The following is a 57,469-nucleotide window of genomic DNA, read 5'->3' as shown; positions in this document are numbered from 1 at the left end:
GCCCTTAAGAGTCTTGAAAAAAAAGGGCTGAATGCCTTTGCGAAGGAAGCGGGAATTAACCTGAATCTCATGTAATCCTCGCGCTTGGGCTGACCCTGCCTGAGTCATGAGATCCCCTCGGCCATCGCAGCGATCTAGGTCGTCACTTTTCCGTGTCGGCGTTCAGCTTCTTGTCCTGATTTTGCTGGCAGCCTTCGTGATCTGGTGTGGGAGTAATCTTGCCCAAAATCAATCTCAGCGCGGTTTTACCCTCAGATTTGATTTTTTGGATAACCCGGCCGGGTTCACCGTTACGGAAACCGTCATTCCCTATAGCTCTCGAGATACCTACGCGAAAGCGCTCCTGGTGGGATTCCTCAACACCCTGCGGGTGACGGCAGCTGGTTTGGTCTTGGCCACAGTTTTGGGGATTAGCGTGGGCTTGGGGCGCCTTTCCCGCAACTGGTTAGTCAGAAAGCTGGCCTTAATCTATGTGGAGACGCTGCGTAACTTGCCCCTGCTGCTGGTGTTGGTCTTCGGCTACGCGGCGGTTTTGCTCTCCCTCCCCCCTGCTGATCGCCCCCTCAGCCTGGGAGGATTAATCTTTTTGCAGCGCCAGGGAACAGTGATCCCCTGGGGGGTTCCCACGGACTCGTTTTGGGTGGGAGGCGGTGCAGGTTTAGGAGGAATGGCCGCGGCCATCGCCTGCTTGAAATGGCTGACGCGTAGGCGTGAGCAGCAGGGAGGGCTGCCGTTGTTTTTTTGGGGATTGCCCCTGGTGGTGTTGCTCCTGCCCATGGGCCTGGCGTTGCTCTATACCCAGGGAGAACTGCCCTTGATCCTGTCGGTGCCCCGCCGCCATGGAACCGTGATTGAGGGTGGATTAAAGCTAGCTCCAGAGTTTTTGGCCTTGCTGCTGCCCCTGAGTCTGTATAGTGCTGCGTTTATTGCCGAAATTGTTCGTGCTGGGGTCACCGCTGTGCCCAGGGGGCAGCGAGAAGCGGCCCAAAGCCTGGGTTTGCCAGGCTGGTTGGTCATGGCGCGAGTGATTTTTCCCCAGGCGTTGCGGGTGATCGTGCCCCCCCTCACCAGTCAATATCTCAATCTGGCGAAGAACACTAGTCTGGGGGTTGCGGTGGGTTTCCCGGACCTCTACGCGATCGCCTCTCCCACCCTCAATCAAACAGGACGTCCCGTTGAGGTTCTCCTGCTGCTAATGCTGACCTATCTGAGCCTGAGTTTGATTTTGTCCTTGGCGATGAATCTTTATAATCGCACCCTGGCATGGGAACCGTGAATCTCCAGGCTCTGCTGACCCGGACGAGATCATGGTTGCGTAGGAATCTGTTTAGCTCCGTTGGCAACACCCTACTCACTATCCTGTGTCTGGTGACCTTGGCGGCAATTGGGCAGGGGCTTTGGCATTGGCTGACTGAGGTGGCGAACTGGCAGGTGGTTCAGGTGAATTTGCCGCTGTTGCTGGTGGGTCGGTTTCCCCGAGATCAGCTATGGCGGATATGGGTGATTCTGGGCCTGATCCTTGGCATTGGGCATTTTTCCTGGGGTTACCTTGATGCGAAGTTCACTCGGGCCATCGCCCTCTGGGGGGGGGTGGGCGCGATGGCTGTGCTAGTGGCTCTCACCCTGGCCGGCAGACCACTGGGCTGGATTTTGGCCCTCTGGCTAGGGAGCGGAATTTGCTGGGGAGGGGGGCACTGGCTGGGGAGCAGGTTCCGCCAGATTGGTCAGTATTTTCCGGTGCTCTGGGCCGGTGGGTTTTTCGGCGTGCTATGGCTCCTAGGGGGCGGTTTAGGACTGCAAGCCGTCAGCCGCACCCTCTGGCAAGGCCTTGTGTTGACTCTGCTGATGGCCTTTTCCGGAATTATCCTTTCCTTTCCAATGGGCGTTCTCCTGGCCTTGGGGCGGCGCAGCTCCTTGCCTGTGATTCGCCTCCTCAGCATTTTCTACATCGAAGTGGTGCGCGGGCTTCCGCTCATTGGTATCCTATTTTCGGCGCAGGTATTACTGCCGCTGATATTTCCTCGGACCTTTGAAATCGACAACGTTACCCGCGCCATTGCGGGGCTGACTCTGTTTAGCGCCGCTTACCTGGCTGAAAATGTCCGTGGCGGACTGCAATCTGTCCCCTCTGGTCAAGTGGATGCCGCGGAAGCCCTCGGCCTGACCCGGTGGACAACGCTGGGACTGATTGTGCTGCCGCAGGCGCTGCGGGCCGTGATTCCAGCCATTGTGGGCCAATTTATTGGCCTATTGAAAGACACCACGCTGCTCTCTTTGGTTGGACTGTTTGAGCTACTGGGGATGGCCCGGTCGGTGCTCTCCCAGCCAGAATTTATTGGGTATTACGGCGAAGTCTATAGCTTTGTGGGGGTCCTTTACTGGATATTTTGCTATCTGATGTCCCTGGGCAGCCGTCAGCTAGAGATCCAGCGTCGGTGAATCAGGGATAATAGAAGCAATGTTTTGCGAAAGACCTTGCTATGCAGATCCAAGATCGTCCACTTTCCACTGCTATTCCCCCAAATCTGCACCGCACTGCAACGGTGCAGCGAACCACCGGGGAGACGGATGTGCGGGTTCAGGTGGATCTCGATGGCACAGGGCAAGGCCACAACCAAACCGGTGTGCCCTTTTTAGATCACATGCTGGATCAAATTTGCTCCCATGGTCTGTTGGATTTAGAAATTCAGGCCACGGGGGATACCCACATCGACGATCATCACACCAATGAGGATGTGGGCATTACCCTCGGCCAGGCTCTTCACCAGGCCCTGGGCGATCGCAAGGGGATTCATCGCTTTGGTCACTTTACAGCTCCCCTTGATGAAGCTTTGGTGGAGGTGGTGCTGGATTTCTCTGGACGGCCCCATTTGTCCTACGGCCTGGAAATTCCGACTCAGCGCGTGGGTAGCTACGATACACAGCTTGTGCGTGAGTTTTTTGGGGCTATTGTCAACCACGCCCAGATGACCCTGCATATTCGCCAGCTGGATGGGATTAACTCCCACCACATTATTGAAGCGACCTTTAAGGCCTTTGCGCGGGCAATGCGGATGGCCGTGGCCATTGACCCGCGGCGATCGCAGTCAATCCCGAGTTCCAAGGGCGTGCTGTAGTTTGGGCGGGGACCTATCGCTGGGGATCGCGTCTCGGGCTTCAGACGATAATTAATATTTCGACAAGCTTTCTGATAAAATATTACAAAAGTTAAGAATTTGTGATTCAAGCCCCCTATGAAGGTACTTATTTCAGGTGCGACTGGAACCCTGGGTCGTCAAGTGGCGCGGCGAGCCCTTGATGAAGGGCACGATGTCTACTGCCTGGTGCGTAGCATCCGCAAGGCCGCGTTTCTGAAAGAGTGGGGGGCAAACTTGGTCCTCGCTGACCTATGCGATCGCGACAGCCTGGACAAGGCCGTGCGCGGCATGGAGGCCATTATTGACTGTGCCACGGCTCGTCCAACGGACTCAGCTGGAATTCGGGTCATTGACTGGGCGGGGAAAGTTTCGCTCATTCAGGCAGCAGAAGCCGCCGGAGTCAAGCGCTACGTCTTCTTCTCCATCATGAATGCCCATCGATATCCCCATATCCCACTGATGGATATCAAGCACTGTACCGAAAAATTCCTGGCCCAAACCTCCCTGGAGGTGACAATCTTGCGCCCGGGCGGGTTTTTCCAGGGGTTGATTGGACAGTACGCGATTCCCATTTTGGATCAGCAACAGGTGTGGATTAGTAAAAACGCCTCCCCCGTGGCCCATATGGATACCCAGGACATTGCCCGCTTTGCGGTTGCCGCGCTCCGCCTTGAATCAACGGTGGGGCAAGCCTACGATCTGGCTGGCCCGAAGGCCTGGACCCCCGAGAACATTATTCAACTGTGCGAGTCGCTCTCGGGAAAAAAGGCCCGCACCACGCCGATTCCGGTGCGACTTTTAAAGGCCGTGGAGTCCTTTACGCGCTTCTTTGAATGGGGGGTGAATATCGCCGACCGCTTGGCCTTCACCGAGGTGGTGACCTCGGGCATTCCCTTTGATGCCCCCATGGATCAGACCTATGCCAGCTTTGGAATTGCCCCGGACACAATTTCGACCCTTGAAGACTACCTGCAGGACTATTTCAACCGCATCTTAAAAAAGTTGAAAGAACTTGAGTATGATAAGCAGGAAGCCTCTAAAAAGCGAACCCCCTTTAAGTCCACCTCAAAATAAGGCGCACTAAACTCAGAATTCCTGGGTTATCGCCGTTGGCGCGGTTTCCTAGATTCTGTGAAATATCGCTCTAGAATTTCTAACGAGTCGCGCCTTCCCTGGGGATGCTTTAGAATGTTGTCTCGGGTTGGCAGGGGTGACCAACCCTGGGTGACCAAACCATTGCGATAGATATTGCCATAGATAGAAAGGGTATAGGGTGCCGAGAGCCGGAATTATTTACAACGATAACAAGCCGACTGCTCATCGCACTGCACTGGATTTAGAGCAGCTCTTGATGGGGCAAGGCTATGAGGTGCTGTTGACCACCGGGGTGAGGGGGTTGCTGGGGTGTGTGCAGATCTCCCACGACACCTGTGTGCAAAAAATTGCTGACCTGGTTCCTCCCAGCTTTGACGGCGAGGTGGAATTTGCCATTGTTCTGGGAGGCGATGGGACGGTTCTGTCTGCCTGTCGTCAGCTCGCCCCCCTGAAAATTCCCATGCTGGCCATCAATACAGGGCATATGGGGTTTTTAACTGAAACCTACCTGAATCACCTCGAACCAGCCCTAGAGGCGCTGCTTCAAGGAGAATATAGCATTGAGGATCGCTCGATGATGCGGGTTCAGGTGGGGCACCAGCAGCAGATGGTGTGGGAAGCCCTTTCTCTGAATGAAATGGTGTTGCACAAAGAACCCCTCACGGGAATGTGTCATTTTGAGGTGCGCATTGGCGATCACGCCCTGATTGATATTGCTGCCGATGGGGTGATTGTTTCCACGCCCACGGGGTCTACAGCCTATGCTCTGGCCGCGGGGGGGCCAGTCATTACGCCAGGGGTGTCGGTGCTCCAGCTCATTCCTATCTGTCCCCATTCCCTGGCCTCGCGGGCGCTAGTGTTCGCAGATTCAGAACCCCTAGAGATTTTTCCTGCCAACCATGAGCGGTTGGTGATGGTGGTGGACGGCAATGCGGGGTGCTATATCGGTCCTGAACACAAGGTGCGAATTTCGCGATCGCCCTTTGCGGCCCGCTTTATCCGGCTGAAGTCCGCGGAATTCTTCCGCATTCTGCGGGAAAAACTCGGCTGGGGGTTGCCTCACATTGCCAAGCCCACTTCGGTTGAACTTCCCTAATGGAACTTGCGGTGCTGTGACTGTAGATTCTTCCCCTTCTGTTTTGCTGGCCTGCGAGGCTTCAGCCATTGTTCACGCCATGGTCAGTGATCTTCAGCAGGCTGGCTACTGCGTTTTTTTGGCCTCCACGCTTCAAGAGGTTCTTAACCAGTATCGGGCGAAGGCGCCTGTCCTGGGGGTGATTGATTCGAGTCTGTCGGAGGGGGGGCTGCGCTGTTGTGAACGGCTACGATCAGTGGGGGCCTCGCTGCCCATTTTAATGCTGATGAACCAGGAGCGCGTTAGCGATCGCGTCGCCTGTTTAGAGGCCGGTGCCGATGACTATATCCTCAAGCCCTATCAGCGCGATGTGTTTCTGCAACGAATTCGCCTTTATCTCCAGCCCCAGTCAGTTCCTGCAGCGAACCACCTGGAATTTGAAGACCTTTCCCTTAACTTGACGACGCGCACTGCCGTGCGGGGAACGCAGACCATTGAGCTGACCATGAAGGAATTCGAGCTGCTGAAGTATCTGATGGAGCACCCCAGCGATGTGCTGACCCGTGAGCAAATCCTCGAAAACGTGTGGGGCTACGATTATTTAGGGGAATCCAATGTTATTGAGGTTTATATTCGATATTTACGGATTAAGCTTGAAAAACAAGGGGGTAAACGCCTAATTCACACGGTTAGAGGAATTGGATATGTTTTACGGACAGCGTGACCTTTTCCAGGCTCTCCATCGCCCCCTTCGCCTGCTGCTGCTAGGGGCAATCGCCCTGCTGTTTATTCTGGGCTGTCAGCTTCCCTCCGAGATTTCGCCTGCGGCATCCCCCTCTGCAGGTTCGGATCTGAGCGCCCCGGCGGAAAGCCCCCAGGCCCAGTTCCTTCCCATCGGCGCTCAAGTGCGCCTGGGCGATCGGATCATTCAGCTAGAGGTCGCAGCTACTGAAGCCCAGCAGGCCCAAGGACTGATGTATCGCACTGAGCTGCCCGATGATCGAGGCATGATCTTTCCCTTTACCCCTCCCCGCCGGGCCGGCTTTTGGATGAAGAATACGCTGATTCCTTTGGATATCATTTTTTTGCGGAACCAGAAAATCATCACGCTTCATGAGCAGGTGCCGCCCTGTCAAAGCGTGACCTGTCCAACCTATTCGGCTCAGGGCCTGACGGATGAAGTTATTGAGCTACGCGCTGGCCTTGCCCAGGAGCTGGGTTTAAAACTGGGCGATCGCGTTGCCGTGGAATATCTGTCCCCGGAAGCTAGCTAAAACTGGATCCGAGGGATCCCTGAGCGAGACAGGTGGACGCTGAACCTTTTCTGGCTGGCAAAATGAGTCGCGGCAGGAGTCCGGCGCCGGAGCTAGTAGCTGGCGACTTCAGGAGCTTCCCCCAGCTGCATCAGCGTTTCCTTAAGATGGGTAACGATCTCATGACTGCCCGCCAGATTGCCTAAGTTGCTCTTGAGGTTTGACAGGGCGGTCTCCAGGGGCTGCAAGGAGGTTTGATAGGCTTCAATTTTTCCCTGGCACAGACCCAAGTCCTGCTGAGCTTGGCGAAGCAGTTGCCCCTGTTCTTCTAAATTCCGCCACAGCTCCTGAGCCTTGCCTTCTAGCTGTATTTTGCGATCTTGGGCGGAGTCGAGGGCCTTTTGTAAATGTTCGATATTGGCATCAATTTGGTCCAGCTTTTCCCCATCGGCGGATCGATAGCCCTCGATCAAGTCTAAGGAGGGGGCTAAATCAATAACCTCTGGAGCGCTTCCAGATCCGTTGAGGGTCTGACGCTGGGAGAGAATGTCCTCATGGACTTCCAAAATATGCACCCGATCTTGAAGGGAAAGACGCTGCCCTTCCAGGGTTTCATTTAGTAAGCGATAGTGCTGTTCTTCCTCCTCTAGCTCAGATTGCTGGGTCAGGCGATCGTACTCACTGGCTTGGTCGAGTTTGGCGCGCATTTCATCAATGGTGCCCTGCTGAAGCAGAAGCTCCTCCTCCTGATCTGCCACAAAGGCTTTGAGCTTCTCCAATTCACTGGAAAGCTGGTGGGTCTTTTCGTTTAGATCCTCCACTGACATGGTCCAAAGGGCACGAACGTCCACGGGTTGTTTCTCATTCAGGGTGGATTGGATGCCTTGGAGATTTTCTTCCAGAGAGGCATAGAACATGCTTTGCTCCCTCAAAAGATGCTGTAGCTCCCGCTGCAGGTCTAACTGAGACTGACATTGTAAGCAGTCGACAACCGCTTCAGCGAGAGAGGATTGGGCATATTCCCAGGACTGATGAGTTTGCTGGGTTAGGGACTCTTGGGCCTGGACCTGCTGCTGTAGTTGTGCAAGGCGGACTCGATCTTCTTCTAAGCTTTTCTGGGCTAGATGAAGCTGATGCTCAACCTCTTGCAGAATTTGCTGTACGTCACCGCTGGGATCAACAGAGGATTCTAGTTGGGCTAGCAGCACCTCAATCTGCTGCACCTGGGTATCGCTGAGGGCGCCAGAGTGAGTGGCCTGTAGGTCTTCTAGTTCGCGCTGGGCCTGATGAAGCTTCCCCCAGCCTTCCTCAAGCTGCTGGCGATCGCTCTCAATTTTGTCCTTCAGCTCCAGAATTTGGGCCTTGGTTTCTTCAAACTCCCGCCGCTGCTCCTGAATTTTCTGCGATTCGCTTTCCCACTGCTCTAGCTCCTCGGCTCGGGATTCAATATCCACTTCCCGCCGCGTTAGCTCCTGACTTTGGTAGATGAGCGACTGCTTCCACCCCTCTATTTCTTCCTCCTGGGCACCAAACTTCTCCTTCATTTTCGAGAAGTTCATCAGGATATTGATCAGCTGGCGAGTTGCATCTTGAACGCCCTGGATCTGGTTGTTCTTGCCCAACTCGACCAAAACCAGAACCCCGGCACCATAATCACTGGCCGCGTCGGTTGCAATGAGTTCATCCCCAGGAAGGGCCTTCCAATTTTGGTCAGACTGCTGGCGAGCTAGTAGCTTGAGTTCCGTTTTGGCACCCATGAAGCCTGTTTTCTTGATTACTTCAGCTAGGTACAGCACGCCGATTACCCTCTCCTGTGGTTTGCTTGAACTGGTGTGGCTTAAGTTGGGTTGCCTTCCGAAGATGAGGCAGTTAATTCAAACTTAATTTAACTGAGAGTCTCTACTCTACCAAGTTTGTTTGTATTCGCACTCTTTAGAGTACCTTACGAAAATATTGACAGATCATTTACGAAAATTAAATTACGATTCCCAGGAAGGCACGACTGGAGAGGTCAGGACAGGACCGTGCAGCGCGAATCCTCAAGATCGAAAATCTGGGGGCCTTACGATTCAGGGTTCCCCTCAGATGGATTTCGTGATCAAATGCTGACCTGAAGGACAGCGCAGAAAAACAGCCTCAAAAGTGAAATTCACCCAAAAGCCAGGGGTATCCTGAAAGAGCATTTGCTGATTGTTTTGCTGGACGGTCTAGCCGATCGGAAACGTCGCCAATCCAGTAAGACTCCCTTGTAGGTGCCCAGGTTTTAAGCACAGATTTGCTGTTCCCTGGACCCCCTCTGGTAGACCGCTAGCCCTTGCCCGCAAGTGGGGGAACAAACGTCTATCCCCATATACGCTCTAATTTTTGGTAAACGCTATGGCCAAGATTCTCGTTGTTGACGATAGTTTAACCGAGCGAGAATATCTCAAGCAGCTTCTGGAAGCCAGCGGTATCACCGTGTTAGAGGCGAGTGATGGCCTGAACGCTCTAGAACAGATGAAATCTTTCCAACCTGATATGATTTTTCTCGATATCGTCATGCCTCGTATGAACGGATACGAAGTCTGTCGAAAGATCAAGTCAAATCCAGAGACTCAGTCTATTCCTGTCGTTCTTTGCTCAGCAAAGGCGGAGGAATTTGATCGGTATTGGGGCATGAAGCAAGGGGCCGATGCCTACATCAGTAAACCCTATCGTCCCAAGGAACTGCTGCAAACGGTGAACACTCTACTCAAAGGCTAACTTCGTGATGGCAAATCAACTGGAATTTAATGATGATCTGCAACGAGACGATTCTCAGTCTCTGCAAGCCCTGGTTCAAAACCCGGAAGGGGACTTGCACCTCAGCTTTTTCCTGGAGTCGGGGGGCGAGTTTGCCCTGCCCGCCATGGGCATTCGGGAAGTGCTGGCCCTGGCCTCGGATCAGATCACTCCCATCCCGAATGTCTCTCCGTTCTTGTTAGGGGTTTTAAACTTGCGCGGTGAGGCCGTTTGGGTGGCGGATATTGGACAGTTTTTAGGGGAGCCCAAGCCAATTTCAATTGATCATGCCGAACTGCCGATTATCATTATCGAAGCGGAGGATACCATGCTTGGCTTGGCGGTGGCTTCGGTGAAAGGTATGCAGTGGCTGGAGTCTCACCTGCTGAGCCCGGTGGAAAACTTGGCACCGGAACTGGCGCCCTTTGTGGTGGGAGAGTGGAGAGTTTCGGTGGTCAGTAGCTTAGAGTCTCCGCTGCAATTGTTAGAACCTGCCTCGATTTTAAGGTCTGAGCGTTGGGTTGCCTGATATGGCAGGATAAACCTTTACGCTGGTAAGGATGCAATTTATAGTAAGGCACCCCTCGGCACGGCGAGAGTAGCCTTGATTCCTTAGATTTAATCTGTTCAGGGAACAAAGCGCATCCATCCCTTACCCGTTTGTCTCAGCCCACTTGCAGACTCGATAACTCTGGCAGGAGCAGTTTCATGTCACTCTCAACTGAGGATCGTCAACAGTACCAACAGGCGGTCAGCGCTTTTATCCAAGGGAAGTATGGAGAGGCGCAGGCGCTCACGGACCATCTCAGCGAAAAGCATCCGGCGAATCCCAATATTCGCTTGCTCAGAGGTCATATTTTTCTGGGTACGACTCAATATGAGGCAGCCCAGGTAGAGTATCGAGCGGTCCTCAGCACAGCCCAGGGTGATGCCGAGCTAATTGAATGTGCAGAAAATAGTTTGGCGGATATTCGTCAGTATTTGGGAACTATGAACCCAGAGGACCGTCAGAGACGCACCGCTGGTTCTGACGCTCCGTCCTCGGCTGTGCTTCAGGTGGGGGATTCCCGCCAAGGCCAGGATTCTCAGCGGTCCTCAGTGGAGGCGCTGGATCTCCTTGATCTTGACTCTTCTCTTGATTTGAAGCCCTCGGAGCCACTGCTTGTGAATCCCTTTGTGGACAGTCCCCTTCATCAAGGAGAGCCGTCAGTGAAAGTGATGGGGAAGACGTCCGATCCGTTGATGGCTCCGGAGGATGAAGAGGATACGTGGTTATTACGACAGCGGCGAAAGTCCCAGGAACTCATGGAAAACGTTCATACTTCAATGGATAACCCTACAGAATCAGAATTTAAAGTTTCCCTATCCACTGCCCTTACCGATATGCCGGACCTAAACGATCGTTCACACGAGCTGGAATCCGAGGATGTCATGCAGGAGTTCCACGACGCTCATGCCGCATCAGACTCCCACTTCCCCGGTGCAGAGGGAGAGGATCCATCGCTGGATCTTTCGACTCCAGGATCCCTGGGGTGGAGTGATGAGACCTCCATTCAGGGAGGCGTGGCTGCCTCAAATCTTGAACTTTCTGATTCTGAATATACCTCCATTCAAGGACCGGCGGGGATCTCGGCTGATATGAATGCCGACCTCAGCTCCTTCCTGGAGGAGATGGATTCCCTGGAAGATCAAACCTCCGATTTGTCCTGGTCTGCTCCCGGGGATCCTGCTGAGGAAATGATAGACTCGGAGGATATGACGGGGCCGCTGGATAATTTAGAGGCGCTCAACACGGAATTTTTGAGAAATTTAGAGACGCCCGAGAGTCTCTCCTTTGATCAGGAGAGCCGCGGGGACCTGGTAGATTCTACCCAGGCGCAATCGGCTAGTGTGTCCACCACAGAAGGAGTTGGGCCTGCTCTGGCCGCTGCTCAGGCTGGCGGTAGCCCATCGTCTCGATCGGCACGCGGTCCGCTGGCGCCCTTTTTGAACGCAAGCTTACAGAAAAAGCAGCTGATGATGGCGGCTGCGACAGGAGCTGTATCGGCGATCGCAGTGCTAGCCTCCCAGTCGGGAGGGGGATTGAAGCCCTCCGCTTGGGGGGGGCAGCCAGTGCAGGTCTTGCCGGCGGACTCACCACGTTGTTGATGGGTCAGGTCATGGCGCGGCAGCTGAAGCGATCTACTAATGATTTGCAGGCGCAACTGTCTGCGGTTTCCCAGGGCGACTGGTCCGTGAAGGCCACGGAATATTCCCGAGATGAGTTTGGGCAACTGGCCAAGAGCTTCAACGAAATGACGCGCTATATCGAGTCATCGACCCAGGAGTTTAAGCAAAAGGCCGAGGAGCAGGAGAAAGCTAAGGAGGATCTTCAGCGTCAGGTAATTCGGCTACTGGATGATGTGGAAGGAGCTGCCCGGGGGGATTTAACGGTGCAGGCGGAGGTGACCGCCGACATTTTAGGAGCGGTGGCAGACTCCTTTAACCTCACCATCTATAATCTTCAGAAAATTGTAAAGCAGGTGAAGGTTGCGGCACGAGAGGTAAGCTACGGCGCGGCTGAAAATGAAGAGTTTGCACGGGGATTGTCCTCCGATGCCCTCAAGCAGGCGGAAGAACTGGCCGCGACCTTAAACTCGGTGCAGATGATGACCAACTCCATTCAGGAGGTTGCCCAGCGGGCTCGATCTGCCGACCAGGTGGCGCAAAAGGCCTCGGAAACGGCCCTGAAAGGCGGACAGGCCGTTGAGCAAACCGTGGCTGGAATTTTACAGATTCGAGAAACCGTTGCCGAAACGACTCGCAAGGTTAAGCGGCTCGCGGAGTCCTCCCAGGAAATTTCTAAGATTGTGGGCTTTATTTCCCAGATTGCCTCGCGAACAAACTTGCTGGCCTTAAATGCCAGTATTGAGGCCGCGCGAGCCGGAGAATCGGGCCGAGGATTTGCAGTGGTTGCCGACGAAGTCCGACAACTGGCAGATCGGGCCTCAAAATCCTCCAAGGAAATTGAACAAATTGTTTTACAAATTCAGGGAGAAACCAGCTCCGTTATGACCGCTATGGAAGAGGGTACCCAGCAAGTTATTGATGGAACCCAGCGGGCTGAGCAGGCGAAGCGATCCCTGGATGACATTATTCAAGTGTCCTCTCAGATCAACCAATTGGTTAGCTCCATCACCCAGGCCACGCAGGAGCAAACTGAAACCTCGCGCTATGTGGCTCAGGTAATGCAGTCGGTAGAGTTGACCGCCCAAGAAACCTCACAAGAGTCCCAGCGTGTGTCTGACTCCCTGAGAAACCTGGTGGGGGTTGCCCGCGATCTCCAGGCCTCCGTGGAGCGGTTTAAAGTTGAGGGAACGGAAGTGTCTTAACTCTCCTGCCGCCGAATCCCGAGCGAGATCCCTTCTCTAGTCTGATTGCTATTCAGGGAGAACTCGATCTAGCTCCTCTAGTCTTTTTTCCCGGAACGAGTCCTTTTTCCCGGAACGAGGTTGACCTCGACCTTTAGAATAACCTGAACTTAGGAGATGAACAGTCGTGCAGCCAGAACAACAGCGGATCCTTGGGTACTTCATCGAGGAGGCGAAGGAACACCTGCAAACGATTGAAAGCGCTTTACTCAACTTACAGTCCGTTGTCCAGGATCAAGAACATCTCAATGAAGTCTTTCGAGCAGCCCATTCGGTCAAGGGTGGAGCGGCGATGTTGGGCATTACTAGTATGCAACATATTGCCCACCGCTTAGAAGACTACTTTAAGGTCCTTAAGGAACATCCGGTTGAAGTTGATGCCAAACTGGAGTCCTTGTTCTTCAAAGGGTTTGATGCGCTCAACTCCCTGACAACTCAGTTGGAGACGACTCTGGAGCTGCCAGAATCCATGGAGCAGCAGATTTTGCAAGAGGTGGAGCCGGTTTTTGCTCAACTTCAGACTCACCTGATCGCGCGGGTGGGACCGGAGGCCGACCTCAGTGAGCTGCTCAGCGCTGGTGAACCCCTGGCAGCTCCGAAGAGCGAGCCTGTTGTGTCGGCCGATCCGGAGGCGGTTGATGCCTTTTTTCGCCGCGAGGTTATGGAGAAGCTGCGTCAGGCGCTACAGCTTTTTCAGTCGAGCAATCCGCAGGAAGCTGGCGCAGCTTTGGTGGAGATTTGTCAGCATTTTGCGCAGGTAGGACAGTCCTTTCAGCTTTCAAGCTGGCAGTCCCTGGCAGAGACAGCCGCCCTGGCCACCGAGGCCAACCAAGACTTTGGGCGTTTAGCTCCGATCTTGATCAAGGAATTTAAGACGGCCCGCGACGCGTTATTGGCCGATCCCTCCGCTCAGGTGACGCCTTCACGGGATCTGCAAGATCTGCTGCCTAAACCGCCTGAGGCGACGGAAGATTGGTTGGGGCTGTTTGAGGAGGCCCCTGCGAGTGCCGACGGTCTCGATTTTCTGTTTGATGAGCCTACGCAGGAGGTTGTCCCAGGACTTGGGCTGGAGGCACTGGAGGTAAAATATCAGCCCCTGTCCGCGACCGAGATTGCGACTCTGTCTGCGCTTTTAGCAGAACCACAGCCGATGCCCGCCGTGGCTGCGCCCCTGCCAACTGCTGCTCCGGTGCTTCCGGATCCCCCCGTCGAAAAGCCAGAGCCCAAGGTTCCGGCTGTGGCTCGCTCAACGGCGCGAGCCGGGCGTCGAGGCACCAATCCCACCATGAAGGTGGCGGTGAAGCAACTGGATAACCTGAGCAACTTGATTGGGGAGCTGGTGGTTAACCGCAATACGCTAGAAGATAATCAGGACCGCCTGCGTCAGTTTCTGGGAAACTTGCAGTACCAGGTGTCCCAACTGAATGAATTGGGACAAAAAATGCAGGACCTCTACGAGCGATCGCTGCTGGAGAGTTCCCTAGTCGCGACCCCCAGTGGCGGAGTCAGTGGCGCTGGAAACATGGCCGTGGCCTACGAGGATGGAAATGGACGGCACGCTACGGGCGTGCAGTTTGATGCCCTTGAAATGGATCGCTTTACAGGATTTCATACCTTATCCCAGGAGATGATTGAGCGGATTGTGCGGGTTCGAGAAGCCGCTGCTGACATTGAATTTATCGTCGATGCCAACGAGCAGGTGAGCCGCACCTTCCGGCAGGTGACAACCCAGGTGCAAGAAGGCTTTACGCGAACTCGGATGGTACCCTTTTCCCAAGGGGCAGAGCGGTTGCCCAGAGCAGTGCGCGACATCTCAATTAAATGTGGGAAGCAGGCCAAGCTGGTTATTGAGGGCCAAGATACGCTGGTGGACAAGGGGATTTTGGAGCGGTTATATGACCCCCTGACACACCTGGTGAATAATGCCATTTACCACGGCATTGAAACGCCCGATGTTCGTCATTCCCTGGGTAAATCTGTGGAAGGAACAATTCGCATTCGGGCCTTCTACCAAGGCAACCAAACGGTGATTTCCATTAGCGATGACGGTGCGGGGATTGATCCAGAGCGGGTTAAGGGCAAAGCCATTGAAAAGGGGCTGATCACCGAGGGACAGGCAGCGCAAATGACGCGATCGGAGGCCTTTGCCTTGCTCATGCAGCCAGGGTTTTCCACCAATGATCAGGCGGATGATCTCGCTGGACGGGGCGTGGGCATGGATGTGGTCCGGTCCAGTATCCTAGATATTCGCGGCGTGATTAACACGGATTCGGTGGTGGGCAAGGGAACAACCTTTACCATCCGTCTGCCGTTGACCTTGAGTATTACCAAAGCCCTGTGCTGCAGCCATCAGGGGCTGAGGCTGGCCTTCCCCATTGACGGGGTGGAGGACGTCATTGACCTCAATCGCACTGACCTGCCCGATCTGACCCAGGACGGCTCCACCTTTGAATGGTCCGGGCAGAATTTGGTGCTCAAAAGCGTCTCGGATTTGCTCAATCACAATCGCCCCATTCGCCGGAACGGTAGCTTTAATAGCTTCCAGACCCAGGATGCGGCCTCGATCATTGTTCTGCGCAGTGACAACGACCTGATTGGATTGTGCGTGGATGAGGTGCTTGGAGAGCAAGAGATTGTTATCAAGCAACTCACTGGCCCCATTGCCAAGCCCTTGGGTATTTCCGGCGTAACGGTATTAGGGAATGGTCGAGTCATGCCCATTGCCGACGTGCATGAAATGATTGAGCTATCGTTGGATCGTCTAGAATTTGGCGCTCGGCCTTGGCAGGGGATGTTCAGCGGCAGTTCCGTGGAAGAATATCTGGAGCCTATGGTGCTGATTGTGGACGATTCAATTACCGTTCGCGAGCTGTTGTCCACGACTTTTCAAAGGGCAGGCTATCGAGTCGAGCAAGCGCGCGATGGTCTTGAAGCCTGGGAAAAACTGCGATCGGGGTTGCCCTGTGAGCTGGTGTTTTGCGATGTGGAAATGCCGCGAATGGATGGATTTGAGCTGCTCTCCCGAGCTCAGCAGGATTCAGACCTGCATGATTTACCCTTTGCCATGTTGACCTCCCGTGGCGCAACGCGCCATAAGCAAATGGCCACCGACCTTGGGGCGAGGGGCTACTTTACCAAACCCTACATGGAAGAGGTTTTGCTCGATGCAGCCCAGCGCCTGATTAACGGAGAAGTTTTAGTGAAGTAGATCCACTGCTTCGAGAGATCGCCTCTGGAAAACCCTGTAAGCGGATGTTTTGGCATCCGCTTTTTTGGGCGCTAGGGATTGGGCCGGCGCGGGCTTTAGAATTTGTTACACTAAAAATTCAATCCCAAAACGCACCTGTGACCGAGCGTTTGCAGTATTTGCTGTTCCGGTTGTCCGGTGCGATGCGCGTAATGATCGGAGCGTGGAACTTCATGACTATCACCCCTTTGCTGACTGCCAAGACTCTGGATCAAGCCAGCTTCTCGCTCCCCCGCCATTCCTTTGGCGAGGATTGGCGATCGCCCTTGTCCACGTTGTTGGGTCTGGGTCGGTCTGCGGGAGCTGACTTTATTGAATTTTTTCTTGAGCGAGTGAATTATATTAGCGCTCTGGCGGAGAACGATGCGGTGACCAGTATCTCTCCGAGGTTGAGCACCGGCGCGGGGGTGCGGGTCTTTGTGGGCACTGCCGACTGCTACGTCAGCACCAATGAGGTTTCCTACCGCGGATTAAAGATTGCCCTGGAGAAAGCCCTTTCAATTATGGGCCTGGCTCTCCCCTCGGGTCAGTCCTTTATTCCGGAGGTGAATTTAGAGATCCTGCGGGACTATGCAGCCCTGAAGCACAAGGAACAGTGGCTACCGAACTGTAGTTCGATGCAGGAGATGGGAGAAATCTTGCTGGCGGCCAATGCCTGCCTTGACCGGGAGGCTCAGGCCGTTGAATCGCGTCAGGCTGCCTATTTTCGAGATTGGCAGGAGGTTTTGGTGGCAGCCAGTGATGGCACCTTTGCCCGCGATATTCGCTTGACCCAATCGGTGGGGTATAGCTTGCTTTGCCTGGAAGCCGGCGATCGCGCCTCCATTAGCAAGCGAGTGGGCGCCACCTATGACCCGAGTTTTCTGCGCCAGTGGAACTATGCCCAGGATGCTCAGGAGGTGGCAGAATCCGCCGGGAAAATGCTGCATGCCGACTATGTGGAGTCTGGGACCTATCCCATCATCATGGCCAATCAGTTTGGAGGGGTTATCTTCCATGAAGCCTGTGGTCACCTGCTGGAAACAACGCAAATCGAGCGTAAAACCACTCCGTTCCTGGATCAAAAGGGTGAGAAGATTGCCCATGATAACCTGACGGCCTGGGATGAAGGCGTGAGCGATCAGGCCTTTGGCAGCATTGACATGGATGATGAGGGGATGCCGGCTCAGCGAACCCTTCTCATTGAAAATGGAATTCTCAAAAATTTCCTGGCGGATCGAGCCGGGGCTTGGCGCACCGGTCACGCCCGCACCGGCAGCGGTCGCCGTCAGAGCTATGCCTTTGCCGCAGCGAGCCGGATGCGTAACACCTATATTGCCCCAGGGGACTACAGTTTGGAGGATCTGTTTGCCTCCGTGGACCACGGCATTTACTGCAAAAAGATGGGGGGCGGTAGCGTGGGTCCGACCGGAGAATTTAACTTTGCGGTGGATGAGGCCTATTTGATTGAGAAGGGGAAGGTGACCCGCCCCCTGAAGGGCGCAACGCTGATTGGGGAAGCTAAGGACATCATGCACAAGATTTCGATGTGCTCTCAAGATCTTGGTTTGGCGGCCGGGTTTTGCGGGTCCGTCAGTGGCAGCATCTACGTCACGGTGGGGCAGCCACACCTTAAGGTGGAGGGCATTACTGTTGGTGGACGCTAGGGCCTGTTCACCGTGGGTTTTTCCGAAAAAATATAGTTTGCGACAGATTTTTGCAGGAGATTATGACTCAGGTTCAAGAGATTGCGGCGATCGCTCGGGAGAAAGCCCAGCAGTTGGGAATTGAAAAATTTGATATCTACGGAGCCACCATTGATGAAACCAGCGTCCAAGTAGATCAAGGGAATCCGAAGCAGGTGAAAGCCTCTAACCGATCCAGCGTCACCGTGCGCGTGTGGGCTCAATCGGGGCAAGTGGGCGTCACCAGCACCACCGACATTGACAGCAGTGGCCTGGAGCTGGCGCTCAAAACGGCCCAAGAAGCTAGTCATTTTGGAGTCAAAGACCATGCGCCTGATTTCAGTGTAGCCGCCACCCAACCGCTCTCCGAGGAGCTGTCTTTGACCCCAGATCATACGCCCATTGGCGAACTGCTCGCTCAGCTCACCCAAGCAGAGGCGGAACTGCTGGCTAGTCATGAGGCCATTGGATCGGTTCCCTATAATGGCTTGGCCCAGCGATCAGCTAGTCGATTCTATGTCAACAGTCAGGGAGCCTTGCGCCAAGAGCGGCGAGCCTCTAACTCGATTTATCTTTATTCCAAAGCCGATCAGCCGGGCAAGAAGCCGCGTAGTTCCGGCGCCTTTCGGGTGAGCAATACCTTCCAAGCGTTGGACATCCAAGGGTGCGTGACCGAGGCTGCCGAGAAAACCATTAGCCACCTGGACTATCAGGGAATTCCCTCGGGAACCTATCTCGTTGTACTTTCGCCTGAAGCCTTCCTGAGTTTGCTGGGTGCCTTTTCTAATATTTTCAATGCCCAAAGTATTTTGGATAAGCGCAGTCTTTCCACCCCAGAGTCCCTGGGGCAACCCCTGGCCACCGAATTACTGAGCGTCTACGATGATGCCCTGCATCCTGAGAATGTTTCCAAGGTAACCTTTGATGATGAAGGAACCCCCACCCGTCGGGTTTGCCTGATTGAAAAGGGTGTCCTTAAAGGATTCCTGCATAGCGCCGGGACGGCAAAACGCCTGCAGGCCGAGCCCACCGGACATGCCAATATTGGTGCCAAAGTGACGGTAAGCGCCCACTACTACCACGTGCTACCGGGGACATCGGCAAACGCCGACTACAGCTTGGACACCGCAGATAACGTGGTCTTTATCGATGATCTCCAGGCCCTGCATGCGGGAGTCAAGGCTCTGCAAGGATCGTTTTCGCTGCCCTTTGACGGCTGGCTGCTCCGAAACGGAGAACGCCACAGTATCGCTTCCGCTACCGTGGCAGGAGATTTTCTGACACTGTTGAAGTCCATTGTCTATCTAGATCCCGTGGCAAAGGTCACCCCCGGAGGAATTTGTCCGCACGTCTGGGTTGAGGGTCTATCTGTGACTGGGGAAGGCTAGCGGTCTGCTCGTTTACTCTAACTGAGGAGATGGAGCCGTGATGCCCCACGGTGATGTTTTTATCTACGCTGGAGTCATCTATGCTGGAAAGAGCTCCTCAATAGAGGAGGACAGTGAGCCACTGGGCAGTTTCAGCCAAAGATGATAACGTTGTGAAGACTTGTAGCTTAATGCGTTGATTTTCTGCAACGTTTAGGGTTTTTTCGTGGTGTTTGTGCGAGGGGTCGATCTGCGATGACAGTTTATCAACAGTTTTATAACTCTGTTCTGGTTTTTAGCCTGCTGTGTCTGATTCCTTTCGGAAGTAGACCTGCGGTCAGGGCAGAGACGGTGTCCTCCGAAACCCGCCAGCTGCGCGAGCAGCTCAAGCCAAGCCAGCCCCAAGAGTATGGCTCTGGAAATGCGGCGGATCTGACCCCTCTTAATCCCAGTCCTAACCTGCTAGATCTGCCTCAATCAGTTTCCGAGGTGACCATTGATTTAAACCAACCCATTACCCTGCAGCAGGCCCTGATTCTGGCGCGACGCAACAATCGAGAGTTGCAAGTGGCGGAGCTGAGCGTGAAGCGGGCCCAGGCTAATGTGGAGGAAGCCCGGTCGGACCGCTATCCCGACGTGGGTGTTTCAGGACAGGTGCAGCGCAGTCAGGATTTTGTGAATCAGGATAGCGTGTTGCCAGCGGGCGTGAGCCAGGGGCAAGCCACGGTTCAGGCTGACTATGATGTGTTTACCAATGGCCAGCGCCCCGCTAGTATTCGAGCGGCGCGCGAGGCCCTCGCTGCGACCGAGCAGGAGTTGAGGATTGAGTTGTGGGATCTCCAGCTGGAGGTGACGAATGACTATTACGATTTACAGCAGGCCCAGGAACTCATTAACATTGCGGAGGCCGCGGTGAAAAATGCGCGGGATACCTTTGCCAATACCGTGGCGCTTGAGCAGGCTGGTCTAGGGACGCGGTTCGACGTGCTGCGGGCTGAAGTTCAGCTTGCTGACCGACAGCAGCAGCTCACCCAGGCACGGGGACAGCTAGAGATTGCCCGCCGGCAGTTAGCCCAACGCTTAAGCCTGGCTGATACGGTCAATATCGATGCCGCGGACCCCGTGGCGGAGGCGGGAGAATGGCCGCTCTCCCTGGAGTCTAGCATCGTTGCCGCGCAGCGATATCGAGCTGAGCTGGCTGAAATTCTATCAGAGCGAGAAATTGCGCTGCTAAATCGTAAAATTGCTCGGGGAAGTCTGGGGCCGTTTGTGGCGGTTAGTGGCAGTCTTAGCGCTGCGGGGAGCGTTTTAGACAGTGCGCCGTTGGGCGTTGATCAATTGCGGGGCGATGTGGGCTACAGTGTCGGGGGATCCGTGACCCGAACGCTCTTTGATGGCGGAGCCGCCCAGGCCCAGGCAAGGCAGCAGGAAATTAACGCAGCGATCGCGGATACACAGTTTTCCAACGCTAGCAACGTGATTCGGTTTCAAATTGAGCAGAATTACTACAATCTCATTTCCAGTCGCCGCAACATCAGCACCAATCGTCAAGCGGTTCAGCAGGCTGAGCAGAGTCTGGGGCTGGCTCAGCTGAGATTCCGTGAGGGAATCGGCACCCAGTTAGAGGTCAGTAACGAAGAAGTGGCCCTCACCCGCGCTAGAAGTAATTTACTCCAGGCCATTATTGACTACAATCGCTCCCTGGTGGGTCTCCAGCGCTTTGTTGCCGATCCTGACCTGGCCTTGGCGCCTCTGGCCCCCGCCGCTCCGTGAGAGAGGGGTAATGGTTTCCGCGGGATTGACCCCTCCTGGGGTCGTCGAAGCGGCTGAATACAGTCGTGGGCGCTAGGCGTCGTGACTCATCAGTCAGTCCATGACTCATCGCAGTTGAAATCACTCTGCTGAAATCACTCTGCGTCGCTAGAAGGTGGCCTCGTGTAGATCGGCTGGATCTAACTGGGCGTGGATCACCCGACCATCGCGAAACCAGACAACCCGCTGCGTGGATCGGGCCACTTCCGGTTCGTGGGTCACCATCACCACCGTCATGCCCTGCTGATTGAGATCGCTAAAGATGCCTAGAATTTCCTGGGTGGTCTGGGTGTCTAGGGCGCCGGTGGGTTCGTCGGCCAAGAGCAGCACGGGATGATTAACGATCGCCCGAGCAATTGCCACCCGCTGCTGCTGACCCCCTGAAAGTTGGCTGGGCTTGTTTTGGATGCGGTTACCTAGTCCCACCCGCTCTAGGGCAGTGGCGGCACGCTCGCGCCGATCTGCTAGGGGCACATTGGCGTAAACCATGGGCAGCATAACGTTGTCTAAGGCCGAGATTTGCGGCAGCAGGTGAAACTGCTGAAACACAAACCCAATCTTGCGGTTGCGAATGTGGGCCAGGGCGCGATCGCTGAGTTGGGCGACATCTTCGCTATCGAGGTAATATTGGCCCGCAGTTGGCCGATCAAGACAGCCAATGACGTTCATCATGGTGGATTTTCCTGATCCAGAGGCGCCCATAATGGAGCAGTATTCCCCGGCGTGGATCTGTAGATTCACCCCATCTAAGGCCCGGACCTCAAGATCGCCAGTGCCATAAACCTTCGTAATGCCCTCCAGCTGAATCAGTGCCGGGGCAGTGTCTGGGGGCCTGATCACTAGAGCGCTTTGAGAGTCTAACGGGGATGGAGAGGACATAAATCCCTCAGGAGAGGTTTGCATGAATTTCTGTCTGGCGACGGGCTAGCGATGGGCTAGCGATGGGCTAGCGATGGGCTAGCGACGATGCCGGGCAACTGGGTGCCCAGGGCGAAGGTACTGCGCAGGGCGATTAGGTACTGCGCAGGGCGATTAGGTACTGCGCAGGGCGACAATGGGGTCCATGCGGGCGGCTCGACGGGCCGGCACCACTCCGAAAAAAAGTCCGATGCCGCCGGAGACGCTCACGGCTAACAGAATGGCTGGAACAGAAATGCCCGCTTGCAGAGGCGTCAAGGCTCCCACCAGGAGAACGCCTCCGACGCCAATGCAGGTACCGATGGTGCCCCCCACCGCCGATAGGATAATGGACTCAATCATGAACTGCACCAGAATGTCGTCCTCCGATGCGCCAATGGCTTTTCTCAGGCCGATTTCTTGAATACGCTCGGTCACCGACACCAGCATAATATTCATAATACCAATGCCGCCCACTAGCAGCGAAATCCCGGCGATCGCCGCCAGCATGATAGTCAACGCACCAGTGACCGAGCCAATAATTTCCAATGCTTGCTTTTGGGTACGAATCGTAAAGTCATCTTCGTCCACAATTTTGTGGCGCAACCGCAGCAGGTTGCGGATCTGGTAAGATGCCGCGCGAATACTGTCTTGATCTTGCGCCGAAACGGAAATGAAAGTTAGCTCGGTTCCAAAGGGAGAGGTTTGTCCGACAATCCGGCTCGCCATCACCGAGAGTGGGATAAAAATCACATCATCCTGATTGTTGCCCAGAAACGCTCCTTTGCTTTCCATTAAGCCCACCACCTGAAAGCTCAGGTTCTTAATCCTGACCTGTTGGCCAATGGGATCTTCCGAGCCAAAAAGGTTCTTAGCCAGCTCGGATCCAATGGCCGCCACCAAGGTGCCGCGCTGATTATCTAGCTTAGAAATAAACCGTCCGCGCTGGACATCAAAATCTCGCACGACGGGAAAGGTTTCTGAGGTGCCCACCACCAAAGAACTGACGGTGGTGCTGCGGTAGGTAATCGTCGTTTGGGTTTGCAGTTGCGGGGCCACAAGGTTGACGGTGGGCACTTCATTTTCAATGGCCACCGCATCTGACAGCACTAGGGTTTTTGGAATATCAAAGGTGCGATTGCGCACTTTATCATTGCCAGGGACGATAAAGAGTACATTGGGTCCTAGAGACTCAAATTGAGAAGCGGCGTAGCGCGAAGCCCCCTGTCCCACTCCAATCATGGCAATCACGGAAGCGTTGCCAATAATCATGCCCAGCATGGTCAGGGCGCTGCGCAATCGGTTAGAAGCCAGGGTGGCCGAGGCCATTTTGACGCTTTCCAGTAGATCCATGGGCGGTCTCCCTATTCCTCTGCTTCCGGCTCTAGCCCTGGGGGAAAATCAATAAAGACGCGATCGCTCTTCGTAAGTCCGTCCAGGATTTGAGTTTTATCTTGAACCGAGGTGCCAATGGTGACGGGCTTAAACTCTGGCCTTTGCTTGTCATCGGGGATGTATACCCCAGTTTGACCTTTTTGGGTGGCGATCGCCACCGTGGGGACCACCAGCGTATCGCTCAGAGTTTCGCCCAGAAAGGTTAAATCTGAGTTCATGCCAGATCGCAATTGGTCTTGCCCCGTTAAAATGCCCACCCGCACCTGGAAGGAGGTAACATTTTGCTCCACCACCGCCTCTGGGGCAACCAGGCGGACTCGACCCTGGAAAACCTGATTGGGAAAAGCATCGGCTCGAATTTCCACCGGCTGTCCCTGCTTCACCTGACCGATGTCCACCTCCGGCACCTCCGCCACCACCTCCAGATCCCGCGCTAGGGCGATAATGGAGGTGGAGGTGGCGGAAGAGGTACTGGAAGCTGAGGTGGTGGGGGTCACAAAGGCGCCTTCACTGGCGTATTTTTGGGTCACAATTCCATCGAAGGGCGCCCGAATAATCGTATCTTCAATCTGGTTTTGAATGGTGCGCATCTGTCCCAATGCCCGCTGGACCTCTGCCCTGGCTTGATTAATCACCTCTGGTCGATTTCCAGATAGGGCCAGTTGATAGGATTGGTAGGCTTCATTCACCGCTGTCTGGGCCTGGGCAATCTCCGCTGCGGTGCGAATCTGCACCTGAGTGACCTGGTTTTTGGCCTGATCAACCCGCGTTTTTGCCTGGTTTAGCTGGGCCTGGGCGCTGTCGTAATTTCGCTCTGCTTCATTAAGGCGATCGCGGCTTTCTGCTCCTTGATCAACCAAACTCTTGAATCGCTGATAGCGCGTTTGGGCCAGGGTCAGCTGGGCTTGGGCATCTTGAAGCTGGGCTTGGGCTTCCCTGACTTGATCGCTAACCTCCTGAAGTTGCTGGGGTTGATTGAGTTGCCGTTGGGCTAGCTCCACCTTGGTCCGGTTCCAGGCCGCTTCGGCCCGCTGCTTTTCCTCTTCTCGGGTGCCGGCAACCAGTTCCGCTAGCCGGGCCTGGGCTTGGTTTACCGCAGCCTGAGCCTGAATCAATTGGCCCTCCAGGTTACTTCGATCCATGAGGGCCACCACCTGACCTTTCTCGACGCGATCGCCCTGCTCCACCATCAATTGCACTAGCACTCCAGAGGCCTTTGGACTGAGATTGACGCTTTGGAAGGGAACAATTTGACCATTGGTGGTGATGCGTAGCCTTAGATTTTCTGAAGCCACTGGCACTGTAATCTCCGCCAGGTCGGTCTTGCCCCGCGTCCGTGAGAGCCAAAATCCCACCCCCAGTCCTGCGATCAGCACAATCAGTCCCGACGCCACTGCGATAATGCGCAGACGACGGGGTGACTTCTCGCGATATTTGGCACTGTCTTTGGAGTCAGGCAAGGGCAGTTCAGCAGTCACAGCTTAGAATTCAACAATGCAAGTATTCTTAAACTTTCTTTACTGTAAGATCTTTCGACCAGCTTCGTCCAAGAACTTGAATTTCTTGGGAGCCAATTCTTAGGGCTTCAATCCTGGAGCCTCTAGAACCGTGGTGATCTAGCACCGTCTGGTCTAGGACCAAAAGTTTCAGCACAAAATTTCAGAACTCCAGCTTCCGCAGCTAGAGCGATCCCAGCTTTCGCTTTAACAGGGTGGCCTGTCGCTCCTTCCCCTGCTTTTCGTAAAGATCGATAGCTCGCCGCATATCCTTTTTCGCCGCTTCGCTCTCTCCGAGCTTGGAATAGGCGTGAGCGCGGGCCACGTAAAGGGCTGGATTTTGGTCCGTTAGCCTCAGGCCTGCCGAAAAATCAGCCACTGCCTTTTCGGTTTCCCCCAAGGCTGCATAGATCTCCCCCCGATACAGAAAGGAAAATGCATGGGTGGGATTGTAGCGCAGGGCGGCGGTGTAGTCGGCGATCGCCTCTGTATCCTTTTTCATTCGCCGCCAGGCGTTGGCTCGGTTATACAGGGCGTAGGCATTTTCGGGATAGAGATTTAAAGCCTGACTGTACTGCTCAATCGCTTGGGCAAATTGGCCCTGCACATAGAGCTGATCGGCCTGCTTCACAAGGTCACTCACCGTATTGGTGGAGGAGGAAGCAGGAGGATTCTCCTCCCGATCTGCACCTGAATTCGATGGCGATGCTGCTTCCTGCATTGATCCTGAAGCTTGCCCCTTTAGGTCAGGGGAGGCAGGGGTGAGACTCTGACTGCTAGAGGGCTGAGGAATGGGTAAGTCCTGGGCTAAAAGGTTTCGCTGCTGAGCAAGAACCGCAGCCGTAACCACACCGATACCCCAAACAGAAACCAGGGTGCTTACGGCCCAATACCTGAAAATTTGGGGTGCTAGGAACGACATCAGTTACCTCCTCCACATCTGTCTGCTGAACAATCTATCAGACAACGTAGAGCCTTCGAAGCAGACAGCTTTTCAGACCTTCTAGGACGGCAAAGCTTTGCTGGAAGTTCCTCTAGCCGGGATGCCCGGCGGGAATGAGGATATCCGGTTACCAGGATCCCTAGGCGGCTAGGGGCTGGGACAGGTTATCGGTGTCAACTCCGCAACCACAGTCTTGAGGCGCAAACTCCTCGTAAATCTCCAGGGCTTGGGCATAGTGCATGCCAATATTTTCCATTAAAAACATGTGGCTGGCTGAGGCCTTGGGATTCATGAGTGCCGTGACCAGGGTCGTGCTTTCTTTAATGGATACGGGTCGCTGCCAGTATTTTTCCAAGGCTTTTTCGGCTCGATGTCGGCAAAGTTGTGGCATTTTTGGGGTCCTATTCAGTAGCAAATTAGTGTTGAGATTAATGTTATGAATCCCACAGGGAGAATTAATCCATCACATCCTGAATTAAATTTATTTTTAAATTTAATTTTGTAGCCATTTTTACGAAAATTAACTGCAGCGGTCGTGACTCTGAGATTTCCGACTAAAGAGGGAGAGAAAGGCTATTCCGTTAGATGGGGTTTTCTGGTCTTAAAGCTATGGATTTTGGCGCTAGTTTGCAGCATAAGTGAGAACTTGAAGGCCAAGGGGATGAGCAGGGAATTGTGATGTGTTGACCAATTTCTATGATTTATGGGTATAGAGGCAAGGGCGTTAATTTCCTTGTGCTGCAGGCTGATAATGATATTCTGAGAGGGTTGAAGACGCGAGAAGTGAGAGTTCAATATTTTGGGCGTCTAAGGCCAAAGGTAGCCGCTACAGGGACTGTCTTTGCCAATTCATTTCATGCCCTCGGATGCTAAAGGGACTCATTAAATTTATGAAAACATTTGATTTTCTAATTAGAGTTGTTTGATTTTCTGACCTTACTCGCCTCCTTTCAGGGTAGTTGGATGAGCCGAGAAACACTTGTTTTCCGTAGCCAAAAAGCCGAAGGTAGGGGGCGGATGGGCATTCATCCAGTCCAGGGGAATGAAACTGGCTGTCCTCGACTCTGACTTTCATGCCAGGAATCATCAAGCTGGAATCTTCCCTTGACAAGCAACGGGCGAGGGGCTTCCCTGTTGGCAGGAGGGGAACTGGTTTTGGGGATGGATATGGGGAAGTCCCAAAGCCCCCTATGATGATTGAAGGTTTCATCGGTGTCCTTGAGTTTCAGGCGCCGCTTGGGATGTTGATTAGGCGTAGGGATAAATAGCGACATTATTCATGAAAGCTTTAGCAGAGAACGTTGCAATTGTTACAGGAGCCTCCCGTGGGATTGGCAAGGCGATCGCCCTGGCTCTGGCCGCGGCAGGGGCCAAGGTGGCCATCAACTATGCTCGGTCGAGTGATGCCGCAGACGCCGTGGTGGCTGCCATCGAGTCCGCAGGGGGATCGGCGATGGCTCTGCAGGCAGATGTCTCTCAGGCTGATCAAATCGACGCCCTCGTGAAAAGGGTCAAGGATCAGTGGGGACGCATTGATATTCTTGTCAACAATGCTGGGATTACCCGCGACACCCTCCTATTGCGCATGAAGCCGGAGGAATGGCAAGCCGTAATTGACCTCAATCTAACGGGAGTCTTCCTGTGCACCCGTGCCGTCAGTAAAATTATGCTCAAGCAGCGATCGGGGCGAATTATCAACATCGCCTCTGTCGCGGGTCAAATGGGAAATCCCGGTCAGGCAAACTACAGCGCTGCTAAGGCTGGGGTTATTGGCTTTACGAAAACCGTAGCCAAGGAGTTGGCGGTGCGTGGCATTACCGTAAATGCCGTGGCACCGGGCTTTATTGAAACGGACATGACCCATGGGTTAGAGGCCGAGGAGATTCTTAAGCTGATTCCCCTGGGCCGTTATGGGAAGCCTGAGGAAATTGCGGGTATGGTCCAGTTTTTGGCCGCAGATCCGGCCGCAGCCTATATCACGGGGCAAACCTTTAACGTGGACGGTGGGATGGTGATGGCCTAGCCGGCTTTTTCCAAAAATGCCGCACCGGGCTGGGAACTCTCTCCGCTTACCACCAGGTGCGGTTGCCTTCTTCGTCAACCCTGGCCTGCCGAATCACATCTGAAATTTCCTCAGCATCTTTGACGTGGTGAAGCGCCTCTTGATGTCCCGCTTCATCTTCCACCACGAAGTAGGTGGGCACCACGATGTGATCGCCGGTGATATCAGGGGTATTCACCGCCACCTGCTGAGCTTTTTCCTCCAAATTTTTGGGGCCTTCCACGCGATCGCCGGGGTTGACGGTGGGATTTTCGGTTTCAAGCACCCGCTTGTGGGCCTCCTTTTGTTCAGGACTGACCTGCTCAGGGGTTAGGGGTTGTCGAATCGGTTTCGGTGTTTGGGCGTGATCCATAAGGGTCTCCAAAGATTACAACTGCCCAAATTGTAAGAAGACTTGCGGCTAGAATCGCCCCCCTAGCGAGGGACGATCCCCTGAATCGAAGGGTAGAGGTTTGTCGGATAAAGCCCCCGATACCACCGCTGCTAGTTTCTTGCAGAGGCGGCTGCCACGCCCTGGGGTGGGGCGTGATGCCTTAGGCAGGGGTGATCCCAGGCTCAAGGGCGCAGCCTCGGTCAGGATGCGGCCTAGAGGGGGACTGTTCTATTCCCACTCAATGGTTCCTGGGGGTTTAGAGGTGATGTCGTACACCACGCGATTCACACCCTTGACCTCATTGACAATTCGATTGGAAATCTTTTCCAGGAGATCGTAGGGCGCGCGCGACCAGTCGGCGGTCATGCCGTCTTCACTACTGACCAGTCGGAGCACCACGGGGAAGGCATAGGTGCGCTGATCGCCCATGACCCCAACGCTGCGCACTGGCAACAGCACCGCAAAGGCCTGCCAAAAGTCATGGTATTTGCCCGACTGATTAATTTCTTGGCGAACAATATAGTCGGCGTTGCGCAAAATTTTGAGGCGTTCCTTCGTGACCTCGCCAATGATGCGAATGGCAAGGCCAGGGCCGGGAAAGGGGTGGCGCCGTACGATTTCCTCCGGCAGCCCTAGAGATCGCCCCACGTTGCGCACCTCGTCTTTAAAGAGCTTGCGGAGCGGCTCGACCAGCTTAAATTGCAGATTCTTGGGCAACCCGCCGACGTTGTGATGACTCTTAATCTTAACTGCGACTCGCTCACCGGTTTTAGGGTCAACGTTGGTGTCGGCTGATTCGATGACGTCAGGATAGAGAGTGCCCTGGGCCAGGTAGTCAAAGGGGCCAAGGCGAGTGGACTCCGCTTCGAAGACCCGGATAAATTCATGCCCGATGCGCTTGCGCTTCTCCTCTGGGTCCGTAACCCCCTGCAGCTTTTCCAAAAAGCGATCGCGGGCATTCACATATTCCACCTCAATATGAAACTGCTCCTTAAAAAGCTTCACCAGCCGCTCCGGCTCGTTCTTGCGCATGAAGCCCTGGTCAATGAACATGCAGGTGAGTTGGTCGCCAATGGCCCGATGCAGTAAAAAAGCCAGGGTGGAAGAATCGACCCCGCCCGAGAGCGCCAGCAGCACGCGCTTGTCGCCGACGCGGGCGCGCACCTCTCGAATGGCCTCATCCACGAAGGCTTCGGTGGTCCAATTGGGTTCGCATTCACAGATGTGATAGACAAAGTTGCGGATGAGGGCAAGACCGCCTTGGGAATGAACGACCTCTGGGTGAAACTGGACTCCAAATAGACGGCGCTCATGCTCAGCGATGGCTGCCGAGGGGGTATTGTGAGTGTGGGCCAGGACCTGAAACCCTGGGGGAAGCTGGGTGACGGAATCGCCGTGGCTCATCCACATAATTGACTCGTTCTCGACGTTGGTGAGCAAATCTGTGGGATCGTCAATGTGAAGGGCCGCTTTGCCGTATTCGCCGCGCTCCGATTGCTCCACGCGCCCGCCTAACTGCTGCACCATCAACTGCATCCCGTAGCAGACGCCCAGGATCGGGATGCCGAGTTGCCAGATCTCGGGATCGCAAACGGGGGCGTGCTCGGCATAGACGGAACTGGGGCCACCGGAGAGAATAATGCCTTTAGGATTGAGCTGTTGCAGCTGCGCTGCGGAGGTGCGATAGGAAAGCACCTCAGAATAAACGCTGGTTTCCCGAATCCGTCGGGCAATCAGTTCCGAATACTGAGATCCAAAATCGAGGATGGCGATCATCTGGCGATCGCCCAGTTTGGGGCTGTTAGAAGCTTCGGAGGAAGCCGGTTGGGGGGAGGACACTTGAGGCATTGCGGAGGTCATGGTGCAACGGTAGAGGAAGGGGACGGATAACGGCGGCAAATGGCTATGGTGAAGTGGCCCGGAGGGATCGCTGAACGGAAGTCGCTAAAAAGGCACGCCGAACGATCAACTGGGAGGATGGCGTGAGGGTAGAACCCAGCCGCAAATACTACACCCTCTGCAGGGGGACTTTCCCCAACTCGAACCTTTACGATTGCCCTGGTCCGATTTCCCAGGCGTTGCCCCCAAGCTTCCCTCACCGGTGGCTTCCAGGAAGTTCGCTGGAGCATTGGGCCGTTTATTGTAAAGTGCTTATACTATAAGGATTTTTGATATTTCCTCAGTTTAGGACATTTACCCCATCCCTGACAAAATCTTTCCGAGAATTTGCTGACCTTGCGGACCCTGGGTAAAGATTTGCCGGGCTCGATTAAACAAAAGACAGCCCACGGGCAGGCAATGGCTGCTATGGATTTCGATATAGCGCTGCGATCGCGCCTCAATGCGACGGGTGATTTCCTGATAAATCCGATCCGCCCAGGACTCTAGCCCAGCGGGCGGGATCGTTTTTAAATAGTTCAGCCCCGCTTCAACCGTTTCTGCGTCCAGTAACCGGGTGACCTCCCGCTGTCCCAGGCCCTGGCTTGCGGCGATGGCGGCCAGAATTTCCTGACGCCCGTCGGCCAAGTGATGGTGGGTGTGGAAGATGCCCCCTGCCAGCTTGATTAACTTCCCGTGGTAGCCCAGTAGGAGAAGGGCCGGAACGTGCTGCTCTCCAGCCAGGACTAAAAGCGGACCCAGCCAGTTTGCGCTCTTAACGCAGAGGTTGGGGGAAATTCCTAGACTGAGTGCCAGGTTGAGGCCATTTTCGCCTATGCAAAGCACCAGCGGCTTTCCCTGCTGGGCCTTCTGCACCAGGTCTGTTTGAAAATTGCGGAGTTGATCGGGCGCACTTAAGGGTTGAGAGAGGCCCGAGGTGCCCAGGAGGGACAGGCCCTCGACGATGCCAAAGGCTTCGTTGGAGGTGCGCCGCGCCAGTGCCCGGCCCTCGGGCAAAATAACGGTTACGCGAATATACTGCCCCTTTTCCAGGCGCTGGGACAGGGTTTGGGTAATGAGTTGCTGTGCGTAGCCATAGATCGCAGCCTCAGTCTGTGAAGAGTCCTGGGGGGTCCGACGACCGATTCCCTCTCCGCCCACAAGCACAACGGGATCGCCCTGCGCCGAGGATCTGCGTTCCACCCTGGCCCAGATGGGGGTGTGGCGAGTCAGGTCTAGATTCTCGCCGGGATCGCTGCGGGTGATTGCCAGAGCTTCCTGGTCGCTGAGCCGGGCGGCCTGCTCAATGGGAATGGTGACCCACTGATCGGGTTGGATTAAATGAAACGCCACCTGGGATGGAGGCGGGGAATTTTCCAGGCAGTCCAAGGCCGCGATCGCCGCGGCACAGGCAAACACCGGCAGAGTATAACCCGAACGAGGGGACATGGGGTTTCCTGAGAAAGGACACCCCAAAATCCTAACTTAATCCTATTCAACAGCTGGATAGTTTATTCTGTAAGCGTTGGGTCAATATCGGAAAAAGTTAGCTATGTTTAAACGCATCCTGTCGCGCGTTGTCAGTTTGTTGTTGGTCGCCTCAATCTTCCTGGTGGGCTGTTCAGCCAATGTTCCGCAGGGGCTGTCCGGCGACTATCGAGAAGATACCATTGCGGTGGTTGAAAGCCTGAGGACTGCCCTCGACCTTCCCGATGATTCGCCCGACAAGAGTGCCGCCCAGGCCGAAGCGAAGGGGTTAATCAATAGCTATATCTCACGCTATCGTCGCGATGCCAAAATTTCTGGCTCCCAGTCCTTTATGACCATGGCCACGGCCCTGAACGGTCTGGCTAGCCACTATAACTCTTCGCCCAATCGCCCCATCCCAGACAAGTTGAAGAAGCGTCTGGAGCAAGAGTTTAAACAAATTGAGATTGCCCTGCGACGCGAATCTGCGGCTTAGGAGAAGAATGGGCTGGATGGGGAGGGCGGCTCCGGGTGGCCCCCCTGTCCAGTGGGCATCTGCAGTGAGGGAGTTTACACCTTTAATGAGGGACAGCGCCTGTGTTCAGATTAGGTTGGTTGGAAGTGGGTCTGGTGGTTCTAGCGGCAATTCTTGTGTTTGGGCCAAAGAAATTACCCCAGTTGGGTAAATCCCTGGGGCAGTCCCTGCGAGGATTTCGCGAAGAACTTAAACCCGATGATTGGTCAGAGGATGATTCGACGCCGCGGGGAGGGCAGCCCTAGCGACTGACGAGGGCCTCGCCCTGAAAGACGTGCTGCTCCATCAGCAGTGAGTTGAGATCAATCACGCCGTGACGCGCACCGCCAAACTTGCCCATGCAAAAGGCCACGGTGCCGCTTGGACTGCTGTGCAGCCGGGAAAATTCGGGCGATTGATTGACAAAGACCGTTGAGCTTTTAACCCCTTGCAAAAACTGCTGGGTTTCCTTGTAAGAATCGGTCACGATGCAGTCTGCATGGCCACTGCTGTGGGTGTTAATCCAGGTAATGGCCTGGGGCAGGTCGGCCACCAGCTTGAAGGCAAGCACCTTTTGAAAGGAAGGCTTTCCCCAGGACTTGGGGTCAAAGGGCCGAAATTCAGGGAACTCGTCGCACAGTTCCTGGTCGAGTTGAATCTCAAATCCCTTCTCTTCCAGGTTGTCCCACAGAAGTGTTAACAGGGGACGCTGAAGATTGCTGGGGATTAAAATCTTCTCCACCGCATTGACGGCCTCTGGATGACCGCGGTGGCTGGTGAGGATGACGCTTTCAACGCTGTCCACCGATCCCGTGTGGGACCAGAACAGGTAGCAGTTGCCAATGCAGGTTTGCACCACCGGCACCTGGGAGAGCTTAACCACGCGATCTACCAGGGAGGTGCGCCCGTAGGGAATGACCAGATCTAGACTCTCTGGATGGGCAAGGAGGTTGTCAAGGGGATGGTTTGGATCTGCCGCGAGGGCGATAATGGCGTCGGCGGGTAACTTTGCCTGGGTTAGGGATCGCTGAATCAGGGAGGCGATCGCGGCGTTTGAATGGCTGGTTTCGGCCCCGCCGCGCAGCAGGAGCCCATTGCCGGTCTTAATACACATGGCTGCTAAAATCAGCGCCAGCTCCGGTAACGCTTCATAAATGAGCGCGATGACGCCAATGGGCAGTCGATGCACCAGAGTGGAGGCTTGGGTTAAGCCGTATCCGCTCGAAAGCTTTGGCGTGGGAGAGCTCAGCAGCCGATTGAGCAGGGGGATAACCTGCTGGAGCCGGTCGGGCGTCAGCTTGAGCCAGTTTAGCAAAATCCCTGGGACTCCCAAATCGCGGCTCGTTTCTAAGTCCAGGGTGTTGGCCTCCAACACCTGGTTCATTTCAGCCTGAAAGGTTTGGGTGAGCACTGCAATCCCCCGCTCGCGCACAGAGAGCGGCAGTCGTTGCAGCTCGATTGCCGCCTCCCCTACCCGTTGCAGGAGGGCCTTTTCGTCGAGTGAGGTGGAAGAACTCTCCATAGGCTCTGGGATTAACGCCGACGCAACTGTATGAGTAGCAAGAGGCCGATCAGGGGTAACCCAACGGCCAGCCCCACTAAGACTACCATGCCCAGATTGACCGGTGTGTGGAGCAGGAGCGACAGAAACAATCCCAGGGGAAGCAGAATGATAAAGAAAAATCCGGCCCCCAACAGCCAGGGTGGATAGCGCTTCGGGCGGTAGGGCGATCGCCATTCGGTGCCGGTCCATTCCCAGGTGCGGCGGTAGGGATAGGCCGTGGGGAGCTGCTGAATGGTGTACTGATCCGGCTGCAGCACAAAAATTTGCTGACAGCGATCGCAGCCAAAGGCTTCTACTAAAAACAGCTCCTTGAGGTGCCCCTTGAGCTTGCAGGGACAGGGATACACCTCGTTTAAACAGATCTTATGGCGCTGATCTCGACCCATCCGGTCCACAACTCCTAGAATCTCCCCTAGTTTATAGCGAAACTCCCAGGCCGGGGAGCCTGCCCAGGGATTGCTCCCTAGGGAGAGACGGGAATCAGTGCCTCCCCGGTCAAGCTAAAGGGACGCACCTGAGTGATTTTGACGGCAACGATCTGCCCTTGGAGTTCAGCGATGGATCCGGTGAAAAAGGTGAGCCGGTTGCCACGGGTCCGCCCCATGACCTGATCTGGATTCTTGGGATTCACCGCCTCAACCAGGACCGTTTCGGTGCGTCCGAGATAGCGCTGGGATCGATCGGCCGCCTTTTGATTGACCAGGTGATTCAGCCGCTGTAGCCGATCTTGCTTCACCGCCTCGGGAACCTGCCCATCCCAGTGAGCCGCTGGCGTGCCCGGACGTGGGGAATAGGCAGCCGTGTTGAGTAGATCAAACTCTAAATCAGCCACCAGCTGCAGCGTTTGTTCAAACTGCGCTTCAGTTTCCCCCGGAAATCCCACAATGGCATCGGCACTGATGGCTGCATCGGGCATAGCCTCCCGAATGGTTTGGACAATGCGTCGGTATTTCTGGTGGGTATAGCCTCGCCCCATGGCCTTCAGCACGTCATTGTCCCCAGACTGGAAGGGAATATGAAAATGTTCGCAGACCTTGGGCAGTTCTGCACAGGCACGAATTAGGCGCTCCGTGAAATACCGCGGATGGCTTGTCGCAAACCGGATGCGCTCGATTCCGGGCACATCATGAACGGCATAGAGCAGGTCCGTAAAGGTGTGCCGATGACTGCCATCGGGCTTGGACCCCGGCAGGTCTCGACCATAGGCATCGATGTTTTGACCTAAAAGCGTCACCTCTCGAAAGCCCTGCTCACCCAGGGATTCCATCTCCGCTCGAATGGCTTCCGGGGTTCTAGACTGCTCCACTCCCCGGACCCCTGGAACCACACAGTAGGTACAGCGCTCGTTACAACCGTAGATCACATTGACCCAAGCGCTCACCGAGCTATCCCGACGCGGCTTGGTAATATCTTCCATGATGTGCACCGGATCGGTGGCCACCACCTGGTTGCCCGCAAAAACTTGCTCCAAGAGGCTATCTAACTGATTGGCATATTGAGGCCCCATGACTAGGTCCAGTTCTGGAACTCGACGTAGGAGGGCCTCCCCCTCCTGTTGGGCGACGCACCCGGCAAGCACCAGGGTTAGATGGGGATTTTCCTGCTTGCGCTTGGCCTGCCGACCCAGGTAAGAATAAACTTTTTGCTCCGCATTATCGCGGATTGTGCAGGTGTTATAGAGCACCACATCGGCCTCCTCGGGCAGGGGTGACCATTGAAAGCCCATATCCTCCATAATGCCAGCCATCCGCTCTGAATCAGCCTTGTTCATCTGGCATCCAAAGGTGGTGATGTGATAGCGGCGGTGGGAAGCAGTCATAGCGTTGGGTAGGGTCCTGGCAGGCTTGAAGTGATTAAAAATTAGCAATCTTCCTATCATAGCGGTCCCCAGGGACAGGGCGGCAATGGGTCAGCGTTTTTGGCGGGGGGCCGCACCTTGGACCAACGCCCTTTTCAATTTCAGAAACATCGATTACAATCCAGCCACATTCGGCTTCGATGCGGTTCCCCCTGGGAATCTTCTTCCACTCCCATTCCTGTGTTTTCAGTCCCTATGAATCTCAAGTTGATTGCGGTGAGTCTGTCCACCACCACGGTGGTCTTAGCGGGCCTGGCCCTGTTGCTTCCCAACGCTCTCTGGCTGCGCCATTCAACGCTACGGGTCACCAATGTGGGCCAAACCCCTGTGCAGGCGACGGAGGTTCAAGTTGGGTCAAAGACGCTGAAGATTCAGGCTGTGCAGCCAGATCGCTTTAAGTTTGAGATGCTTCCCACGGAGGCCCAGGGATCCATGCTGGTGACGGTGACGCCTCGCAGCGGTTTGCACAGCTTCTGTCACACCTATCTTGAGCCCAAAATGTACCATGTTGAAATTCAAATCCAGGACGGACAGGTGGTGAATTGTCAGACGTCTCTCCCCTTATTGTCCAAGCTGTGGGTGGTGGAGGCCTTCCTCTAGAGTACTTTACATGTCGTAATATTTTAGACATGTCGTAATCTTTAGGGCGGTTGAGTTAGAGATGGAACGTTTTAGTGAGCAGTTAAGTCGCACCTTAGAGCCTCTGGCCGCCTGGTTTCGGTCGCTGTCGATGCCTGACCCCATTGTGCATTGGGGCCATCCTGTGATGATGGGCATTGTCCTGTTTGTGATGGGCGGCTACGTGGGCTGGACTGGCTGGCAGGCGCGTCTGAGGGCTAAGCAGTCTGAGGACAGCCAGCCGCAACGAACAGCCCACCGTCAGGTTGCGCCCTTGATGTTTGCCTTTATTGCCATGGGCTACACTGGCGGAATTCTATCCTTGGTGATGCAAAAGCAGCCCTTGCTTTCGAGTCCTCATTTTTGGACGGGAACGGCCATTATCGGTTTGCTGGCCAGCAATGGACTGTTGGCGGCAATGAAATTTGGTCAAGGGGGGACTCTGAGGACGGTTCATGCCTATTTGGGGTCCGTAGCTCTGGGGGTTTTTGTTGTTCATGCAGTGTTAGGTGTGCGGTTGGGATTATCGATTTAAATTGGGGACTTAAACCCTTCAATTTGGATCGATCGCCGCTCCAGCTTTAGCGGATAATCAGCTTGATGGTCGAGGTTGTACTCAATCTCGACCGTTTTTCTCTGAGGAAAAGGTGGCCTTGGGAGTTGGCAGCATAGAGAAGGGGAAAGGACTGTTATGAGGACGCTTGTGAGGACTGTCATTCAAAGGGGCGTTTCGCACTATGCTCTACAGTAGCGCTGTTTTTGTCTACCTCTGGTTTATTCTGGGCCTCCTGTTTGGGGGGCTACCCTGGGGGGGATTCATGGTCCTGGGACTGGGTCTTTTCATTGCCATCCTCCGCTGGGGAATGCCTACGGCAACCCTGCGGCGTGGACCTCGGGCTTCCACCTGGATCTTGCTTGGCGTGGTGGGATTGGCGGCCTCCTTCTATGTGCAGTTTCGCATGCCGCAACCGACTCAGACCGAAGTGGGGCAGGTTGCGGATCGGCTGAATCCTGAAAATCCTGCGGCTTTATATCAGCTGCAGGGGAAAGTAGAGAGTCTGCCGCGGCTCACCCGGAGCGATCGCGTTCGCGTGTGGCTGATTGCCCAATCCCTGGTCCCATCCGGCGCGGATCAAGCCAGTTCCCAGGCGTCCCAGTCGGTTTCTGGACGAGTTTACCTGACCGTTCCTCCCGATGTCGTGGCGGATTTGCTCCCTGGGCAAACGGTGCGGGCGACCGGGCGGATTTATCGACCTAAGTCCGTGACCAATCCAGGGGGCTTTGACTTTGCCAGTTGGCTCGCGCGGCAGCACAGCTTTTCGGGAATGAGCGCAGAAACCCTGGAGATCATTGATACCCAGGCAAATTCGGGCATCTGGCGGCTCCAGCGTAAAATTGTTCAGGCTCAGCAAGCCTGGGTTTCGGGGCCTGCTGGACCACTGATGGGAGCCATGGTGCTGGGCAAGCAGGCCGTGGATTTACCCTATGCCCTGCAAGATCAGTTTATTCAGGTGGGGTTAGCCCATGCTCTAGCGGCCTCGGGCTTTCAGGTTTCCTTAATTTTGGCTTGTCTCTTAAGCGTTCTGCGATCGCTGCCTCTCGTGGCCCAGTTTGGCCTTGGCAGTAGCGCCTTGCTTCTGTTTGTGGGACTCAGTGGCCTGGAGGCCTCGGTGGTGCGGGCCGTGTTGATGGGGTTAGCCGGCTTGGTGGCGCTGGTGCTCGGACGAAAGATGAAGCCTGTACCAATTTTAATCTTGATCGCCTTTGGGATGCTCCTGGTTCAACCCCTGTGGATTTGGGACTTGGGCTTTCAGCTGAGCTTTTTGGCCACCTTTGGCCTCATCGTCTCTGTGCCGCCCCTGCAGAAACGCTTGGATGCACTGCCGCCTGCGCTGGCCTCCATGGTCGCGGTGCCCCTCGCGGCGATGATCTGGACGCTGCCCCTTCAGCTGCATAGCTTTGGGGTGGTTCCGACCTATGCTCTGTTGGCCAATTTAGTCACCACGCCACTATTATCTGTGGTCACCTTGGGCGGATGTTTCAGTGGGCTCTTGGCTGCGCTATTTCCACCCTTGGGGAGTGCTGTGGCCGTCGGAGTTGCCCTGCCCACCCAGGTCCTGATTTGGATTGTGGAAAGGTTCAATCAGCTTCCTGGCCGAACCTGGGCTGTGGGCAGTATTTCGGTATGGCAGCTTCTGCTTTGGTATGGGATTATTCTCGCAGTATGGCGGTTGCCCTGGTGGCAGCGACATTGGAAATTTGCCCTGGGACTGACCCTGGGGTTAACGATTTTGCCCATTTGGACAGCCCAGGGGTCCCTGCAGCAGCTAACGGTGTTTGAGGCCGGCAGCAGTCCGATTATGGTGATTCAAGAACCCCGAACTACGGTCCTGTTCAACAGTGGCAATGCCCAGCAGTCCCAGCTGACGGTTCTTCCCTATCTACAGCAGCAGGGCATTAATCGCGTTGATCTGGCGATCGCCACTGACCTCAGACCCGAGGCTCAGGCAGGTTGGCGAGAAATGGGACGGCGCATTCGCGTCGGCACCTTCAGCCCCGTGTCGCCCCAGTCCCTCGAATCGCTGCATCAGCAAGTGGTGGCGCTTCAGCGCAAAGTGCGATGGCAGCCATTGCTGCCGGAGGACACGGCCCGCTTGGGCAGCAGTGAGGTGAAAATCCTGCGCAATGATCCCCCCTTGGTTCAGTTTCGCCTGGCCCAGCTCACGGGGGTGATGATGAGTGAGTCGCAGGAGGCGGGATTGGCCACCTGGCTCCAGGATCAGGAGATGCCGCCGATTCAGCTTCTATGGATTACCGGGGCTCGCTGGGATCTAGAGGCGATCGCAGCCATGGGGCCGGAGGTCATTCTGGTCTCTAATCAACAGGCTGACCCAGAAGCCGTTGAGCAGCTTAAAAGCCAGGTGAAACAGGCAAAACAGGTGTTCTGGACCCAGCGAGATGGCGCAATTCAGTGGCGCCCTCGGTCCGGCTTTCAACTCGCCATTCCTCCCAACGACACCAGCCATCTGCTCCTGTAATCTGGTTTGTGATCTGGTTTGTGATCTGGTCTGTAAATTGGCTATGGACGCTAGAGACTAGGCAGAGTTTCCGCCATCGATTAGTATGGATTAGGCTCCTGAGGTGTCCATCTTGACGGGAGCGCAGCTTGGAGAGGTGGCAGAGTGGTTGAATGCGGCAGACTCGAAATCTGTTTTAGGGTCACACCTAACGGGGGTTCGAATCCCCCCCTCTCCGTTGAAGGCTCTGGATCTAAATTCTGAGAGACAAGGTCGCTCATCTTGGCAGTCGGGCATCCTAACTACAAGACCCACACACCGTGGACTGGTCGAGGTGCGCCAGCCTAACTGGATTGGATCTGCCTTGAGGCTTAACCTCTGCTTCCTTTGCCTAAAACAAGTTTGTACGGTGTAGTGAGACCATCAATCCCATTGATTTTTCAGGTAATCAGGGCAAAACCGACTCGATGCGCAAAATCGTCCTAAAAAGGACCCTAAGGACTCGACTTTTTCTAGGGATTGGGTCGACGGTTTTGCCAATTGTGTTGATGGGTTCTTGGACCCTATTTTTTTTTCAGGAAGCCATCTCTAGCTTTGGAGTGACAGAGGAGGCGCGACTGGAGGTGCTGTTCCCGCTGGTGTCCTTAGATAACAGCATTACCGATGCCACCCTATTTGTGGAAAATTTAGACCCGGCTCAGCTGAAATCGCAGCCCACCCGAGGGGAATTGGAGGTTTTAAAGCGGGCGATCGATCGGGATTTGATGATGGTTGCTCAAATGCCAGTGCAGATCTCGGTGCAGCAATCTCTGCTCACTTCGATTGAGAAAAATATTAACCAGGGATTTGAGTCGCTGCATCAATTTTGGGTAGATCCGGCCCTGGAAAACCCCAGGGAAAGACTAATGCAGCAGCGGCAAGCCCAGCGCTACTTTCAAGATGCGCTGACGGGGGTTAGAACTATCCATTATTCTCTCACCTCCTGGAGCGCCCGCGAGAATATGCAAAAAGTGGAGGCGATGAAGCGACAGTTTCGCCTGATGATTTTGATCTTTATTCTCATGCTGTTGGTGATTACCATGGTGTCTGCCTGGTTTATTACCCGCTCGATTTTAAAACCGGTGGGCCAACTCAAGGCCGGACTCTATCACTTTCGGGAGGGAGACCTGGGATTTCGCATTCATCTGGAGACTGAGGATGAACTGGCCCAGCTGGCAACGGCCATGAATGCTATGGCCCAGCGCCTTGAAGAAAGCCAGCAACAGCTGCAGCGCCTGGCGACCCTGGACGGTCTCACGGAGTTACTCAATCGCCGCGAATTTAACCGGATTCTCAAGATGGAAATTGAGCGTGCCCTGCGCGAGAATCAGCCGGTGTCCATGATTATGGTGGATCTAGATCATTTCAAAGCGTTGAACGACCGCTATGGCCATCAATCGGGGGATGAAGCCCTGCGCTATGTCTCCGCGCTGCTGCGGCGGGAGATCCGACCCTGCGATCATGCGGCTCGTTTTGGGGGGGAGGAATTTGCCCTGATTCTTCCCAACGCAGATCTGGAGGAGGCTCAGGTGGTGGCCAACCGTCTGTGTTTGGGCATTGCTGCCGGGGCGATTCGTCTTTCGGAGGCGCTGTCAGTTCAGGTGACAGCGAGCTTAGGCTGTGCCACCTTCCCCAGTACCGCCTCCTCGGAGCATGCGCTGTTGACCCAAGCGGATCAGGCCCTCTATCGCGCAAAAGCGGGGGGCAGAAATCAGGTCTGTCTGGCGCCTAGGGCTCTTGCTGCTGAGGGGGCGACGACTTTGAAAGGAAGATTGAATCGCTAAGGGAGTCTGCGTTAGGGTAAGAGGGTCAAGGGAATCCGTATCACGAGTGACAGTCCCAGCCCAAAAGGTTGGGTATGTTAGGAAAGGATCCATCAGACCTTTGGGTCCCGTGAAAACTTGACGGCTTTGCGCTAGATTAGTTGAGGCGTTGAGTTTCTGCAAATCACTCCACCCTGCACGAGAAACTGTAATGAACTTTAAGTTGTATTCCTCTGATTCAGTGTCGGTTCAAGGTGACGAAAGCTTTTGGCCTCAACTCAAGCAAGCGATCGCCACCACCTCCGGCTTCCATCGATGGGCCTTAGACAAGGGCCTGAACCCCCAGGTTAAGGGTGAAGATTTAGACGATCTGGTGCATACCTATCTCAAACAAACCCTGGAGACCCTGGCCTACTAGCCCAGGGCTGCTGATCAATCGTTGCCAGCTTTTTAGGTCAACGCAACCCCTGAGTCGGTTCTTGTCTCAGACTGTTATCTAAGTTGTGCAGCTCCTAAAACGATTGAACTCCTAAAATTCACGATTAAAACACGATTAAAAAAAAGAAGGGCCTCTAACCTTCTTTTTTTTGCGCGTTCTTGGCCCTAATCCTGAGGGCGGTGGATCTATCGAAGTACGGGGACCTGAGCGAGCTGCTGGGAATCGCGGGGACGGGTTGTGCGCTGGTCACAGAGAATTTCGCAGGAATTATTGGGGCTCTCTACCAGCTTGATCCGGTGGAGGGTGGCGCCGAGCTGATCAATGGGTGTTTGCAAGAGATCTGCAATCCGCAGGGCAATATTTTCAGCCGTGGGCACCACGGTCTTAAAGTAGGGAATGTCCTTGTTCAGGAAGGTGTGGTCGAAGGGCTCAACAACATGATCGGCGATCGCCTGTTCCAGGGCCACTAAATCCACAATCATGCCCGTGCGCGGGTTAATTTCGCCACTGACTGTGACCTCCAGGTGATAATTATGTCCATGGCCGTGGGGACGGGCACATTTCCCATAAATCTCACAGTTTTCCTCGTAGGACAGGGTGTCCAGTGCCAGCCGATGGGCCGCACTAAAGTGGGTGCCAACCGTTAAAAATGCGTTCATACCAGTTCCTTCGTATTCAGCCCAGAGTTTTGGGGTTTCAAACAATTGAATCTTGACCAGGGGCAAGTGCGGAGCCAGGCGGTTCCAGATGACGCGAGCCATGGCCTCCGTGGTGGGCAAGGTTTCCTGAAATTCAGGCCAGACCTCGTTTAAGTAAGAAAAATGGAGGGGGTCAATGACTTCCTGGCGAATGGTGTGTTTAACCTCCGAAAGATTCAACACCATGCCGTAATCATCCAGTTCACCCATCATGGAAACATACAGCTCGTAGTTATGCCCATGACCGGGAAAGCGAGTACAGGCGCCAAAGCGTTGTTGATTGTCCTCAGGGGAGAGTTCCGGTAGCCAGTAGCGGTGACTGGCGGAAAACTCGGCGCGCCGGTTAATGATGCATTGCATAGAGAAAGCTCATATTGGAACGAGGCAACAGAAGCAAGGACTTAGGGGCTGCCTATGGGGGAATCACTCCAGCGTCGGAGCGATCCAGGAAGCAACATTTTGTTTAAGGTTCGCAAAATTCCTTAACATTCTAGCCTGTCTTCCCCATCCTGGGAATTGAAAAATTCTCAGGATGACCGTTGTGGGAAGCAGGCCCTGGAATAGACAGAGGCTAGAATAGCCTCTGAAGAATAGTCTCGATTAAAGACTCTCTCCAGAACAGTTGTGCTGAGAACGGCGATTTTCCCGGTCAGGGGCTCTTCCCTGAGCAGCCCTTCCCTGAGATTCTCCTAACTCAATGACGTAAGTTAGTTTTTAAAGATTCTTTCTAAACCATGGCTCAGTTTCATTCGCTTTCACCCACCAAAATGGCCCGTAAGTTAGAACAGCGGTTGCGAGGGGCCGTGGGCCGGGCTATTCGAGACTACCGCATGATTGAGCCCGGCGATCGCATTATGGTTTGTCTCTCCGGGGGCAAAGATTCCTACACCCTGCTCCATTTGTTGATGGCCCTCCAGCGCAGTGCTCCGATCTCCTTTGATCTGCTGGCGGTAAATTTGGATCAGCAGCAGCCTGGATTTCCTAAGGATGTGCTGCCCAACTATCTGGAATCGGTGGGGGTTCCCTACCGGATTGTGGAGGAAGATACCTACAGCACCGTGACCCGCGTGATACCCGCAGGCAAAACCTTTTGTGGTCTTTGTTCCCGCTTGCGCCGGGCAATTTTGTATCGCATTGCTGCAGAGGAGGGAATCCGAACCCTGGCCCTAGGCCATCATCGAGATGATATGGTCGAGACCCTCTTTTTAAACATGTTTTACCAGGGGGAACTGAAGGGGATGCCGCCCAAGCTCCTGAGTGATAATCAGCAGCATATGGTGATTCGCCCCCTGGCCTATTGCGCCGAGGCCGACATTGCCCGCTTTGCTCAACTTCAGAACTTTCCGATGATTCCCTGTAGCCTCTGTGGATCCCAGGAAAATTTGCAGCGTGTCCGTATTAAGCAGATGCTGCAAGCCTGGGAGGCCGAGCACCCCGGACGCATTGAGGGAATTTTTACCAGTATGCAGAACGTGTCGCGATCGCACTTGGCGGATAGAACGCTCTACGATTTTGCCAGGTTGCAAACCAAGGCAGATGGGGATTTAAACTCGCCCGTGCAGGAAGCGGTCAGCGAGGCAGGCAGTCTTCTTAAAAAAAAGACCTAGCAAAAAAAGACCCAGCGGTAGGAGCTGGGAAGGGATAGGAAGGAAGAATCAGGATTCAAACCAATTGCTTGGCTAGAGCTGTGCCGCTAGTATGGCTGGTGTAGCCTGATGGAACTGTTAACCTTGCTACGGATAGCCCAGATTCAAAATTGAAAGTTTTCAATGGTTGACCCGGTGCCGTTCGGGGGACATGCCGCTGGATCTAGCGGGGAGTGGGGCAGAAACCTCAGGGGCGTCTGGGACAGAAATGAACCTTCAGGCCGCTTTTGGGGGCAGGGGTGGGCGTGATGGTGAGGCTCAGGTCCTGGTCGGGAAGGATCTGCCAGTCGTAGGTTTGCAGCATATGGATGGCAAACAGCTTCATTTCTAATCGGGCAAATTCCTTGCCTAGACATTCGCGAATCCCGCCGCCGAAGGGTAAATACCCATGCTTGGGTACGGCGGCAATCGGCTCGGACTCAAAGCGGTCGGGATCAAAGGTGTCTGGATTGGGGTAAAGGGACGGATCCGATTGGGTGGCCGCGATCTGGTAGAGCACCTGCCAGCCCTTGGGGAAGGTGTAGGTTTCGAACTGGCAATCTTGAACCACCTGGCGAAATCCTCCCGCTACAGGAGGCGTGAATCGCAGCACCTCCTGCATCACCTTTTCCAGGTAGGGCATGGCTTTGATCCGTTCCAGAGTGAGGGGATCTTGGGCCTGTTGGTCAATTTCGGCGCGGAGGCGATGGCGCACTGCCGGATGCTGCGCCATCTGGAGACAAAAGGTGGCTAGGCCAGAGGTGAGGGTTTCATGGCCAGCAAACAGCAGCGTCAGAATCTGGTCATTGAGTTCGGTGGGGCTGAGGCGTTGCCCCTGATCATCCTCGGCCTTCAGCAGGAGTCCCAGGGCATCGCTCGCGGGATCATCGGTCCTGTCCTCGGTGCTTTGGCGATGGTCAATGATGCTGGAAATTTCCGCAATGAGTTGCTGACGGCAGCGGAGCGCTTTGCCAAAGGCGGTCCAGGGGAAGGGCAGGGGCAGGGAAAACAGGCCGGCGGTCCAGCCTTCAAAGTTTTTCCCCAGAGAAGTCTGGGATCCGTTCTCCAGGCCAACGAGTAGCTGACAGGCAATCTCTAAGGTGAGGTGGCGCAGTTCCGGATACCAGGTGAGAGGACTGCTCTGGCACCAGCGATCGCCATAGCGCTCCAGGATCGACATCATGGTGGGAATGTAGCCCGCCAGGGCGCGCGGCATAAAGGCCTGGGCTAGAATCTGACGGCGGCTGCGGTGGGTGTGCCCCTGCTGCATTGAGAGGGAACAAGGCCCCAGGAGTCTCTGGGTGCTGGGGGGCCAACTCACGGTAAACCGTTCCGGTTCATTGAGAAGCACAAACTGATTGGCCTGGGATCCCTTGACAAAAATGGTGGGCTGTCCGAGTATTCTGGATTTAAAGATCGGGCCGTATTGGCTAAAGCGTTTAGGGGCAAACTCCGGGTCATTGAAAAAGGCCAGGGTCTCTCCCAGGATTGGGAGGCCCATCTTGCCAGGGGGAAGGGTCATGATTAGGTCAGCGCATCAAGGTTGAACTCAAGCGGGCCGCAGGACAAAATTTGGAGGGATCGGCCCGCTCCTTCGTAGGATAGCTGGATTTTTAGGTAGGCGTCGGGGCGCTGGGGAAGGCGATCGGCCCATTCAATGGCCACAATGCCCAGGGGCACCTCCAGGCCCTCCAGGTAGTTTTCCAGGTAAAGGTCGCTGACTTGATCGCTCTTGAGGCGATAGAGATCCAGGTGATAGAGGGGAACCCGACCCTCAAGGTACTCATTGATTAAGGTGAAGGTGGGGCTGACGATGGCATCGGTGATCCCCAGACCTTCCCCCAGGCTCTGCACCAGGCTGGTTTTGCCAGTGCCAAGCTCGCCCTCCAAGAGTAAGGTTGTGCCTGCTGGAAGCGATCGCCCCAGCTTCAGGCCGATGGCGCGGGTTGCCTCGGGGTCGGGGAGGTGCAACTTCATCACGGGTTCCAGGAATAGGCTTGGCATTTGTCAAACTGGTAGGGACCCATTAGGGCGCCCCAAATGGCTTTGCCCGTTTGGGGATCAATCCCGCGATCGTAGCTGGTGAAGCGCTGTGGCCGCACCTCAAAGCCGATCTCCACCTGGCGGGTTTGTCCGGCGTAGTCAAAGCAGCATGGATGATGGGGAAGGGGACGGGCACTAAAGGATTGATCGCTGCAGTCCAGGGTGAGCTTGCACCCCGGCAGTTCCAGGATCTGATCGCGGGTGATGCCCCTGAGTTTTTGGGGATGGGCTCCGGCCCCGCGGAAGGCCTCTGGGGATCGAAACGCCCAATATTGGCCCTGGATTTGTCCTGCTTGATCTTGATGCAGCACCAGCAGGCGTTGGCGGTAGGGTGTCTCAGGGTGAAGAATATTGGCCTGCTCTGCAAAGATGCAGTAATCCCCCAGGACCGGCAGCTGCACGGGACGGTGCCAAAGTTGCAGATGCACATACCAAACTGGATCCTCCAGGGCCTGGGTCCGGTTTGTAAATTCACCAATCATCCACTGAGCTAGGGTTTCTATCATCCCTTCTAGGTCCAAAACGGCTCCCTCCATTGTAGAGAGAAGGGGACAGGGATCTCTCCCGCTCAGATCATGTGAGAATCAAGCAGGATGGAGTGGGGAGAAGGCTGATGGAATTCCATGACCCTTGGGAGGGTTCAACGTTGACGCCTCTGCTGGTCGTAGAAAATTTAGGCCGACGGCTGGGGGATCGCTGGCTCTGGCAGCAGGTCTCCTTTGAGCTGGCGGCGGGGGAAGCCCTGGGAATTTCAGGTGCCTCTGGGACTGGCAAAAGCCTGCTGCTGCGATCGCTGGTGGGTCTAGATCCCATTGATGCCGGTTCAGTCATGTTTCAAGGGCGATTCCTAAAGCAGTGGGATATCCCGCGTCTGCGGCGATCGATGATTTACTTGATGCAAACCCCTGGACTGATCGAGGGGACGGTGGAGGATAACCTGCGGGCTGTGATGGAATTGCGGAGCAATGGCCACTCTCCCTATTCCCGCGATCGCGTCTTAGAGATCCTGCAGACCTGCAATCGAGATGCTGCCTTTTTACGCCAGTCTGTGGCGCGTCTGTCCGGGGGAGAGCGGCAACTGCTCGCGCTGGTCAGGGCGCTTCAGATTGATCCCATCGTCCTGCTGCTCGATGAACCCACTGCAGCGCTAGACCCCGACACCACTCGCCAGGTTGAAGCGCTGATTAGTCAGTGGCAGCAGCAGCAGCCCCAGCGATCCTACCTGTGGGTGAGCCATAGCGCTGACCAACTTCAGCGCATGAGCCATCGCACCTTGACTCTGCCGATCCTGTCATGAACGGATCCTATCAGGCGATTAATAATGGGCAACTGGGCCTAGCGGCGCTATTGATGAGCGTGAATGTGGGCCTGTCGCTGCTGCTGCGCTTAGGCCTCGCGCGATCGCAGATTATTGCCTCCGGGCGCATGGTGCTGCAGCTGCTTTTGATTGGCTATGTCCTGGAGTGGCTCTTTGCCCAGAATCACCCAGGGCTCATCGCAGCGATCGCCCTTGCCATGACTGTCATTGCGGGAATCTCCGCCGTGGGTCGAACCAAGCGAAAGTTTATCGGCATTTATTGGAATAGCATCCTCTCTATCCTGGTTGCTGCCGCTCTGGTTAGCCAGATCTCGCTCCTGGGAATTATCCAGATCCGTCCCTGGTATGACCCGCAATATTTAATTCCAATATTGGGCATGATCCTCGGCAATATCCTGAATGGGATCTCCCTGGGGATGGACCGCTTTATTGAAGGACTGGTGACGCAGCAGTCCCAGATTGAAATGCTCCTGGCCCACGGCGCAACTCGGTGGGAAGCCAGTCATCGCCAGATTCAAGATGCCGTGCGCACCGGCATGATTCCCATCACCAACTCCATGATGGTGATGGGTGTGGTGAGTTTACCGGGAATGATGACGGGCCAGATTCTGGCTGGAGCCAACCCCATCGACGCCGTGCGCTATCAGATTGTGATTGTGTTTATGATTGCAGCGGCAACAGCCCTCGGCACGTTGCTGGTGGTGCTGCTGGCCTTCCGGCAATTGCTCAGCCCAAACCATCGGCTGCGCTTAGATCGCGTGCCGGATTAACAGCCTGTGGGCCGGATCCAGGGATTTCGAAGCCGGGTTGCACCGCTTCCGTGGGCTTTTCCGTCCTTTAGGAGGAAGACGCCGCTATGCCTATCACATAGAGCACAAAAACCAAGGCCCCCAGACCAAAGCTAATCCAGCACCAGAGCTTGGCATTGTTGGAGGCCGCCACTGCCCCGAGGTAATCCCCATTGTTGAGTTTTGTGTTGACTTGCGAGGCAAAGATAATGGCCACAATCCCAAACGGTAGGCAGCAAAACAAGGTGGTGAGGATGGCCTGGGGGAGATAGTTCGGAACGGACTGGGATTGGGGCCTTGCGCCCCCCGCTGCATAGGGAGGACCAGGGTTGGGATAGGAATTTGGTCCCTGGGAGTAGGCGTTTGGAGAACCATTGTGCCCAGGGGGATAGGAATTGGGGTCAGCGGATCCGCTTGAGGGGCCGACTGCGCCGGACTGACCGTACTGCCCATGGGAGGGGGGAGGGGGAGGCGCATGGCGGGGAGGAAGGGTGGACCCTACGGAGGGAAGGTTGCCCAAGGGCGGCTGGACCTCAGTGGGCGGAACGGCTGCATCGGCTGGAGGGCTGACGCCACCAGACCCGAGGGCAGAAATGGCTCGCTGTAAATCCTGAACGCGCGCCAGTAAAATCTCTGCACTCTGGGGACGCTGACTGGGGGTGCGGGCCATCATGTCGTCAATCAAATCGACGACTCGACTATCCACCTTGGGGACCAAGTGACGCCAGCTGACTCGGTCTAGATGCGGGTCGTAAAGGTTGGACGGTTCTGTGGCGGTCAAAAGGTACACCATCGTTCGACCCAGGGCAAAGAAGTCCGACTGCAGGACGGCCTGCCCATTGAGCTGTTCGGGCGCTGTGTAGCCAGCAGAAATCACGCCGGTCACCTGACCAACGGCTTGCTTTGCCATGTAAGTCCCTGAGATTTGCCGCACGGTGCCAAAGTCCACCAGGGCCAACGGGCCGCTGGTGCGCAGCATAATATTGGCTGGCTTGATATCGCGGTGGAAAATTTGCTGGTGGTGAATTTCTTTTAGAATGGCGGTAATTTCTGCCAGCCAGCGCAGCATGAGCTTTTGGTCAATGGGACGCTGACCGGACTGCTGGATGTACTCCTCCAAATTCAGGCCATCAATTTTCTCCATGACCAGGCAATGTAGGGGATCGGAAACGCCCTTTGGGAAAAACTCAAAGTAGCCATCGGTCATAATCTTGGGAATGCCAGGATGGTTCAGGGAACTGAGCACCATGGCTTCTCGCTGAAATAGCTCAATGGCCTTAGGCTGCTCGTTAATGAGAACCTTGAGAAGTTTAGGAGTACTCTCTCGGGCTTCTTGAACCTCGTAGGTTTTCCCAAACCCGCCGCCGCCAATTTCCTGAATGACTCGGTAGCGGCCATCTAGCAGCAGTTGCGATCCGCAGGACTGACAGAACAGTTGCCTATCGGTTTGATGGGGGTTAGGGCATCGGGGATTGATGCAAAGATTCTCCATGAGGCGGGTGGGGTCGTGGGACGAGGGATCGTTCGTTTATTCATTCATGGATTAGGCCAGCCCGGTTAAGGAGCAAGCCAGGTGAAGGGCCAGAGTGGAATGTTTCTCAAGACCCAGTAGGCCAGCACGAGCTTTAAAATCCAGTTTATCCAGTGCGGTTTCAGAAATAGGCGCGGTAGCTTCCGCCTGATGATCACTGGCGCCGCATAGCAGCAGTAGGAGTAAACCAGATAGGGCAGGGCCAGAATCATCAGCGGGTTGAGATCCAAGGCGGCCCAAAAATTCCCATGCAATAGTTGATGGAGCGCACGCAGGGTCCCACAGCCGGGGCAATAAAGCCCGGTCAAGGCCCGAAAGGGGCTGGGGGGAAAAATACCGCCGTGGGCCGGATTGCCGAGAAAAAGAATTGTCCCGGCGATAAGAATTGTGCCCGTGAGGAGATAGACCCGAAGTCGATGCTGAACTTGGCGTCTGCCTAAGGGGACAGGATCAGTGGGCAGTTGATTCATCCCACCGTGCCTTGCAAGGGAGACTGGGAGGGGATCAAGGGGAGTTGAGGGGGTGAACGATGACTCAAAATGAGGTTGCAAATGACGTTGGGAATGAGGTTGCGACGGGCGTTGTGGGGATTGGCCTTGCAAGGGCTGACGGGTCAAGCCTTTGGGATCAAGACTTTGGTGAAACAGCCATGAGGAAAACCATAGCGGAAAGTCTAGCTTCCCAGGATTAAAGGCAGCAAAAATAGCAATAAGTAAAGGACCAGGACAGCCAAGCCTAGTCCAAACGATACCCAACACCAAAGCTTTGCTTTCTCCGAGGCGCTGGCCGCCGCCGCATGGTTCCCGGCGGCTAGATGAGAGTTGACTTGACTGGCATAGATAATGGCGACAATCCCAAAGGGAAGGCAGCAAAATAAGGTCACCAGGATCGCTTGGGGGAGATAATTTGGGACATTGGGAGTCTGCATGAATTTACCCAGCTTATGGTTTCAGGAATTTACTATATCAATGGAGACTCCCGCGTTCTGTTAAATAATCGAAATTTTTGTGAACTGCAAAAACAGGGGGACCGCTAGGGCCGCCCCTGTGATGAGCTTAAATAAAGTAGGGTCCTTGTCGATGCCCACTCGCTGAGGAGGGAGGACTGGAGATTAGAGTACCTCTTTGAAGGCCTGAAGGAGGCGATCGACATTCTCCGGGCGGCTGTTGTAGCCCATTAGGCCAATCCGCCACACTTTCCCGCCTAGTTCTCCCAGGCCGCCTCCCACCTCGATGTTGTAGTCCAGGAGGAGCCTGCGGGCGATCGCTTTGCCATCGATGCCCTCGGGAATGCGGACGGTGGTCAGGGTCGGCAGCCGGTATTCTTTGGCCACGTGCATTTGTAGCCCAATGGCCTCAAGCTGGGACCACAGATACTCGGCATTTTGCTGGTGACGTTCCCAGGCGTTTTCAATCCCCTCTTCCGCCAGCAGGCGCAGGGCTTCGCGCAGGGCGTAATACATGTTGATGGGGGCGGTATGGTGGTAAACGCGTTCGCTACCCCAGTATTTCTCCAGCAGCGTGGCATCCAGGTACCAGTTAGGCACCTTGCCCGATCGCTTTTGCAGCTTTGCGTAGGCGCGATCGCTCAGGGTAAAGGGGGAGGCGCCCGGTGGGCAGGCCAGACCCTTTTGACTGCAGCTATAGGCCAGGTCAATCCCCCATTCATCCAGTTTGATGGGAACTCCCCCCATGCTGGTTACGGTATCCACCAGCAGCAGGGTTCCGTGGGCCTGGCACAGATCGCTCAGTCCCTCCAGGGGTTGTCTGACGCCCGTGGAGGTTTCTGCGTGGACAATGGCTAAAACGGCTGGGCGATGGGTTTCGATGGCGTTTTGAATGCTTTCTTTGGAGAAGGGCTGGCCCCAGGTTTGATGAATGGCGTGGACTTGGGCGCCGTAGCGCTGGGCCATATCCACCAGGCGGTGCCCGAAATATCCTTTGACGCAGACCACGACGCGATCGCCCGGTTCAATGGCGTTGGCCAGGGTTGCTTCCATGGCAGCGGTTCCGGTGCCGCTAATGGCGTAGGTGAGGCGATTTTGGGTTTGCCAAACGTAGCGCAGCAGGGTTTGAATTTCGTCCATAATGCCCAGAAAATCTGGGTCGAGGTGTCCCAGGGGCGGTGTATTCATGGCGGCCAGGACGACAGGGTTCACGTTCGATGGACCCGGGCCAAGCAACAGTCGCTGGGGAACGTTGAGGGGCGACAGGGTGGGGGCGGGCTGAGAGCTAAGGGGTGTGGTGACCATGGTGCACTGAGGTTGAAGGTCTAGGCTGAAATGCGCAGAATTTGAGGGGGGATTTGGGGCGATCCCTGGGACAACGTTCAAGCATTATCGGATTTCTTTAACCTATCATCAAAAGTTCTTGGAGACCTGCGGAAACCGGTTGGCAAACTCGCAGCCGTTATGAAAGATTGCAGCAGGGCTAGTCTATGTGAGAGACACCCATCGCAACATCACTTCTTTAAGAAGTCAGGGCCGACAAGCGGGATTTCTTGCGATCGTCAGGAACGATATATCCGTAAAACTACTTGGGTATTCTAAGGTTCAGCAAACAGTGCAGGGATAGTCTGGATGAGCATCGCAATTGTCACAGGATCTGCGGGTTTGATCGGGTCAGAGGCGGTCTTGTTCTTTGCTCAGCTTGGGTTAGATGTTGTGGGCATTGATAACAATATGCGCCGTGTCTTCTTTGGTCAAGAGGCTTCAACACAGTGGAATCGACAACGCCTTGAGAAAAAATTAAAGCGTCAATATCGTCACATTTCTGCTGATATTCGAGATCAAGAGCAGATCAATCAAATATTTCGCCAATATGGGAGCGCAATCAGTCTGGTAATCCATACAGCCGCGCAACCGTCCCATGATTGGGCAGTACGTGATCCTCACATGGATTTCACGATTAATGCCAATGGAACTTTGAATCTGCTTGAGGCGACCCGACAGTATGCGCCAGAAGCAGCGTTTACTTTTACCTCTACGAACAAAGTCTATGGGGATACTCCCAACCGTTTACCGCTCATTGAACAGGAGACGCGCTGGGAAATTAACGCTGATCATCCCTATCATGCTGGAATTGCAGAAGATATGTCTGTTGACCAGACGCTGCACAGTTTGTTTGGAGCCTCAAAGGTGGCGTCAGATGTCTTAGTGCAGGAGTATGGACGCTATTTCGGGATGAAGACAGTTAGCTTTCGCTGTGGTTGTTTAACAGGGCCGAGCCATTCTGGAGCAGAACTGCATGGCTTTTTGTCTTATCTAATGAAGTGTGCCGCCACAGGTAAGACCTACACTGTTCATGGCTACAAAGGAAAACAGGTGCGGGATAATATCCATAGTGCCGACTTAATCCGCGCCTTTTATGAGTTTTATCAAAATCCCAAATCAGCGGCTGTCTACAACTTGGGCGGCGGGCGACACAGTCATTGCTCGATGCGAGAAGCCATTCAAATTTGCGAAACTATTACACAACAGCCAATGAACTGGCAATATTCGGATAAAAACCGGATTGGAGACCATATTTGGTGGATCAGCGACAACTCCAAGTTTGCTCGTGACTACCCTAACTGGCGACAGGACTACGATGTCCCGCAGATTTTGACAGAAATTTACCAAGCGAATCAGGACAGGTGGATTGAGGATCGGGCTGCATGATTGATCACGGAAGGTTCAATATTTTAGGAATTTTGATTGACGCGATTGACTATGAGGCTGCGGTTGACCGGATTTTGACTGCGGCTCAAGCAGGTAAGCCTTTGTCTGTTTCGGCACTGGCGGTTCACGGCGTCATGACTGGGGTGCTAGACCAAGAGCAGGCCTATCGGTTAAATCATTTGGATTTGCTGGTGCCGGACGGTCAACCTGTGCGCTGGGCGTTGAACTGGCTTTATCGATGTGGATTAGCAGATCGGGTCTATGGGCCAACTTTAATGCTGAAGATCTGCGATCGTGTGGCTCAACTGGGTTTACCGATTGCGCTTTATGGGAGCAAGCCAGAAGTCCTGAAGTCCCTAGCTGACAACCTGAAACAGAAGTTTCCTGAGTTGCAAATTCTGGATCAGCAGCCATCAAGGTTTCGGCAAGTGTCTGTAGAAGAACAATTAGACATCGCCTCACAAATTCGCCACAGTGGTGCAAAGCTAGTTTTTGTAGGGCTTGGCTGTCCGAGGCAGGAAGTGTGGGTTTACGAAAATCGTGACTTGCTGGGGATGCCTGCGATCGCGGTTGGAGCAGCGTTTGATTTTCATGCAGGATTACTGTCTCAGGCTCCAAAGTGGATGCAAGATCGAGGGCTGGAATGGTTTTTCCGATTGCTAAAAGAACCCAGCCGACTGTGGCGTAGATATTTATTACTAAATCCGCTCTACATTAGCTTGCTATTATGTCAGGCTTATCATTTTCAATCAATTTCTTCCAAAAACTTGCCCTCCCCCAGAGATAGCTTGAGATATGGTTAAATCAATTCTCAAGACACTTATCGAATACTCAACTACATTAATGATTGGTAAATTGCCTCAGTTGCAGCAGCTATTTTATCCCAGGTGAGCTTCTCTTTCACCTTTTTTTCTCCCATTTTTCCCATCGTAGAAGCATGGCTTGGATTATCCAGCAAGCTGATGATACATTCAGCGATTTCCTCTGGTCTCTGACGAACCAGATAGCCATCTACTCCATGATTAACAATATGGGTGAGTGCTGGAATTTGACAACCAATTACAGGTTTTCCAAAGTACCATGCTTCAGTGTAGACACCACCAAAGCTTTCTTGAGAGGAAGGAACGCAAAGCAAGGTAGAAGCAGCAAGCGCATTTGACTTCTCTTGCATAGAAACTCTCCCTAAGCGTATAATCCGAGGGTCAGAGTACTCACGAAAAATTTTTTCAGAATCCTGCACAGCAGGGCCAATAAATACGAATTGGGTTTCCGGATAACTTTTCCAAACTAAAGGAGCTGCGTCTAGCAAATGTTTAAAACCTTTGTATGAATAATGCTGCCCTAAAAAAAGAATATTAGGTTCTGAAATTTTATACTTCGACTTAAATTCTTCTGGAAAACAAGTATCAGATACAACTGGACCAATACCCGTAACATATATCCGACTTGGGTCTACCCCTAGTTCTACTAATGTCGCTTTTTCTGCTTGAGTTAAGGCTATAACTGCATCAGCTTGTCTATAAATGTCAATATATACCCGGTATCGCCAACCCACCCAGCGGGGATGGTGAACAGGAGTGAATACAAACGGAATATTTCGTTGTCGTGCTAGTTGCAATGACGCGTGGGTAATATGTTCTCTGCCAATACGTACGTTGTGAATTAGGTTGGCAGATAAAGAGAAATCATAAATCCTTTTCTTGATTTCTCGGGAAATAAAAGGAACGGCAGTTTTCATCCAAGGATAATAAATGGGCAAAAATGCTCCCATCCGAATTTTTTCTCCGAAATTGAACCCCATTCGATGAACAGAAACACCATCTATGACATAATCAGCACTAGATCCATGCGCATGTACTGTAGTCCCGAGTAACCAATCTGTTCGGTTATCATCCCAGAAAGTTATAATCTGTACCTTATGTCCGTTAGATTGGAGATTTTGTGCTAAGAAATGATGATGAATTTGAGCACCACCAACTGCAGGGGGATAGAGGGTTAGAGGAAAAAGAAGTTGCATCACAATTGATTCTTAATAGATAAGAGATGCTGGTAAACATTACAACGCTTAGAGACGTGATCTTTAAGTAATTCTCCATTATCAGGAAAGTACGTCTCGGTATTTTGGGTCGCTTTAATTATGCTATAGACTTTATTAGAGTCAATATTATGAACCGGATAAAAATTATTACCATAATCTGCATAGACAGGCAATGACTCACATTCAGCAATTACTACTAATCGGTTAACAAGCATCGCTAATACACTGGCATTTTTGTTGGTAATCGAAAAGGGAAAAATTGCATAGCTACATTTATCCAACAAGATTGCTAGTGCATTGTTATCCAAGTAATCTGTATAGGTCCAGCCTCCTGGAGGGAGGCATTTAGTTAGATTGGAAAATTTCTCCTTAAAACCTGCGACGATACCCCCAACTACATAAAGATGGACATTAGGGTCTAAGTAATGTAATTCATTAAATATATTACACAAAGCATCTAAGTTCTTGTTGGGAGCTATAGTGCCAAAAAAAACAAGGTTTTTACTATTTATTAAATTGTGCGATCTGGTAGATCTTATATTAGAAAAACTTTGCAAAAAACTTTTGTTTTTTTTATTTTTAAAAAAACTTAAATAAGTAGTGTCTGTACAAAAATAGTAATGATATCCTTGAGTCTGTGCACGATCTCGGACTTTGCGATATGTAGCACGGAGCAACGATGGTTTGTCATTTAAATACGTTGTAAGTTCATGAACTGTCAGACAACGTTTAATGGAACGTGTAGAGAGATGAAAGATAATTGGATTTACAATCGTGAACAAATTTCGCTTGTGCAGTTGGCTTGCCGAAGAGTATGATAGTTGTACATCTATGATATCGGGTTGAATTGATTTAATTAAATGAATCGCCTTGAAGATGTAGGCCTTACCATGCAGAACTTCGTAGACGACAACCCCATTAGTCACTGTTTTTCTTGGAATGTCAATACAACGTGTAATGACGTGAACCTCATAAGTTGTGGATAGTGCCATTGCGACCAATTCAACATAGTCAGCAACTCCACACAAATCTGGCGGATATGTATCTGTTATAAAAACCAGCTTTTTCACATCAAGAAAATTTGGTTAATCAAAAATTACAGAGTCTAAACTACTATAAACGGCTGATTTGGAATGATATTTTTGTATATAGTTGAGAGCTCCTGTTCTCAAAAATCTTTGCAATTCATGGTCAATCATGAGTCTTTGAATTAGGGGGATAAAGTCGTTAAAAGTCTGAGCGATGAGGACTTCTTTCTCGTGCGCTACGGCAAGACCTCTGACACCTTTTGGCATTGATACAACTGGTTTTCCGTGCGCTAAGGCTTCGACCGCTTTAACGGATACTCCGCTCCCAAAGCTGAGGGGTAAGACAACTGCATCAATCTGCGAATAAAGCTCATCTAAGTTTTCTACAAAACCTAGACGTACAATTCGTGAATCTGACGGTAAATCCTGGCTGTTTGACACTCCTCCGACAAGATACAAGTAAACTTTATCATTAAGTTTTGGCAATACTTGAGTGCAAAACTCATATATTGCTTCAACATTTGGATCATATTGAGATCCAATAAACATTAACTTAAAAATTTCATCCTCTACCTTTATTCTAGAAAGTAGACTTATATCCGGAGCTATCATTGGAATGTGATACGATTTGTTGCGCAGATCAACGCATTGTTTAATCAAGTCAAGTTCATTTGGAGCAATTGCAATAATTCGATCAAATAGTGAAAGAAGCTTTAGCTCACGCTGTAAACTTAGTTCGTAATTTATCTCAAAGGATGAAAACTTATGATAGATATAATGTTGAATTTTTTTTGCAGGTGAAGCATCGGACACAAGAGGATTAATTTTGCTCTGTTTCTTAAGAGAATAAATTTCGTTTAGCAAGTTTGTGTATATGTCGTGAGTGTCAATAACTGTTTTACAAGAAATGTCAGTATGTTTTGCTAAAGCTCCTGAGTAATAGGAATGATTAAAGAAAATAAGATTATAGGAACTCTCAGAAACGATGCGACGAAAATATCGAATCATACCAGGTAAAGCGTGAATCGGATGAGCGGCATCGGGCAGCTCTCCCGAAAGTAGAGTAGCTAGTATCATTAGCTTCCGATAAATAACATCAGGATGTAGTCCAATAGCACGGTGCAGAAAGATATCACCATTCCTAGACTCCTTTAAAGCATTTAAATCGTCCTGACGCCATAACTGATAATTATTGTAGCGATCAATTAAAAACAAATCACAAGTGATGCCTCGACTCTCGAAATAATCGAGATGACTTAAGGCTCTTACTTCAGCACCGCCGCGAGATGGAATAAATGGTCGATCAAATACGAATAAAACTTTCATGTGTGGGGGCACCTCGAAAAATTGGCTTTCTGACCTGAATAGTCTGTATCAGCGGTTAATTGTATAACTTGTCAAGGAGATATCGAACTCTCACCCAAGCTGACCCGAGAAAGAATCTGGAAGACTGAATTCATTGAAAGTCTTACACTAAGTCAGCTTCCAGCATTTTGTTTTCATGCTTCTGCTGATGCTGCTGGTGTTTCTAGGCACACGTATCGTTTCAAGTTGTACGTCAGATTTCTTAACCCCAGGTTTGCCTTTGCTCGTTCAAAA

The 57,469-nt window shown here is 53.7% G+C and carries 52 protein-coding genes and 1 tRNA gene (1 of these 53 cut by a window edge); 30 read left to right on the top strand and 23 right to left on the bottom strand.

All coding sequences use genetic code 11. The features are described from left to right. The 8 genes from rpmB to QQ91_RS20440 form a co-directional block, all read left to right on the top strand. Nucleotides 1-75 carry the 3' portion of a 50S ribosomal protein L28 gene (gene rpmB, locus QQ91_RS20475; protein ID WP_166277952.1) on the top strand. The gene continues 162 nt to the left of window position 1, outside the view, so the window shows 75 of its 237 coding nt (coding positions 163-237); the start codon falls outside the window, past its left edge; the stop codon is at nt 73-75. Nucleotides 76-106: 31 nt separating this feature from the next. Continuing rightward, nucleotides 107-1,276: an ABC transporter permease subunit gene (locus QQ91_RS20470; protein WP_166277949.1), complete on the top strand. Its 1,170-nt coding sequence runs from the start codon at nt 107-109 to the stop codon at nt 1,274-1,276. A 35-nt stretch (nt 1,277-1,311) separates the two neighbouring features. After that, complete coding sequence (locus tag QQ91_RS20465; protein ID WP_236095990.1) at nt 1,312-2,439, top strand: amino acid ABC transporter permease; 1,128 nt, start codon at nt 1,312-1,314, stop codon at nt 2,437-2,439. Nucleotides 2,440-2,480: 41 nt separating this feature from the next. Continuing rightward, nucleotides 2,481-3,116 (top strand): imidazoleglycerol-phosphate dehydratase HisB, encoded by a 636-nt coding sequence (gene hisB / locus QQ91_RS20460; protein ID WP_166277943.1) that lies wholly within the window; start codon nt 2,481-2,483, stop codon nt 3,114-3,116. 117 nt (nt 3,117-3,233) lie between these two features. Next, nucleotides 3,234-4,211 (top strand): NmrA family NAD(P)-binding protein, encoded by a 978-nt coding sequence (locus QQ91_RS20455; RefSeq protein WP_166277940.1) that lies wholly within the window; start codon nt 3,234-3,236, stop codon nt 4,209-4,211. A gap of 199 nt (nt 4,212-4,410) precedes the next feature. After that, nucleotides 4,411-5,328, top strand: a complete 918-nt coding sequence (locus tag QQ91_RS20450) for an NAD(+) kinase (RefSeq protein WP_166277937.1) — start codon at nt 4,411-4,413, stop codon at nt 5,326-5,328. A gap of 16 nt (nt 5,329-5,344) precedes the next feature. Further along, complete coding sequence (nblR, locus tag QQ91_RS20445; RefSeq protein ID WP_166277934.1) at nt 5,345-6,031, top strand: response regulator transcription factor NblR; 687 nt, start codon at nt 5,345-5,347, stop codon at nt 6,029-6,031. Continuing rightward, nucleotides 6,012-6,581, top strand: coding sequence for a DUF192 domain-containing protein (locus QQ91_RS20440; RefSeq protein ID WP_166277931.1), 570 nt, complete (start codon nt 6,012-6,014; stop codon nt 6,579-6,581). The genes nblR and QQ91_RS20440 overlap by 20 nt, the downstream gene beginning before the upstream one ends. A 92-nt stretch (nt 6,582-6,673) precedes the next feature. Here the strand turns inward: QQ91_RS20440 and hmpF are convergent, their stop codons facing one another. Further along, the gene (gene hmpF / locus QQ91_RS20435) at nt 6,674-8,356 is read right to left on the bottom strand and encodes a pilus motility taxis protein HmpF (RefSeq protein ID WP_201277218.1); all 1,683 of its coding nucleotides are present in this window, start codon (nt 8,354-8,356) and stop codon (nt 6,674-6,676) included. Between the two features lie 580 nt (nt 8,357-8,936). Between hmpF and QQ91_RS20430 the strand changes: the two genes are divergently transcribed. From QQ91_RS20430 to QQ91_RS20395, 8 genes are all read left to right on the top strand, one after another. Continuing rightward, nucleotides 8,937-9,302: a response regulator gene (locus QQ91_RS20430; protein ID WP_166277925.1), complete on the top strand. Its 366-nt coding sequence runs from the start codon at nt 8,937-8,939 to the stop codon at nt 9,300-9,302. 7 nt (nt 9,303-9,309) lie between these two features. Beyond that, a complete protein-coding gene (locus QQ91_RS20425) occupies nt 9,310-9,849 on the top strand; it encodes a chemotaxis protein CheW (protein ID WP_166278103.1) in 540 nt (179 codons plus the stop codon). A gap of 179 nt (nt 9,850-10,028) precedes the next feature. Continuing rightward, a complete protein-coding gene (locus QQ91_RS20420; RefSeq protein WP_236095988.1) occupies nt 10,029-11,468 on the top strand; it encodes a tetratricopeptide repeat protein in 1,440 nt (479 codons plus the stop codon). Nucleotides 11,469-11,479: 11 nt separating this feature from the next. Then, nucleotides 11,480-12,691, top strand: a complete 1,212-nt coding sequence (locus tag QQ91_RS20415; protein ID WP_375340963.1) for a methyl-accepting chemotaxis protein — start codon at nt 11,480-11,482, stop codon at nt 12,689-12,691. Between the two features lie 166 nt (nt 12,692-12,857). After that, complete coding sequence (locus QQ91_RS20410; RefSeq protein WP_166277922.1) at nt 12,858-15,938, top strand: hybrid sensor histidine kinase/response regulator; 3,081 nt, start codon at nt 12,858-12,860, stop codon at nt 15,936-15,938. A 212-nt stretch (nt 15,939-16,150) separates the two neighbouring features. Beyond that, complete coding sequence (locus tag QQ91_RS20405; protein ID WP_166277919.1) at nt 16,151-17,623, top strand: TldD/PmbA family protein; 1,473 nt, start codon at nt 16,151-16,153, stop codon at nt 17,621-17,623. A gap of 62 nt (nt 17,624-17,685) precedes the next feature. Continuing rightward, complete coding sequence (locus tag QQ91_RS20400) at nt 17,686-19,029, top strand: TldD/PmbA family protein (protein WP_166277916.1); 1,344 nt, start codon at nt 17,686-17,688, stop codon at nt 19,027-19,029. Nucleotides 19,030-19,263: 234 nt separating this feature from the next. After that, complete coding sequence (locus QQ91_RS20395) at nt 19,264-20,781, top strand: TolC family protein (protein ID WP_166277913.1); 1,518 nt, start codon at nt 19,264-19,266, stop codon at nt 20,779-20,781. Between the two features lie 147 nt (nt 20,782-20,928). Here QQ91_RS20395 and QQ91_RS20390 read toward each other — a convergent pair whose 3' ends face one another. From QQ91_RS20390 to QQ91_RS20370, 5 genes are all read right to left on the bottom strand, one after another. Further along, entirely contained in the window at nt 20,929-21,723 is a 795-nt protein-coding gene (locus tag QQ91_RS20390; RefSeq protein WP_375340962.1) for an ABC transporter ATP-binding protein, read from the bottom strand. Between the two features lie 129 nt (nt 21,724-21,852). Continuing rightward, nucleotides 21,853-23,070 (bottom strand): ABC transporter permease, encoded by a 1,218-nt coding sequence (locus tag QQ91_RS20385; protein WP_166277910.1) that lies wholly within the window; start codon nt 23,068-23,070, stop codon nt 21,853-21,855. A gap of 11 nt (nt 23,071-23,081) precedes the next feature. Beyond that, complete coding sequence (locus tag QQ91_RS20380) at nt 23,082-24,590, bottom strand: efflux RND transporter periplasmic adaptor subunit (RefSeq protein WP_250833425.1); 1,509 nt, start codon at nt 24,588-24,590, stop codon at nt 23,082-23,084. A gap of 202 nt (nt 24,591-24,792) precedes the next feature. After that, nucleotides 24,793-25,530 carry a tetratricopeptide repeat protein gene (locus QQ91_RS20375; RefSeq protein ID WP_166277907.1) on the bottom strand — a complete coding sequence of 246 codons (738 nt, stop codon included), beginning with the start codon at nt 25,528-25,530 and terminating at the stop codon, nt 24,793-24,795. A gap of 160 nt (nt 25,531-25,690) precedes the next feature. Next, nucleotides 25,691-25,942: a hypothetical protein gene (locus QQ91_RS20370; RefSeq protein ID WP_166277904.1), complete on the bottom strand. Its 252-nt coding sequence runs from the start codon at nt 25,940-25,942 to the stop codon at nt 25,691-25,693. Between the two features lie 888 nt (nt 25,943-26,830). On the opposite strand from QQ91_RS20370, the gene fabG reads away from it, so the two are divergent. Beyond that, nucleotides 26,831-27,574 (top strand): 3-oxoacyl-[acyl-carrier-protein] reductase, encoded by a 744-nt coding sequence (gene fabG / locus QQ91_RS20365; RefSeq protein WP_166277901.1) that lies wholly within the window; start codon nt 26,831-26,833, stop codon nt 27,572-27,574. 46 nt (nt 27,575-27,620) lie between these two features. On the opposite strand, the gene QQ91_RS20360 is transcribed toward fabG, so the two are convergent. The 3 genes from QQ91_RS20360 to cbiD form a co-directional block, all read right to left on the bottom strand. Then, the gene (locus QQ91_RS20360) at nt 27,621-27,965 is read right to left on the bottom strand and encodes a hypothetical protein (protein WP_166277898.1); all 345 of its coding nucleotides are present in this window, start codon (nt 27,963-27,965) and stop codon (nt 27,621-27,623) included. Between the two features lie 249 nt (nt 27,966-28,214). Next, nucleotides 28,215-29,834: a glutamine-hydrolyzing GMP synthase gene (gene guaA, locus QQ91_RS20355; RefSeq protein WP_166278094.1), complete on the bottom strand. Its 1,620-nt coding sequence runs from the start codon at nt 29,832-29,834 to the stop codon at nt 28,215-28,217. A gap of 345 nt (nt 29,835-30,179) precedes the next feature. Then, nucleotides 30,180-31,313, bottom strand: a complete 1,134-nt coding sequence (gene cbiD, locus QQ91_RS20350) for a cobalt-precorrin-5B (C(1))-methyltransferase CbiD (RefSeq protein WP_166277896.1) — start codon at nt 31,311-31,313, stop codon at nt 30,180-30,182. Between the two features lie 103 nt (nt 31,314-31,416). On the opposite strand from cbiD, the gene psb27 reads away from it, so the two are divergent. Then, complete coding sequence (gene psb27, locus QQ91_RS20345) at nt 31,417-31,827, top strand: photosystem II protein Psb27 (RefSeq protein WP_166277893.1); 411 nt, start codon at nt 31,417-31,419, stop codon at nt 31,825-31,827. Nucleotides 31,828-31,928: 101 nt separating this feature from the next. Further along, a complete protein-coding gene (locus QQ91_RS20340) occupies nt 31,929-32,111 on the top strand; it encodes a Sec-independent protein translocase subunit TatA/TatB (RefSeq protein ID WP_166277890.1) in 183 nt (60 codons plus the stop codon). Here QQ91_RS20340 and QQ91_RS20335 read toward each other — a convergent pair. From QQ91_RS20335 to miaB, 3 genes are all read right to left on the bottom strand, one after another. Next, on the bottom strand, nt 32,108-33,367 hold the full coding sequence (locus tag QQ91_RS20335; protein ID WP_166277887.1) for an aldehyde dehydrogenase family protein: 1,260 nt from the start codon (nt 33,365-33,367) through the stop codon (nt 32,108-32,110). The genes QQ91_RS20340 and QQ91_RS20335 overlap by 4 nt on opposite strands. A gap of 11 nt (nt 33,368-33,378) precedes the next feature. Then, entirely contained in the window at nt 33,379-33,795 is a 417-nt protein-coding gene (locus QQ91_RS20330; RefSeq protein ID WP_166277884.1) for a hypothetical protein, read from the bottom strand. 77 nt (nt 33,796-33,872) lie between these two features. After that, complete coding sequence (miaB, locus tag QQ91_RS20325) at nt 33,873-35,228, bottom strand: tRNA (N6-isopentenyl adenosine(37)-C2)-methylthiotransferase MiaB (protein WP_166277881.1); 1,356 nt, start codon at nt 35,226-35,228, stop codon at nt 33,873-33,875. 234 nt (nt 35,229-35,462) lie between these two features. On the opposite strand from miaB, the gene QQ91_RS20320 reads away from it, so the two are divergent. The 6 genes from QQ91_RS20320 to QQ91_RS20295 all read left to right on the top strand — a co-directional run bounded on the left by QQ91_RS20320 (nt 35,463) and on the right by QQ91_RS20295 (nt 41,122). Continuing rightward, entirely contained in the window at nt 35,463-35,867 is a 405-nt protein-coding gene (locus tag QQ91_RS20320) for a hypothetical protein (RefSeq protein WP_166277878.1), read from the top strand. Between the two features lie 61 nt (nt 35,868-35,928). Beyond that, the gene (locus tag QQ91_RS20315) at nt 35,929-36,420 is read left to right on the top strand and encodes a DUF4079 domain-containing protein (RefSeq protein ID WP_166277875.1); all 492 of its coding nucleotides are present in this window, start codon (nt 35,929-35,931) and stop codon (nt 36,418-36,420) included. Between the two features lie 202 nt (nt 36,421-36,622). Then, the gene (locus tag QQ91_RS20310; RefSeq protein ID WP_166277872.1) at nt 36,623-38,923 is read left to right on the top strand and encodes a ComEC/Rec2 family competence protein; all 2,301 of its coding nucleotides are present in this window, start codon (nt 36,623-36,625) and stop codon (nt 38,921-38,923) included. Nucleotides 38,924-39,053: 130 nt separating this feature from the next. After that, nucleotides 39,054-39,140 (top strand) — tRNA-Ser (locus tag QQ91_RS20305). 310 nt (nt 39,141-39,450) lie between these two features. Next, nucleotides 39,451-40,725: a sensor domain-containing diguanylate cyclase gene (locus tag QQ91_RS20300; protein WP_166277869.1), complete on the top strand. Its 1,275-nt coding sequence runs from the start codon at nt 39,451-39,453 to the stop codon at nt 40,723-40,725. A 190-nt stretch (nt 40,726-40,915) separates the two neighbouring features. Then, nucleotides 40,916-41,122 carry a hypothetical protein gene (locus tag QQ91_RS20295; RefSeq protein ID WP_166277866.1) on the top strand — a complete coding sequence of 69 codons (207 nt, stop codon included), beginning with the start codon at nt 40,916-40,918 and terminating at the stop codon, nt 41,120-41,122. A 206-nt stretch (nt 41,123-41,328) separates the two neighbouring features. On the opposite strand, the gene QQ91_RS20290 is transcribed toward QQ91_RS20295, so the two are convergent. Beyond that, nucleotides 41,329-42,201, bottom strand: coding sequence for a 6-carboxytetrahydropterin synthase (locus QQ91_RS20290; RefSeq protein WP_166277864.1), 873 nt, complete (start codon nt 42,199-42,201; stop codon nt 41,329-41,331). 374 nt (nt 42,202-42,575) lie between these two features. Between QQ91_RS20290 and ttcA the strand changes: the two genes are divergently transcribed. Next, the gene (gene ttcA / locus QQ91_RS20285; RefSeq protein ID WP_166277861.1) at nt 42,576-43,448 is read left to right on the top strand and encodes a tRNA 2-thiocytidine(32) synthetase TtcA; all 873 of its coding nucleotides are present in this window, start codon (nt 42,576-42,578) and stop codon (nt 43,446-43,448) included. A 226-nt stretch (nt 43,449-43,674) separates the two neighbouring features. On the opposite strand, the gene QQ91_RS20280 is transcribed toward ttcA, so the two are convergent. Genes QQ91_RS20280 through QQ91_RS20270 form a run of 3 tightly spaced genes read right to left on the bottom strand, consistent with a single transcriptional unit; the run spans nt 43,675 to nt 46,015 of the window. Beyond that, nucleotides 43,675-44,988, bottom strand: coding sequence for a cytochrome P450 (locus QQ91_RS20280; RefSeq protein WP_166277858.1), 1,314 nt, complete (start codon nt 44,986-44,988; stop codon nt 43,675-43,677). Between the two features lie 2 nt (nt 44,989-44,990). Further along, a complete protein-coding gene (tsaE, locus tag QQ91_RS20275; protein WP_166278091.1) occupies nt 44,991-45,443 on the bottom strand; it encodes a tRNA (adenosine(37)-N6)-threonylcarbamoyltransferase complex ATPase subunit type 1 TsaE in 453 nt (150 codons plus the stop codon). After that, on the bottom strand, nt 45,443-46,015 hold the full coding sequence (locus QQ91_RS20270; RefSeq protein ID WP_166277855.1) for a chromophore lyase CpcT/CpeT: 573 nt from the start codon (nt 46,013-46,015) through the stop codon (nt 45,443-45,445). The genes tsaE and QQ91_RS20270 overlap by 1 nt, the downstream gene beginning before the upstream one ends. A gap of 107 nt (nt 46,016-46,122) precedes the next feature. On the opposite strand from QQ91_RS20270, the gene QQ91_RS20265 reads away from it, so the two are divergent. Both QQ91_RS20265 and QQ91_RS20260 read left to right on the top strand, forming a co-directional pair. Beyond that, nucleotides 46,123-46,806 carry an ABC transporter ATP-binding protein gene (locus tag QQ91_RS20265; protein WP_166277852.1) on the top strand — a complete coding sequence of 228 codons (684 nt, stop codon included), beginning with the start codon at nt 46,123-46,125 and terminating at the stop codon, nt 46,804-46,806. Beyond that, nucleotides 46,803-47,597: an ABC transporter permease gene (locus QQ91_RS20260; protein WP_166277849.1), complete on the top strand. Its 795-nt coding sequence runs from the start codon at nt 46,803-46,805 to the stop codon at nt 47,595-47,597. Before QQ91_RS20265 ends, QQ91_RS20260 begins: the two co-directional genes overlap by 4 nt. Nucleotides 47,598-47,664: 67 nt before the next feature. Here QQ91_RS20260 and QQ91_RS20255 read toward each other — a convergent pair whose 3' ends face one another. From QQ91_RS20255 to QQ91_RS20240, 4 genes are all read right to left on the bottom strand, one after another. Then, nucleotides 47,665-49,107, bottom strand: coding sequence for a protein kinase domain-containing protein (locus tag QQ91_RS20255; protein WP_201277215.1), 1,443 nt, complete (start codon nt 49,105-49,107; stop codon nt 47,665-47,667). Between the two features lie 65 nt (nt 49,108-49,172). Further along, nucleotides 49,173-49,616, bottom strand: coding sequence for a DUF2752 domain-containing protein (locus QQ91_RS20250; RefSeq protein WP_166277846.1), 444 nt, complete (start codon nt 49,614-49,616; stop codon nt 49,173-49,175). Nucleotides 49,617-49,819: 203 nt separating this feature from the next. Then, on the bottom strand, nt 49,820-50,074 hold the full coding sequence (locus QQ91_RS20245) for a CD225/dispanin family protein (protein ID WP_166277843.1): 255 nt from the start codon (nt 50,072-50,074) through the stop codon (nt 49,820-49,822). A gap of 183 nt (nt 50,075-50,257) precedes the next feature. Continuing rightward, entirely contained in the window at nt 50,258-51,397 is a 1,140-nt protein-coding gene (locus QQ91_RS20240; protein ID WP_166277840.1) for a pyridoxal-phosphate-dependent aminotransferase family protein, read from the bottom strand. Nucleotides 51,398-51,724: 327 nt separating this feature from the next. On the opposite strand from QQ91_RS20240, the gene QQ91_RS20235 reads away from it, so the two are divergent. Next, nucleotides 51,725-52,804: an NAD-dependent epimerase/dehydratase family protein gene (locus QQ91_RS20235; RefSeq protein WP_166277837.1), complete on the top strand. Its 1,080-nt coding sequence runs from the start codon at nt 51,725-51,727 to the stop codon at nt 52,802-52,804. Continuing rightward, nucleotides 52,801-53,607 carry a WecB/TagA/CpsF family glycosyltransferase gene (locus QQ91_RS20230; protein ID WP_166277834.1) on the top strand — a complete coding sequence of 269 codons (807 nt, stop codon included), beginning with the start codon at nt 52,801-52,803 and terminating at the stop codon, nt 53,605-53,607. The genes QQ91_RS20235 and QQ91_RS20230 overlap by 4 nt, the downstream gene beginning before the upstream one ends. A gap of 32 nt (nt 53,608-53,639) precedes the next feature. Here the strand turns inward: QQ91_RS20230 and QQ91_RS20225 are convergent, their stop codons facing one another. The 3 genes from QQ91_RS20225 to QQ91_RS20215 are packed head-to-tail and all read right to left on the bottom strand — an operon-like array spanning nt 53,640 to nt 57,196. Then, nucleotides 53,640-54,821, bottom strand: a complete 1,182-nt coding sequence (locus QQ91_RS20225) for a glycosyltransferase family 4 protein (RefSeq protein ID WP_166278088.1) — start codon at nt 54,819-54,821, stop codon at nt 53,640-53,642. Beyond that, the gene (locus tag QQ91_RS20220; protein ID WP_166277831.1) at nt 54,821-55,912 is read right to left on the bottom strand and encodes a glycosyltransferase; all 1,092 of its coding nucleotides are present in this window, start codon (nt 55,910-55,912) and stop codon (nt 54,821-54,823) included. Before QQ91_RS20220 ends, QQ91_RS20225 begins: the two co-directional genes overlap by 1 nt. A gap of 15 nt (nt 55,913-55,927) precedes the next feature. Continuing rightward, nucleotides 55,928-57,196, bottom strand: a complete 1,269-nt coding sequence (locus tag QQ91_RS20215) for a glycosyltransferase (protein WP_166277828.1) — start codon at nt 57,194-57,196, stop codon at nt 55,928-55,930. Nucleotides 57,197-57,469 lie beyond the last annotated feature (273 nt).

It is taken from the genome of Lyngbya confervoides BDU141951 (genome assembly GCF_000817775.3).
Classification (GTDB): Bacteria; Cyanobacteriota; Cyanobacteriia; order Thermosynechococcales; family Thermosynechococcaceae; genus Lyngbya; species Lyngbya confervoides.
The sequence above is the reverse complement of the archived record's forward strand: the minus strand, read 5'-3'. Positions and strand labels throughout refer to the sequence as shown.

Excerpts from the sequence above, each read along its gene's own strand:
- QQ91_RS20470 (WP_166277949.1), top strand. The coding sequence starts at position 107 with ATGAGATCCCCTCGGCCATCGCAGCGATCTAGGTCGTCACTTTTCCGT.
- hisB (WP_166277943.1), top strand. The coding sequence starts at position 2,481 with ATGCAGATCCAAGATCGTCCACTTTCCACTGCTATTCCCCCAAATCTG.
- QQ91_RS20455 (WP_166277940.1), top strand. The coding sequence starts at position 3,234 with ATGAAGGTACTTATTTCAGGTGCGACTGGAACCCTGGGTCGTCAAGTG.
- QQ91_RS20440 (WP_166277931.1), top strand. The coding sequence starts at position 6,012 with ATGTTTTACGGACAGCGTGACCTTTTCCAGGCTCTCCATCGCCCCCTT.
- QQ91_RS20430 (WP_166277925.1), top strand. The coding sequence starts at position 8,937 with ATGGCCAAGATTCTCGTTGTTGACGATAGTTTAACCGAGCGAGAATAT.
- QQ91_RS20425 (WP_166278103.1), top strand. The coding sequence starts at position 9,310 with ATGGCAAATCAACTGGAATTTAATGATGATCTGCAACGAGACGATTCT.
- QQ91_RS20420 (WP_236095988.1), top strand. The coding sequence starts at position 10,029 with ATGTCACTCTCAACTGAGGATCGTCAACAGTACCAACAGGCGGTCAGC.
- QQ91_RS20415 (WP_375340963.1), top strand. The coding sequence starts at position 11,480 with ATGGCGCGGCAGCTGAAGCGATCTACTAATGATTTGCAGGCGCAACTG.
- QQ91_RS20405 (WP_166277919.1), top strand. The coding sequence starts at position 16,151 with ATGACTATCACCCCTTTGCTGACTGCCAAGACTCTGGATCAAGCCAGC.
- QQ91_RS20400 (WP_166277916.1), top strand. The coding sequence starts at position 17,686 with ATGACTCAGGTTCAAGAGATTGCGGCGATCGCTCGGGAGAAAGCCCAG.
- QQ91_RS20395 (WP_166277913.1), top strand. The coding sequence starts at position 19,264 with ATGACAGTTTATCAACAGTTTTATAACTCTGTTCTGGTTTTTAGCCTG.
- QQ91_RS20390 (WP_375340962.1), bottom strand. The coding sequence starts at position 21,723 with ATGCAAACCTCTCCTGAGGGATTTATGTCCTCTCCATCCCCGTTAGAC.
- QQ91_RS20385 (WP_166277910.1), bottom strand. The coding sequence starts at position 23,070 with ATGGATCTACTGGAAAGCGTCAAAATGGCCTCGGCCACCCTGGCTTCT.
- QQ91_RS20375 (WP_166277907.1), bottom strand. The coding sequence starts at position 25,530 with ATGTCGTTCCTAGCACCCCAAATTTTCAGGTATTGGGCCGTAAGCACC.
- QQ91_RS20370 (WP_166277904.1), bottom strand. The coding sequence starts at position 25,942 with ATGCCACAACTTTGCCGACATCGAGCCGAAAAAGCCTTGGAAAAATAC.
- fabG (WP_166277901.1), top strand. The coding sequence starts at position 26,831 with ATGAAAGCTTTAGCAGAGAACGTTGCAATTGTTACAGGAGCCTCCCGT.
- QQ91_RS20360 (WP_166277898.1), bottom strand. The coding sequence starts at position 27,965 with ATGGATCACGCCCAAACACCGAAACCGATTCGACAACCCCTAACCCCT.
- guaA (WP_166278094.1), bottom strand. The coding sequence starts at position 29,834 with ATGCCTCAAGTGTCCTCCCCCCAACCGGCTTCCTCCGAAGCTTCTAAC.
- cbiD (WP_166277896.1), bottom strand. The coding sequence starts at position 31,313 with ATGTCCCCTCGTTCGGGTTATACTCTGCCGGTGTTTGCCTGTGCCGCG.
- psb27 (WP_166277893.1), top strand. The coding sequence starts at position 31,417 with ATGTTTAAACGCATCCTGTCGCGCGTTGTCAGTTTGTTGTTGGTCGCC.
- QQ91_RS20335 (WP_166277887.1), bottom strand. The coding sequence starts at position 33,367 with ATGGAGAGTTCTTCCACCTCACTCGACGAAAAGGCCCTCCTGCAACGG.
- QQ91_RS20330 (WP_166277884.1), bottom strand. The coding sequence starts at position 33,795 with ATGGGTCGAGATCAGCGCCATAAGATCTGTTTAAACGAGGTGTATCCC.
- miaB (WP_166277881.1), bottom strand. The coding sequence starts at position 35,228 with ATGACTGCTTCCCACCGCCGCTATCACATCACCACCTTTGGATGCCAG.
- QQ91_RS20320 (WP_166277878.1), top strand. The coding sequence starts at position 35,463 with ATGAATCTCAAGTTGATTGCGGTGAGTCTGTCCACCACCACGGTGGTC.
- QQ91_RS20315 (WP_166277875.1), top strand. The coding sequence starts at position 35,929 with ATGGAACGTTTTAGTGAGCAGTTAAGTCGCACCTTAGAGCCTCTGGCC.
- QQ91_RS20310 (WP_166277872.1), top strand. The coding sequence starts at position 36,623 with ATGCTCTACAGTAGCGCTGTTTTTGTCTACCTCTGGTTTATTCTGGGC.
- QQ91_RS20300 (WP_166277869.1), top strand. The coding sequence starts at position 39,451 with ATGGGTTCTTGGACCCTATTTTTTTTTCAGGAAGCCATCTCTAGCTTT.
- QQ91_RS20295 (WP_166277866.1), top strand. The coding sequence starts at position 40,916 with ATGAACTTTAAGTTGTATTCCTCTGATTCAGTGTCGGTTCAAGGTGAC.
- QQ91_RS20290 (WP_166277864.1), bottom strand. The coding sequence starts at position 42,201 with ATGCAATGCATCATTAACCGGCGCGCCGAGTTTTCCGCCAGTCACCGC.
- ttcA (WP_166277861.1), top strand. The coding sequence starts at position 42,576 with ATGGCTCAGTTTCATTCGCTTTCACCCACCAAAATGGCCCGTAAGTTA.
- QQ91_RS20280 (WP_166277858.1), bottom strand. The coding sequence starts at position 44,988 with ATGACCCTTCCCCCTGGCAAGATGGGCCTCCCAATCCTGGGAGAGACC.
- tsaE (WP_166278091.1), bottom strand. The coding sequence starts at position 45,443 with ATGAAGTTGCACCTCCCCGACCCCGAGGCAACCCGCGCCATCGGCCTG.
- QQ91_RS20270 (WP_166277855.1), bottom strand. The coding sequence starts at position 46,015 with ATGATAGAAACCCTAGCTCAGTGGATGATTGGTGAATTTACAAACCGG.
- QQ91_RS20265 (WP_166277852.1), top strand. The coding sequence starts at position 46,123 with ATGGAATTCCATGACCCTTGGGAGGGTTCAACGTTGACGCCTCTGCTG.
- QQ91_RS20260 (WP_166277849.1), top strand. The coding sequence starts at position 46,803 with ATGAACGGATCCTATCAGGCGATTAATAATGGGCAACTGGGCCTAGCG.
- QQ91_RS20255 (WP_201277215.1), bottom strand. The coding sequence starts at position 49,107 with ATGGAGAATCTTTGCATCAATCCCCGATGCCCTAACCCCCATCAAACC.
- QQ91_RS20250 (WP_166277846.1), bottom strand. The coding sequence starts at position 49,616 with ATGAATCAACTGCCCACTGATCCTGTCCCCTTAGGCAGACGCCAAGTT.
- QQ91_RS20245 (WP_166277843.1), bottom strand. The coding sequence starts at position 50,074 with ATGCAGACTCCCAATGTCCCAAATTATCTCCCCCAAGCGATCCTGGTG.
- QQ91_RS20240 (WP_166277840.1), bottom strand. The coding sequence starts at position 51,397 with ATGGTCACCACACCCCTTAGCTCTCAGCCCGCCCCCACCCTGTCGCCC.
- QQ91_RS20235 (WP_166277837.1), top strand. The coding sequence starts at position 51,725 with ATGAGCATCGCAATTGTCACAGGATCTGCGGGTTTGATCGGGTCAGAG.
- QQ91_RS20230 (WP_166277834.1), top strand. The coding sequence starts at position 52,801 with ATGATTGATCACGGAAGGTTCAATATTTTAGGAATTTTGATTGACGCG.
- QQ91_RS20225 (WP_166278088.1), bottom strand. The coding sequence starts at position 54,821 with ATGCAACTTCTTTTTCCTCTAACCCTCTATCCCCCTGCAGTTGGTGGT.
- QQ91_RS20215 (WP_166277828.1), bottom strand. The coding sequence starts at position 57,196 with ATGAAAGTTTTATTCGTATTTGATCGACCATTTATTCCATCTCGCGGC.